The sequence below is a fragment of the Asticcacaulis sp. EMRT-3 genome (assembly GCF_030027245.1).
Lineage (GTDB): Bacteria > Pseudomonadota > Alphaproteobacteria > Caulobacterales > Caulobacteraceae > Asticcacaulis.
Window position 1 is genome coordinate 1,542,501 of sequence record NZ_JASERT010000001.1, and the last position, 57,671, is coordinate 1,600,171.

A 57,671-nucleotide genomic window follows, 5' to 3' on the forward strand; every position below is an offset into this window, starting at 1 on the left:
GGCAGCGAGGCGACCAGCGCGCCGAAAGCCGGCAGGCGCTTGGCGATTTCCGACACCGCCGCGATGATCGCGCCCGACACCAAAGCCTTGATAATCAGATACAACATGGGGCCTCTTTAATATTGCGCCGTGACGGCAAACACATCCGTTACGGATGGTGAAGCGTACATATCATACAGCCTGTTCCGGGCACATCCTTATGAGGCCGATATGCGCAAAGCTTTTCCGTTTCTGATCAGTGCCGTCCTGTTGAGTGGCTGCGCCAGCGTGCCGTTGGCCGTCGGCCCCGCCGCCCAGACGCCCACCATCGACATGGCTCATTATAGCGGCACCTGGCTGGAAATCGCCCGTCATCCGATGTGGATCACCAATAACTGTGTGGCTGGTTACACCACCTATACACCCGGCACCAAACCCGGCGAGGTCGCCGTTGAGGATGGTTGCCACGACCACACGCCCGATGGCAAGCTGAAGGTCATACATGGCCGCGGCGTCTTGCGGGATGCAGGCGCGGGCAATGCACAATTAAGCGTACACTACCCCTTCTTCATCACCTTCAACTACTGGACGCTGTACGAAGCGCCCGATCATAGCTGGTTCATCAGTGCCGATCCGAAAATGCACAATCTGTGGATCTACAGCCGCAACGTGCCTTCGGATGCCGAGCGCGCCGTGATGGTGCAGAAGGCGCAGAGCCTCGGTTATGATGTCAGCCAGCTTGAGTTCCCGGCGCAATAGAGCGTTTCCCCAAAAAGTGGTTCCACTTTTTGGATAAGCCCCATTTTTCTGGATAAAGGAAGAGTGACAAAATAAAGACTTATCAGCGCTTAAGCCGCATCTCGCGCGTGATCACCTGATCGAGGGTTTGCAAAAACTGCGAGCGGCTGGCGGCGGAAAAGGGCGGCGGCCCGCCGGTGATTTCGCCGGTCGAGCGGATATGCTCCATCAGGGCACGCTGGGCCAGAGCCGCACCGATACTGTCGGGCGTAAAGGCGCGGCCATTGGCGGCGATGGCGTGGGCGCCTTTTTCCAGCACCCGCCCGGCCAGCGGAATATCATTGGTGATCACCACATCGCCCGCTGCCACCTGATCGGCGATCCAGTCATCGGCAATATCGGGCCCGGCCTCGACGATCATGCGCCGGATGGCGTCCGATTTCGGTATCTGGATGAAGCTGTTGGACACGACGAAGGTGACGAGCCCATAGCGCGCCGCCACCCTATAGGTTTCGTCCTTCACCGGGCAGGCGTCGGCGTCGATATAGAGGGTGATGGCCAACCTATTCCGTCTCTTTCTTTCGTTCAGCCAGTTTCGCCAGCACCCGACCGCGCCCCTTGGTCAGGGCCGTCACCACACCGCGCCAGGTGCGGATCTCCTGCTCGGTCATCTGCGCCCGGTTGAGCACCACACGCAGGTTGCGCACCATCGACTCCTTCTTTTCCGGCGGAAAGAAAAAGCCCGACGCCTCCAGCTCGTCTTCGAGATGGCCATAAAGCCCGTGCATGTGCTTCATATCGGCGGGTTCGTCGAAATTCTGCGTGAAGGCGGGCTTGGGCGCATCGGTCACCTGCAAGCGCCATTCGTAGAGCACGATATTGACGGCCTGGGCCAGGTTGAGGCTCTGAAAGGCCGGATCGACCGGAATGGTGACAATGGCGTGGCAGAGCGCAATATCGGCGGTTTCCAGCCCTGCCCGCTCGGCCCCGAACAGAAGCCCGGTGGCCATATGCTGATGCGCCTGCCCCCAGCTTTGCGCAGCCGCCTGACGCGGAGTGATCACCGGCAGAAGGGTTTCGCGCGGGCGCGCCGTGGTGGCATAAACATATTTCAGATCGGCGGTCGCTTCGGCCACGGTGGCGAACACCTTCGCCTCATCGAGCGGCCATGCGGCCCCCGACGACATGGCCCAGGCGCGTTCCTGCGGCCAGCCGTCACGCGGCGCCACCAGACGCAGTTCGCGCAGACCGAAATTGGCCATGACGCGCGCCACAGCGCCGATGTTTTCGGCCATTTGCGGGCGATCAAGGATGACGCACGGCAGGGTTAAGGCCGGATCAAGCGGCGGGGCGGGGCGGGAGTCTTTCATAGGGGCGGCTTATAGCGGCTGCGGCGTTCAGGTCAAATACTGAAGTTTTGGCTTGACTATTATCTTGCAAACCCCATACTGAAGTCATCACTTCATAATGGAGACACCATCATGACCGAAGCCGCCGTCCACGCCACCTTCGTTATCGAAAAAACCTATCCCAAGCCGCCCGCTCATGTGTTCGCCGCCTTTGCCGATCCGGCGCTGAAGGCCCGCTGGTATGCCCGTAATGGCCTCGACATGGATTTCCGCGTCGGCGGCCATGAACGGTCAAAAACGGTGATGGGCGATGACACGCCGTTTCCGGGTGCGATCCTCACCACCGAAGGCCTGTGGCTCGATATTGTGCCCGATGCCCGCATCGTTACCGGCTCGAACATGGCGATGAATGGCCGTGTCTTTTCTTCATCGCTGCTGACGTTTGAATTTGCCGCCGAAGGCGACGGCACGCGCCTGACCGTCACCCATCAGGGCGCTTTTTTCGAACACGCCGATGGATCAGACATGCGCGAACATGGCTGGCGCGCCTTGCTGGATAAGCTGGGAGACGCTCTTTGATACCGGATGTGGCGCGCGTCTTTTATGCTCTCGGCGATCCCACAAGGCGCGCGCTGGTCGAGGCCGTGACCGATGCGCCCCTGTCTGTCTCCAGACTGGCCGAGCACTTAGGCGTCACCCTCACCGCCGTCGGCCAGCATGTGCAGGTGCTGGAAGAGGCGGGCCTCGTCAAAACCGAGAAGATCGGGCGCACCCGCACCTGCCAGCTTGATCAGCCCGGTCTGGAGGCGCTCAAACTGTGGATCAGCAACCGCCGCTCGCCGCTGGAGCAGAAGCTTGACCGGCTGGGCGATCTGCTGGACGGTGACGCCTAAAAACAGCCTAGAAGCAGAATGCCGTTTGCGTACCTTTCCCTTCTCCCCTCATGAGGGGAGAAGGTGGCCTGAGTGTAACGAAGGCCGGATGAGGGGCTTAATTCACAGAGTTTACGCCCCTCACCCGGTCGTTTTCGCTTTGCTTAACTCCCGTCCTCTCCCCTCATGAGGGGAGAGGGAAGCGTTTCGATTTCAATGCCCCCCGCCTCACGGGCCAGTTTGCCGCAATTGAGCTATTTGCGCGCACCGCCTTTTCGTTTATAGGGCTTGCGTTAGCCGCCCGCTCTGACCCTGTGTGTCTTGCGGGCAGGCTCTGGCCCCTGCAAAAGGACATTCCCTCTATGGCGAAAATCAAGGTTGCGAATCCGGTCGTCGATCTCGACGGCGACGAAATGACCCGCATTATCTGGCAGCTTATCAAGGACAAGCTGATCCACCCCTATCTCGACATCGATCTGAAATATTTCGATCTCGGCATGGAAAACCGCGACTTAACCGACGATCAGGTGACGATCGACGCCGCCGAGGCGATCAAGCACTATGGCGTCGGCGTCAAATGCGCCACCATCACCCCCGATGAAGCCCGCGTGGAAGAATTCGGCCTTAAGAAGATGTGGAAGAGCCCGAACGGCACGATCCGCAACATCCTGGGCGGCGTTGTCTTCCGCGAGCCGATCATCTGCAAGAACGTGCCGCGCCTCGTGCCGGGCTGGACCCAGCCGATCATCATTGGCCGCCATGCTTTCGGCGACCAGTACAAGGCCACCGATTTTCTGGTGCCCGGCGCTGGCAAGCTGACGATGAAGTTCGAAGGCGATGACGGCACGGTCAAGGAATATGAAGTGTTCAAATTCCCCGGCGCTGGCGTGGCGATGGGCATGTATAATCTCGACGATTCGATCCGCGATTTCGCCCGCGCCTCGTTCGGCTATGGTCTGGCGCGCAATTATCCGGTCTATCTGTCCACCAAGAACACCATCCTGAAAGCCTATGACGGCCGCTTCAAGGATCTGTTCGCCGAAGTCTTCGCCGCCGAATATGCCGATCAGTTCAAGGCCGCCGGCCTGACCTATGAGCACCGCCTGATCGACGACATGGTCGCCTCGGCGCTGAAATGGTCGGGCGGTTTCGTCTGGGCCTGTAAGAATTATGACGGCGATGTGCAGTCCGACACGGTGGCGCAGGGCTATGGCTCGCTTGGCCTGATGACCTCGGCCCTCGTCACCCCCGATGGCAAGATCATGGAAGCCGAAGCCGCCCACGGCACGGTGACGCGCCATTACCGCCAGCACCAGAAGGGCGAAGCCACCTCGACCAATTCGATGGCCTCGATCTTCGCCTGGACGCAAGGTCTGGCGCACCGCGCCAAGCTGGACGACAATGCCGAACTGGCCAAGTTCGCCGCCACGCTCGAAAAAGTGTGTATCGACACGGTCGAAAGCGGCTACATGACCAAGGATCTGGCGCTGCTGGTCGGCGACAAGCAGGGCTGGCTGACCACTGAGGGCTTCCTCGACAAGATCAGCGAAAACCTGACTCAGGCGATGGCGTAATTCGTCATAATTCGTCATAGGGGGGGGACGATCTTTCCCCCATTTGCCCCTTTTAAAGATAAGAAAGCCGCTCCTAATGGGGCGGTTTTTTTATACGTCAGAATAGCAAGCAAGAACCCCCACCACCGCTGCGCTTACGCTTGCGGTCCCCCTCCCCATCACAGATGGGGAGGTATAAGAGGCGGTCATTAGAGGCCACATCAAGAATGGCTCGTGGTGGTGGGGTGTCTTGCTGGTTTAAGTCTTCACGCCTTGACGCTGCGCCGCTGCGCTGAAATAGTCCGGCCAAACACACGGAGTTGAAACGATGCAGGTCATGGGACACAAACGGACATGGACGGCTTCGCTAGCCATTGCGGCACTCATGCTGGCCGGTGCGGCGCAGGCAGAAGCGCCCTTATCCCTGACGACCGGCGGGCGCGTTGTCCACACTGACAATGGTTACGTCTTTCAGTGGCCCGGCGTCTATTTCGAGGGCCGCTTCAAGGGCACCGCCGCCACGATCCACTTCGCGCCCAGCCATGATATTTTCAACGTCTATCTCGACGGTCTGAAGACCCAGACCGTGCTGGCCTCGGCCACGCCCATCGTCGAGCTGAGCGCGCCAGATGGCGACCACCTTTTACGCATTGAGCGCGCCACCGAAGACCAGACGACGCCCGCGCACTTTGACGGCGTGACCGTACCCGAAGCCGCCGATGCCCTGCCCGCGCCCGCACCACACACCCGCCAGATGGAGTTCATCGGCGATTCCTACACGGTCGGCTATGGCAATTCGTCGCCTAAGACGGGCTGTACACGCGAAGAGGTCTGGGCCAGCACCGACACCTCGCAGGCTTTCGGGCCGTTGACCGCCCAACATTACCATGCCGACTACCAGATCAACGCTATCTCCGGGCGCGGCATTGTGCGCAACTATAATGGCTCGGCGGGCGATCCGGTGCCGGTGGCCTGGCCCTATGTCCTGTTCGACAAGCAAACAAAGTATAACGATCCCGACTGGAAGCCGCAGCTCATCGTGATCGGACTTGGCACCAATGACTTCACCACGCCGCTGCATCCGGGTGAAAAATGGCCGACGCGCGATGCGCTGCACGCCGATTATGAAGCCACCTATGTCAAGTTCGTGCAGGATTTGCGCGCCCGGAACCCGCAGGCCAGCTTTATCCTGATGGCCACCGATCAGGTGGACGGAGAAATCCAGTCGGAAGCCAAAAAGGTTATGGCCACCTTACAAAGCAAGGGGATGCGCCGCATCGCCTTCCTGCCGATGAATAACCTATCGTTCGGCGGCTGCGACTCCCACCCCACCATCCACGATGATAAAACCCTGTCCGACGAACTGATGGCCTATATCGATGCTCACCCGGAGATCTGGCAGGGAAAATAAAGGGCTTCATGCGTCTCTTTCGCTGTGATCATTGCGGCAATCCGATCCATTTCGATAATCGGGTCTGCCTGAACTGCGGGTTCCGCCTCGGCTTTGTGCCCGAAGCGCTGGGGCTTTACGCTGTCACCGCCGATCCGCGCGTGGCCGAGCGCTGGCGGCGCGTCGATGAACCGCAATTCGTCTATCGCTTTTGCGCCAATGCCGCCTGGGACATCTGCAACTGGCTGGTGCCCGAAGACGAGCCTGAGAATTTCTGTCAGGCCTGCCGCCACAATGGTCTGGTGCCCGACCCCAATACCGAGCTGGGCCTGAAGCGCTGGCGGCGCATCGCCGAGGCCCAGCGTCATCTCTTCTATTCCTTCCTGCGCTGGAACCTGCCCCATCCGACGCGCCGCGAAGACCCGCAAGGCGGGCTTTTGTTCGATCTCAAAAACGACGAGATTACGCCCGATGGTGCCTGCAAGCCCGCTGTGATCGGTCATGACGAAGGCCATATCGTCATCCGCAACGCCGAGGCCGATGACCTGACGCGCGAACAGCAGCGCGAGCTGATGAACGAGCCCTACCGCACCCTGCTTGGCCATTTCCGTCACGAAACGGGCCATTTCATCTGGAATAAGCTGGTGCGCGATCAGAACAAGCTCGACAGTTTCCGCGCCATCTTCGGTGACGAACGCGACGACTATGCCGAGGCACTGGAGCGCCATTATCACGAAGGCCCGCCGCCGGGCTGGGGCGATCATTATATCAGCTTCTACGCCACCACCCATCCTTGGGAGGATTTCGCCGAATGCTTCGCCCATGTGCTGCACATCGTCGATTCGCTCGAAACCGCCCATATTTACGGCATCGCCCTGGCCCCGATGGCCCATACCGAACTGGCGGCGCAGGCCGGCTTCGATCCCTATACGGTGCTCGATTTCGACCGCATCGCCGAGGTGTGGATCCCGCTCAGCCTGGCGCTCAATTCGATCCACCATTCGATGGGCGAACGCGACCTTTATCCGTTCATCCTGACGCCAGCCATTCAGGCCAAGCTCAAATATGTGCATAGTCTGATCACAAGGCAGGTGTGACATTTCCAGCAAGGGGGACGCCATGCTCGACCGCCGCGCCCTGCTCGCCAGCATTGCCGCTGCGGGTCTGGCCGCCGCTCTGCCGCGCGCGGGAGCGGCGCAAAGCCCGCCTTGGTCGGCCCTCGTCGATCCGATGATCGGCACCGGTGGTCACGGCCATGTCTATCCGGGCGCGACCGTGCCGTTTGGCATGGTGCAGCTCTCGCCCGACACCGATAATGCCCGCTGGGACGCCTGTTCGGGCTATTATCACGACGACGCCACCCTGCTGGGCTTTTCGCACACCCATCTGTCGGGCACGGGGGCCTCCGACATGCTCGACCTGCTGGTGGTGCCGCAGGTGGGCGCGGTGAAGCTCGATCCCGGCACGCTGGCCAAACCCGCAGGCAGTTACCGCACGCGCCTCGACCACACGCACGAAGTCGCCGAACCCGGCTATTACAGTCTTCTCCTGCCGGATGAAGGCATACTGGCCGAACTGACGGCCAGTGCGCGCGCCGGTATGCACCGTTACAGCTTCCCCACCGGCAAGGACGCCAGTTTGCTGATCGACTGGGCGCATGGTTTCCGCGATGCCCCCGAAACGCCGACGCGCATCGCCACGGCCAGTCTGGAACTGCGCGACGCCACCACGCTTGTCGGCGCGCGGCAGGTGCAGCAATGGGCCTATGGCCGCTGGATCTATTTCGCGCTCAAACTGTCGCAGCCGGTCACCTCCGTGGCTTTTTTCAGCGACGACACCCCCGCCGTGGCGGTCACCACGCTCACCGGCCGACACCTGAAGGTGGTGCTGAATTTCGGTCAGAGCTTAGAGCGCATCCCGAAAAGTGTGACGCACGTTTCGGATCCAGATGCGCGTAAAAACAAAAGCTTAGAGCGCCGATCTGATCCAATCAGACCGGAACACGCTCTAAGCCAGCCGCTGATCGTCAAGGTGGGGATTTCGGCGGTCGATATAGACGGCGCGCTGCAAAACCTGCAAGCCGACATGCCCGATTTCGACTTTGACGGCTATCGCGCCAAGGCGCGCGCCGCCTGGGAGCCGATGCTGTCAACCATCCGCATCGACACACCCGACCGCGACGCCCGGCGCATCTTTTATGCCGCCATGTATCACGCCCATCTCGCCCCCACCCTCTTCTATGATCAGGATGGCCGTTATCGCGGCATGGACAGCGCGGTCCATACTGTCAACGACCCGCTGACGGGAAATGTGGCGGCCAATTTTTCAACCTATTCCCTGTGGGACACCTATCGCGCCTGGCACCCGCTGATGACCATCATCGCGCCCGATCGCGCCGCCGGTTATGCCGAAAACCTGATCGTCATGGCGTCGCAAAGCCCGTCCGGCCCGTGCGTCTGGCCTTTGCAGGGCATAGAGACATCGTGCATGATCGGCTGGCATTCGGCGGTGGTGATCGCCGAAGCGATCCAGAAACGCCTGCCCGGCGTCAATGCCCAGGCGGCCTGGGCGCAATACCGCCCACTGGCCTTCACCCGCCCCTATCCCGGCCTGCAAACCTATCGTGATCTGGGCTATATTCCCGCCGATCAGGAAAGCCAGTCGGTGTCCAAGACGCTGGAATACGCCTATGACGACTGGGCGATGGCCCATATTGCCCATGCGGCCGGAGCCGATGAAGATGCCCGTGCCTTACGCGCCCGCAGCGGCAATTACCGCAATGTCTTCGACCCGACGCTCCAGTTCGTGCGACCGCGCCTGCGCGACGGAAGCTGGGCCATGCCGTTTGATCCGCGCAGCATGGGCCATGATCCGAAACGCTGGTGGGACTATACTGAAAGCAATGCCTGGCAGGCCACCTTTCTCAATCAGCATGATCTTTACAGCTATATCGGCCTGTTCGGCGGCGACGCGGCCTTTATCGCCAAGCTCGACGCCCTGTTCGAGGCCGATTCCAGCCTGCCCGCCGACGCCCCGCCCGATATGGACGGCATGATCGGCCAGTATGTGCATGGCAATGAACCGAGCCACCATATCGCCTATCTCTATGCCTATGCCGGTGCGCCGTGGAAGACGCAAATGCGCATCCGCCAGATTCTGAAAAGCCAGTATCGCGCCGCGCCCGATGGCATGGCGGGCAATGAGGACTGCGGCCAGATGTCGGCCTGGTATATATTGTCGTCGCTCGGCTTCTATCCGGTCGATCCGGTCAGCGGCGTCTATGTGTTGGGCGCGCCGCTGTTCCCCTCGGCCAGCATCGCCCTGCCCGGTGGCAAGAGCTTTCGCATCACCTCAAATACCAGCGACCGCCAGCTCTATATCCGCAGCGTCACACTGAATGGACGCCCGCACAGCCGGTCGTGGATCAGCCATGACGAGATCATGGCGGGTGGTGCCCTGCATTTCAATATGGGCGACACGCCAAACACCGCCTTCGGCCAGGCCCCCGCCGACCGGCCGCCTTCGTTTCAGCCGCTGTAAAGTTTTACTGTGCAACGAGACACCTTACGTCCCCTCTCCCCACATGTGGGGAGAGGGTGGTTCGCTTGCGAACCGGGTGAGGGGCATTCCACCAAACATAGGCCCCTCACCGGTCGTCTTCGCCTCGCAGGGAAAAGGGAAGTTTACCGAACCCCATGTTCAAGACGTTCAGAACCCCCCTCAACCACAGTTGGATTTTTCCGGAAATCTCGGTTAGTCTTTCGAATCGCGGAACCCTTGTCCGTGCGTATCCGGGGTCTGGCCTTGCCTCAGTCTCTCCACCCCCTCGTCCTGAAAGGACGGCAGGCGTTTCAGGCCGGTGACCACGCCGGCGCCTTAAGCCTGTGCAGTATGCGCCTCAATGAGGCCCCCGAAGACCTGCTGGCCCTCGAACTGAAGGCGGTGATCCTGCAAGCACGCGGCGACCTGAAGGGGGCTGAAGCCGTCATGCGTCAGGCCATCGCCTGCGATCCGGCCTGCGACTGGGCGCATAATGACCTGACCCGCCTTTTGCACGCAACCGGCCAGACGGCGGCGGCGGAGCAGGCGGCGCGGGCGGCGGTCATCGCCTGTCCGGACGACCCGCAGGCCCATATGCAGCTCGGCGTCCTCTTTGGCGAGCGCGACGATCTGGCCGCCGCCGAATGGCATAACCGCCGCGCCCTCGAACTGGCCGGGCCGCACGCGCAGATCCTGATCCATCTTGGTCTCAACCTCTATCATCAGGGCAAGGTCGATGAAGCGCTCGATGCCCTGCTGCGCGCCCATGCGCTGGAGCCGAAATCAGCCATCATTATGGCGCATGTCTCGCGCTGTTTCGAGGCGTGCCGCGACATGGCCGACGCCTATCAGTGGCTCGAACGCGCCGAGGCCATCGCCCGCACCACCGGCGAGGATTTCACGCTTTTGCGCGCCCTCTATCTGGCCAATGGCGATCAGCCGCAGGCGGCGCTCGACCTGATCGATGCCGCCAAAACGCCGCTGGCGGGCCCGGCCCAGCTCGACCGCGCCCGCCTGCTCGACAAGCTGGGCCGCCACGATGAAGCCTGGCAGGCTTTTGTCAGCGCCAAGACGAAGCTGGCCTCTGAGATGCGGCTTGGTTATGACGCGGCGGCGGTGCAGGCGGAATTTGACGGGCTGAAGCGGGTCTTCACACACGACACCCTGATGCGCCTGCCGAAAGCCACCCAACGCAAGGATGTGGCCCAGCCCGTCTTCATCCTCGGGTTCCCGCGTTCGGGCACCACCCTGATCGAGCAGATGCTGAGCGCTCATCCCGATGTGGCGGCGGGTGGCGAACTGCGCTTTGCCCATGCCTGGCAGGAGATGATCCGCGCCAACCTGCCCGGTGATCAGCCATTTCCCGACAAGATCACCCAAACCCTGGCTGCCGATCTGCGTCATTTCCCCGGCCTGATGCGCGACGACTATCTCAACCGCGCCAGCATCAGCGGCCTCAGCACGGGCGTGCGCTTTTTTACCGACAAGATGCCGCTCAATGACGTCTATCTGCCGCTGATCCGCATCGCCTTTCCTCAGGCCGCCGTGCTGCGCATGGTGCGCCATCCGCTCGATGTGCTGTTGTCGATGCTGTCGCACAACCTGACCCACGGCTATGAGGCGGCCTACAGCCCCGATACCATCGCCGACCACATGCTGGCCATGCACGCCCTCAACCGCCACTATGACGAGGCGCTGGAAACGCCGGTCATCACCGTGCGTTATGAGGATTTCGTCGCCGACCAGCGCGGCCATACCTTACGCATATTAGGCCAGCTCGATCTCGGCTTCCATGAGGCCTGTTTGCGCTTCCATGAGAACCGCCGCCACGCCCCCACACCGTCTTACGCGCAGGTGACAAGACCGCTCAATAACCGCTCCATCGGGCGCTGGAAACCCTATCGCCGCCACCTCGAACCGCTGATCGACAGGCTGGCGCCGCTGATCGAAGAGTTGGGCTATCGTGCATAAAAAAGCAGGCCCCGTCTGCGGACGGGGCCTGCTGATAACTATCGCTGCCTTGGGCAAGGTATGTCTTAGATGACTTGGGTTTGAATCGCTGTCTTCCCCTCTCCCCTTAATAAGGGGAGAGGACGGGAGCCTGAGCAAAGCGATGGCGACCGGGTGAGGGGCCAATCTTGATGTAGCCACCAAGCCCCTCATCCGGCCTTCACTCCGTTCAGGCCACCTTCTCCCCTTTTTTAAGGGGAGAAGGGAGTTAGAGCGCTTTTCGATCTGATATAATCAGATCGGCGCTCTAAGTTTTTGTTTTATCGCTCTTCCTTATCCAAAAAGTGGATCCACTTTTTGGGGAAACGCTCCAAGCGATGCAAACAAATATCATCATGACCTAGTATTTGAAACGGAAGCCCGCATAGAAGGTCTGGCCGTAATCATAATAGGCGCGCGGGATGCTGGGATCGCCGACGAAGTAGTAGAGCTTGCTGTCACCCAGGTTTTGCGCCTCAAGCGAGAAGGCGATGTGATCGGTAATATTGTAGCTGACCGAAGCATCCAGGCTGCCGTAATCGTCCTGCCACATGGGCGTGGCGCGGTCGATACCCGACTGGAACTTGGAACGGAAATTGTAGGCCAGACGCGCCGACAGCTTCGAGTTTTCGTAGTACACAGTCGCATTGTAGGTGTACTTCGAATTGCCATCGATTGCACCGCCGCCCTTGGCCTTGCCGTTGGAATTGGTGAAGTTCAGGATATAGCCAAAACCGTCCGCCAGAGGCTGTTGCAGCGACACTTCATAACCGGTGTCGGTGGCCTTGCCGCCATTGGCCGGGCCCGTCAGGGTAAAGTCGTGGCCCGCCGGGTTCAGCACGTCCGTATAGAAGCCGGTAAAGGTGTTGGTGGTGATATAGTTCGAGAAATCAATATCGAACAGGGTCACCGAGAACAGCGATTCCGGTGCGAAGTACCATTCGACACCCAGATTATACTGCGCCGCCTTATAGGGGTCGAGGTCGGGGTTGCCGCCCGCCGTGCCCGTATAGTTGGCGTCGTCGAGATAATAGGCGCCAGCCAGTTGGGCAAAGCCCGGACGGGTCATGACTTCCGAAGCGGCGGCGCGGATCACAACGCTGTCGGTCGCCTTGTAGTTCAGCGTGGCGCTGGGCAGAATATCCCAGTAGTCGTGCTTGGTATCGACCTGTGCATAGGCGCCGAAGACCGACGGCGTGGTCGGCGTGTCTGGCGTAACATTGGTCGTGTACTGGATCGAGGTTTCGTTGGTGTGGACGGCGCGAACACCAACATTGCCGCTCCAGCGATCATTGCCGAGCTTGGCCATCAGATAATAGGCGTCGGTCTTTTCATGCACGGCGAAGGAGGCCGGAGCATAGAAGCCGAACACGCGCCCGCCATTGTGGGTGTCTTCGTAATTATAGACAGCCGCCCCGCTGGCATAGGAATAGCCGGGAATATCGCCGAGATCGGAGCCGTAATTGTCAGGCGTGACGCCACCGTCAAACACCGTGGCCAGATTGACGCCGCCAGCGGAATTGCCCGCCCAGCTATAGGCGATGTCGTCAAGACGGCGGGTGTGGTCGGTGTAACGCGCGCCAAACAGAATATCCTTCAGCACGCCCATATCGGTGGCATAGTCGAAATCGAGCTTGCCATAGGCTTCACGATCCGGCGACTTGACCTTGCCGCCCCACGACCAGCTATACTGGTTGTTGAGATAGGCCGCCGAGGTGCGGTCGGTCGGCTGAGGTCAGATAGGTCAGGCCGTCCGCCGGGTTCGTGGCGGTCGTATAGCTGCTGGGCGTCACTGTTTGCAGCTTCGATCCCCACATCATGAAATTGTGGTTTTCGTTATCCGCTTTCAGGTGCGTATAGAGGCCGGAAAAATCCAGCTCGAACGTATCGGAAGGCTTCCATTGCGAGGCGAAGTTCACGCCTTCGCGGGTGCGCTGCTGGGTGAAATAGGCCGAACCGATCAAAGACGGCACCTGCACGGTCTGGCCCGAACCGGCAAAATTCGTCTGGGCGCCGTAACCGAGGATTTCCTGGCCATCGCGGCGGAAATCACGCTGCTCATAATAGGCGCCGACCAGAATGCCGAAGGTGTGGCTGTTATTCTTCCACGAATACATGCCCGAAACCTGGGGCGTGGTCTTGTCAGGGCGCGTCGCATAAAGGGCCTCGACCGAGAAGGCCGCCGTATTGGCAGGCAGGTCGAGCGGCTGGCGCACATGCACATCGACCGTGCCGCCCATGCCGCCTTCGGGCAGGTCAGCCGAGGACGACTTGATCACCTGAATCGTGCCGACCACTTCGGAGGGCAGCATGGTGTAGTTGAAGGCGCGCCCGCCGCCTTGCTGATCGAGAACAAACCAGTCGCCGGTCGCCATATTGTGACCGTCGAGCAGGGTCAGGTTGAGGTTGGGATCGGTGCCGCGGATCGAAATATGCTCGTTTTCACCGAAGCCACCGCCCGCCGCTGTACCGGTGACGACATTGACGCCCGTAGCGCGCGACAAAGAGTCGGCCACGTTCTTGTCGGGGAACTTGCCGATGTCCTCGGCGGTGATCACTTCTTCAACGCGGTCGGAATTGCGCTTTTGCCGAAGCGATGTCTGAAGCGATTTGCGGATGCCGGTCACGATGATCGTGGTCGAATCCTCCGTGCTGGACGCTGGTTTAGCGGCAGCGTCCTGAGCCTGCGCCGCCGTGGCGGCCAGACCCATCGACAGGCTCAGGGCCAGGCTGGCCGCAGCGCTTGTCATGAGAATATGGCGTTTGAACTTCATCTGTAGTCTTTCCCTATTCGTGCCGCCTGCGACAAAGGCGAGCCCCAAAACCTTTAGCGAATTGCCGCATATTAAATTGTGGGCAGGCTGACCGATAAACCGGTATAGTACCAGTGAATACCAACCTAGTACCTGCTACGCCACAAGTGCTAGCTTTGGATATGTCAAACTGTCAACATAAAACTGCAACATATGGGATTGGTACGTAATCGAGCCGCAATTGTGACATAAATATCTCTGCCATTATCGTATAATATCTATATAATTCCTTGTTTTTATAAGGTCGGCACCCTGCACGTAGAAATTTTGCTCAGGCGATTGCAATTTGTCGGGAACTAGGCCATACCACTTACATAAATTGGTACTATAAAAGAGGGGAACCTGAAAAATGCCCAGCCAGCCCGCTGCCACCGCACCCGCAAAAACCCCGTGGGGATCGGTGCTTTTGTTCTGCATGTTGTTCTTTGTGTTCGGCTTCGTGACCTGGCTGAACGGCCCGTTGATCAGCTTCGTCAAGCTGGCCTTCAACCTGACCGATGTTGAGGCGTTTCTGGTGCCTTCGGTCTTCTATCTGTCCTATTTCTTCCTGGCCCTGCCCTCGGCCTTTATCCTGCGCAAAACCGGCATGAAGCACGGCATGGCGCTGGGCCTGCTGATCATGGCCATCGGGGCTGCGGGTTTTGGCCAGTTCGCCACCATGCGCATCTTCCCCGGCGCGCTGGTATCGCTGTTCGGCATCGGCATGGGGGTGTCGCTGCTGCAAACCGCCTCTAACCCTTATATTTCCGTGCTGGGGCCTATCGAATCGGGGGCGCAGCGCATCGCCATTATGGGCCTGTTCAATAAGGGTGCGGGCTTCATCGCCCCGATTCTGGTCGGCACGCTGATTCTGTACGGCATGAAGGATTTCGCCGATCAGGTGGCCGCTGCCCCCACCGCTGCCGCCAGGGAGGTTTTGCTGAACGCCTTCGCCGCCCGCATCCATATCCCCTATCTGATTATGGCAGGTTTTCTGGCCTGTCTGGCAGTCTTCACCTGGTTTTCGCCCCTGCCTGAACTGGGCGACAGCGCCAATCCCGATTCGGGCAAGGGCTCACGCTTTGCCTATATCCAGATGCTGTTCGGCTTTCTCGCCATCTTCTTCTATGTCGGGGCCGAGGTGCTGGTGGGCGACGGCATCACCACCTATGCCAATGGCTTCAACCTGCCGCTCGACCAGACCAAGTTCTTCACCTCCGGCCCGCTGGTCGGCATGATCGTCGGCTATATTATCGGCCTGATCGCCATTCCGCGCTTCATCAGCCAGGAAAAATACCTGACCTGGTCGGCGGTGCTCGGCATCGTGCTGGCGGCCTGCGCCTTTTTCACCAAGGGCTATGTCAGCGTCGGCTTCGTGGCGGCTCTGGGTCTGGCCAATGCCATGATGTGGCCCGCCATCTTCCCGCTCGGCATCCGGGGCCTGGGCAAGCTGACCGAGTTCGGCTCGGCCCTGCTGGTCATGGGCATTGCCGGTGGCTCGGTCATTCCGCAGGCCTTCGCCCACCTGAAGGACGCCTACGGTTTCCAGCTCGTCTATGCCGTCCTGCTCATCCTCTGTTACGCCTATGTTTTGTTCTTCAGCGTTTTCGCAGGCAGGCGCGGCAAACAGATCGTCGCCGACCGCGCTGCCGCCGACCTCTGATCCTCCAACACACAGGCTTGAAAGCGTTAAAAACAACCTTCTGTTATGATCATCTCCATGAACACTTCTGAAACCCACCCGCGCTTTTTTGCCGGAGTCGATGGCGGCGGCACCAAATGCCGGGTGCGGGTGCGCGACGCCGCCGGTCAGCTTCTTGGCGAAGCCGAAGGCGGCCCTGCCAATATCCGCCTTGGCCTCAATATGGTGTGGGCCAATATTCTGACCGCGCTGGAAAAGGCCCTGCATCAGGCAGGCGAGCCTGCGCCGCGCTGGGAGGATGTGGCTATCGGCCTCGGACTGGCCGGGATTGCCGACGCCGCCGATGTGGCGCGCACGCTCACATCAGGGCCGCGCTTTGCCCGCTGCCAGGCGGCGTCTGACGCTCACACGGCCTGCCTCGGTGCGTTTTCGGGGCGCGACGGCGCGATCCTGATCTCCGGCACGGGCAGCGCGGGCTATGGCTGGGTAAGCGGTCAGGCGCATCCGGTCGGCGGCTGGGGTTTTGAGGTCTGCGACTATGGCTCCGCCGCCGATCTGGGCCGCGAAGCCATCCGCATGACCTTGCAGGCCTATGACGGACTGGCGCCTTCCAGCGTCTTCACCACCGCCCTTCTCAGCCATTTTGGCGGCCACCCGGCGGGCATCGTCCATTGGGTGACCACGGCCAGTCCACGCGATTACGGCGCTCTGGCCCCGATGATCATGAGCCACGCCAACCAGAATGACAGCGTGGCCGTGGCGCTGGTCGAAAAACAGGCACAGCATATTGGCCGCTATATTGCCCGGCTCGTCGAACTGGGTGCGGCGAAGGTGTGCCTCGTCGGCGGCATGGCCCCGGTGTTTACGCCCTGGCTGTCACCGGCGGCGCGCAGCGCTCTGGCCGAGCCCGAACATGATGCGCTCGATGGCGCTATCCTGCTGGCCAGGGGGGCTTCCAACGGCCTTGAGGATGATGTGCCGCATCAGTCCGGCCCGAAAAGGACAGGCACATGACGGCGCTTCTCGAAATCTGCGTCGATAGCGTGGCGGGCCTTCACGCCGCCTGCCAGAACGGGGCCGACCGCATCGAACTGTGCGCGGCCTTGAGCGAAGGCGGGCTGACACCGTCTTACGGCTTGATGAAGCTGGCCGCTGCGGCTGACCTGCCCATCCGCGCCATGATCCGTCCGCGCGGCGGCGACTTCACCTATCATAATGATGAACTGCGCCTGATGCTGGATGACGTTTCCGCCGCCGCCCATTGCCGACTGGCGGGCGTGGTGTTCGGGGCCAATCTGGTATCCGGTGCGCTCGATGAGGCCGTACTCGGCGAACTGTCCGTCCATGCCCGCAGCCTGATGCTGGAGGTGGCGCTGCACCGCAGCTTCGACCTGACGCCCGATCCGCTGGCGGCGCTGGAAACCGTTATCCGGCTGGGTTTCAGCACCATCCTGACCTCTGGCGGGGCAGGCCCGGCTGTCGAAGGCACGCATATGCTGAAAAAGCTGGTGCAGCGCGCCGGGGGCCGTATCGAAATCCTGGCGGGCGGCGGCGTCAGCGCCGACAATGCCGATGCCCTGCTGGCCACCGGCGTCACCGCGCTCCATGCCTCGTGCGGTGCAGCCCTGCCCACGCGCGAGGATCGCGCCACACAGCTCGGCTATGTCACGCCCGGCCAGCGTGACACCGATCCCGTCCGTGTGCGCGCCTTGCGCGACCGGATGAACCTTTGGAATGAGGAGGCTGCATGAGCCCGCCCGATACCGATGTCCTGACCGCGCCCGTCTCGTTTGCCGATACGGTGGGCCGCCTTGCCAAGGACGACCCTGCCCCGCTCTATCTCCAGCTTCAGCGCGTGCTGCGCGACGCTATCAACAGCCACCATCTGCGTCAGGACGATGCCATTCCGCCCGAACGCGATCTGGCTGACGATTTCGACGTGTCGCGCATCACCGTGCGCAAGGCGATTGACGGACTGGTCAGTGAGGGCCTGCTGACGCGAAGGCGGGGTGCCGGCACCTTCGTTGCGTCGCGCGTTGAAAAAAGCTTCTCGAAACTGTCGTCCTTTTCCGAGGACATGCTGTCACGCGGGCGCAAACCCCATTCGGAATGGGTATCGAAAACGCCCGGCGCGGTGACGCCCGAAGAATCGCTGTCGCTCGGCCTGTCGCCCGGTGCGCTCGTCTATCGTTTCCAGCGCATCCGCTATGCCGATGGCCAGACGATGGCGCTCGAATATTCGACCATTCCCGGCTATTGCCTGCCCGCGCTCGATCTGGTCGTCAATTCTCTGTACGACGCGCTGGAAAAGACCGGCCATCGCCCGGTGCGCGCCCTGCAACGCCTGCGCGCCGTCGCCTTCAATGCCGAACAGGCCGAACGGCTGGGCGTCAAGCCCGGCGATCCGGGCCTGTTCATCGAACGCCGTGGGTTTCTGGCCGATGGCCGCGCCGCCGAATTCACCCAGTCCTGGTATCGCGGCGACGCCTATGATGTGGTCGCCGAACTAAACGACATCAGCTAAATCGCTTGTTTTTTAAGGAATAGTAATGCCCTCCCCGATCCTCGCTCCCGCCCGGCCTGACCAGACCCTGATGTTTTCAGAGGCCTCCGAAGGCGGCGCTGCGGTCGAGCGTTTCCTCACCCACAACCGCGATGCCCTGGCCAGACTGGCCATGCACTTAAAGGCCAGTCCGCCCGCATCGGTCACCACCGTGGCGCGCGGCTCATCCGACCACGCCGCTACCTATGGCAAGTACCTGATCGAAACCCTGACCGGCGTGCCGACCTCAACCGCCGCCATGTCGATCTCGTCCATCTATGCCGCGCCGGTGGCCAAAGGCGATACCCTGTGCATCGCCATTTCGCAGTCGGGCCGCTCACCCGACCTGCTGGCGACCGTCGAAGCCCACCGCAAGGCCGGGGCCTATGTGGTGGCGCTGGTCAATGATGAGAAAAGCCCGCTCGCCGCTCTGGCCGATACGCTGCTGCCGCTGAAGGCCGGTGCGGAAAAATCGGTGGCCGCCACCAAATCCTATATCGCCTCACTGGCGGGCCTGGCCGCCATCGCCGCCGCCTGGGCCGGTGACGAAGCCCTGACGGAGGCGCTTTACGGCCTGCCTGACAAGCTGAAACAGGCGTTTGATCTCGATTGGTCGGCGGCCATTCCGGCGCTTTCCGGGGCGCGCAACCTGTTCGTGATCGGGCGCGGCTATGGCTATGCCGTGGCGCAGGAAGCGGCGCTGAAGCTGAAGGAAACCTGCGCGCTACACGCCGAATCATTCTCAAGCGCCGAGGTCAGGCACGGCCCGATGGCCATTGTCGGCGAAGGCTTTCCGGTGCTGGCTCTGGCCACCTCCGATGCGGCGGGCGATGGCGTGCGCGACGTGGCCGCCGAATTTGCCGAGCGCGGTGCCCATGTCCTGCTGGCCAATGCCGAAGGGGCCATCCCTGGCACCGTGCATCTGCCCGCCCTCATCGCCCATCCGGCGCTGGAGCCGATCCTGCTGATCCAGAGCTTCTACCGTCTGGCCAACAGCCTGTCGCTGACGCGCGGCCTTGACCCCGACAGCCCGCCCCACCTCAACAAGGTCACGAAAACCGTATGACAAGCCTTACCTTCATCCATGCGCGCATCGTGACGCCGGACGGCGTGATCGAGGGAAGTTTAAGCTGCGCGGGCGAAACCATTACCGCCATCAACGGCCCGCCCGCCGGCGAGATCATCGATGCCGAAGGCGGCTGGCTGCTGCCGGGCTTCATCGACACCCAGGTCAATGGCGGCGGCGGGGTTTTGTTCAATGACGAAACCACGGTGGAGGGCATTGCCGCCATCGGCCGCGCCCATCGCGCCTATGGCACGACCGGCTTCCTGCCGACCCTGATTTCCGACGAACTGAGCGTGATCGATTCCGCCATGCGCGCCGCCGAACAGGCCATCGCGGCGGGCGTTCCCGGCGTTCTGGGTATCCATATCGAGGGGCCGTTCATCTCGAAACAGCGCAAGGGCATCCATAATCCGGAGATGTTCCGCACGCTCGACGCCGAATCGAAGGCCCTGCTCAAGAGCCTGAAAGCCGGTCGCACGCTGGTGACCTTAGCGCCGGAAAACTGCACGCCGGAGGACATTGCGGACTTACGCGCTGCGGGCGTGATCATCGCGGCGGGCCATACCAATGCCACCTATGAGATCACAAAAGCGGCGCTTGCGGCGGGCGTCACCGGCTTCACCCACCTGTTCAACGCCATGTCGCCCATGCTGCACCGCGCGCCCGGCGTGGTGGGAGCGGCGCTGGAAAGCCAGACGGCCTTTTGCGGCCTGATCGCCGATGGTCACCATGTGGACTGGCCGGTGCTGGCCATCGCGCTGCGCACCCGCCCGCACGACCGCTTCATGCTGGTCACCGACGCCATGCCGACGGTCGGCTCGGCGAATAAGGTGTTTGTGCTCAATGGTCAGGACATCCACGTCGAAAACGGCGTCTGCGTTGGCCCCGATGGCACGCTGGCCGGCTCCGATCTCGATATGGCCACGGCCCTGCGCAATATGGTGACGCATGTCGGCGTCAGCGTGGCCGATGCGGCCCTGATGGCGGCTTCGGCCCCGGCGCAGTTTCTGGGCCTGGGCGCATCGCGCGGGTCACTCGTGCCCGGTCAACGCGCCGATCTGGTCTGGCTGGATGACAAACTGGCCGTCAAAGGCACCTATATCGGTGCGCGCGCCAGAGAAGGTCTGGCGGCGGAATAAATCTCTACCGCCTGCGATAGGAAGAATAGAAAAGAGGCTTTGCAAGGAGGAATGAATTGCAATCCTCCTTCCCCGTTTACGGGGAAGGTGTCAGCGCCGGAGGCGATGACGGAAGGGGGGCAAGATTTAGAAATTAGAAGCCGTCTTTATGCGATAATATCGGGGCGTATCTTATCTTCGATCTTGGCGATCTGGTCGCGCAGGAAAAGCTTCTTGCGCTTGAGGCGGGCGATGAGGATCTGGTCGGGCTGCGGCACAATGGTCAGGGCGTTGATCGACTCATCGAGATCCTTGTGCTCCTGACGCAGCAGGGCCCATTCAGAGCGAAGCTTGACCAGTTCGGCGCTGATCGGCAGTTCGCGTACCGAAGGATCGAGGTCGTCGGGCTGGCTGATCACCTCGTCCGGCACCAGTTCCAGCCGGGTGGCATCGCCTTCGCTGCGGCCCGCCACGCGGCGCTCCATATCGCCTTCGGCCTTTTCGACCAGATGCAAACCATCCTTGCCACGCAAGCTACGGATATTGCTGTCATCGTGCATGATCGGGCCCGACCCTCTCGGCTAAAAGATTGAAGCTAAAGGACAAAGATGCGGGCATCATGCCGCGGAACGTCCACCATCATAGCGCAAAAAATCACGCTTGGCCAGAAAATCCCCCTGTCATCAGCGCCTGCGCCAGCCGCGCCAGACCGGCTTCGGGCAGGCTTTCGCTCCAGCCCCCCGCCACCGCGCGCAAAGCCGACATAAGCTCATGATTCAATATTGATTTTTGAGTGTCGGCACCTTCGACCAGCGCCGCCAGCCGCGTCATCAAAGCGCGTTCGGCCTGCAATTCCGCCGCCTTGACCACGGCGCGCAACGGTACTCTTTCGGCAGAATCGCCCTCGCTTACGGGTGTTTTCAGGCGGCGACGGGCGGCCCGCAGCGGCAGAATCACCACCTGCCAGTCGCGCGCCAGCAAAGCGGCGGCTCCGGCACGATCGACAGCCGCAGGCCCCGCCCAGGCCGCCCATAACAGCAGCGGCACGCACTGATCATGGGCGTCCTGTAAATCGAGGCAGGCCTCGGCCACACCCTCCGCCGCATAGGCCTTCAGCGCCCATTTCCAAAAGTCGTCAGAGCCATTTTCAGAGCCATTTTCAGAGATGGGCATCCTCGCCCCAGCGTTTCATATCCGTATCAATGTCAAACAAGTCCAAAGCCCGCGCCACGCTCTGATCCACCATCTCGTCAAGGCTTTGCGGGCGGGTATAGAAGGCCGGCACGGGCGGGGCCACGATAGCGCCCATCTCGGTCACCGCTGCCATGCTGCGCAAATGGCCGAGGTGCAGCGGACTTTCGCGCACCATCAGCACCAGCCTGCGCCGTTCTTTGAGGCACACATCGGCCGCGCGTGAAATCAGCGATGAGGTGACCCCCGTGGTGATCTCGCTCAAGGTCTTGATCGAGCAGGGGGCCACCAGCATACCCAGGGTGCGGAAAGAACCCGAAGCCACCGCCGCGCCGATGTCGCCCGGCCTATAGACCACATCGGCCAGCCCCTGCACATCACTGAGGCTGAGGTCGGTTTCTGCGCTCAGCGACAGGGCCGCCGCCTTGGAAATCACCAGATGCGACTCAATGCCCGCTCGTTTCAGCATCCGCAAGGCCGAGATGCCGTAAACCGCTCCGGACGCGCCGCTTATGGCGACAATAAGACGTTGATTAGATGATAATTTGTCCATTTTGTCGCTTCATTTTGTTTAACGCCCCATCAACCGTAAATCTCTCGAATCCGTGATCAGTTGTAATGGTTTGTGATTCTACATTCCCCTCTTGCGGGTGTTCCCTGATGGGGTCGGACAAAGGGTCCGGCAGTGAGAACCGAAGGATAATGCCAATGACTATCGAAGCGAGAGTTCGCGAACTCGACCATCGTCATCAATCCCTCAAAACCATCATTGCCCGCGAGGAACGCTCGCCCTCCGTTGACTCTCTATACGTAAAGGAGCTGAAGCGGAAGAAGCTTAAGCTCAAGGAAGAAATCGAACGGATCAAGGTGATCATGCGACAGGAACACGATCAGGCGGTACTCCAGTGAGCGAGGGGGTGATCGCATAATATCGTCACAGGTGCCGCGCCGGTCTGGCGAGGCCCGAAAAACTCCGGAAGCCGAAAGGTTTCCGGAGTTTTTTTGTGGCGCAAAGCTTATCGCTTCGCCGCCTTCATGGCTTCGGTGATGGCCACGGTTTCAAGACTGACCGTGATGACGCGGGCCAAAAGGTCGATTACCTTGTCCTTGTAATCGGCAAAGCGGTAGGTGTTGAATTTCTCGCGGATGGTGGCGTCTTTCGGCGTCTTTTCCTTGTGCTGATCCAGCACCCAGTCGATAGCCGAACGGTTGCCGAGGCGGTAATCCCAGGCGGCGCGCGGGATGCCGGTCAGCTTCGTTTCGGAATCGAGCGTGACGACGCCATTGTCCGGGTCGGATTTGAGGATGACGCGCGGCGTCACGTCTGCCGTTCGCGCCTTTTCATCGGGCACATCCATGCGCTCAAAGGCAAAAGGTGGCGCGCTCTCATAGCCGATATGCAGGTCGAGCAAGGTCTGGCCCCAGTCACGCCACTGGCCGAAATCATCATAGAGCGGCACGCGCGGGAAATCGCGCTTGAGATTAAGCGCATATTTTTCCCGATAGACCGGATCGTGCAGCACGCCATAGCAATAGGCGAAAATGTCGTCCTTGGTCACCGCGCCCTTGCCGTAGTTGGCCTCAAACTGTTTCAGCCCCCAGTCGGTGATATTGTCGAGCCGCTCGCCTTCGGTCGTGTAGCGGTAGCGGGGAAGGATTTCTGTTCCAGCCGCAGCTCCTACTAAATGTAGATCCGGTATAATATCAGTCGCCATCACCATAAACGGTTTTTGCGCAGTAGGGTCTGTAAACGTGATGGCAATATTATTTTTAATCTCACGCTCTCCGAAATATTTAGGTGTAAGATATACCATCTCATTTAGCTTAACACTGTAGTAAACCTTCCTTCTGTCGAAAGGCCTATATAAACAATCTCTTATTATTCCGTCATTTAATTTATATGCAACGCCTTTATTTAAATTTTTCTTTACGGAACGCGTCCATTTGATTTCACTATCGAAAACTGCTCCCGCACTATCTTTCCTCTCGTTTTCATATACGTTTATTAAGTAATTAATCTTATCGGAGACGGACTTTTCACTGTATCCATAAACCCACTCGTCCCTATTCGTTACGACACCTAGGGAATATGACTTAAACAAAGCCCGATCTTGTGACTTAGAATTGTTCGATTTAGTGGCTTTAGAAGCAATAGAAATTTCACTTCCATATGAGTTTTCTGGATTATTTACCCAATATCCATCTTCACTTGGTTCTATAAGTTCCCATTTTACATCAGACGCTTTTCGACTACTTACCCAAGCCAGCTTGTTATCCTTAGAAGAATTTTCGGGTGGATATGCGTAATATATTTGAGCATCAGTCTTTTTCTTGGAATTTACTTGCTTTTTAAGCAAAAAACTTATTGCAACACCCGTACCAATATCGAATACGTTTCCGCCACTTGCGATCCCACTTCCTTTGTAATCCCCGCCGAGATCGACGACATAAATGTCAGCGAAATCCTTGGCCACCGTCTTGCGGAAGCCGTCGAAGGTGCGGCTGTCGATAAAGGAGCGGTTGGTGATGAAGGCCAGAACACCGTCCTTGTTCAGCCGGTCCGAGGCCCAGCGGAAAAAGCGCGCATACATATCGTACAGCTTGGTCTTCTGCGCGGTCGAGGCCTTGATATAGGTGTCCTTGATGCGCTGATCGATGCGGGCGTATTCGCGGTTCTTGTTGTTGTCGTTCTCGTTCTGCTGATTGGCATTATAGGGCGGATTGCCAATAATGACGCTGATCGTCTTTTCGTTCTGGCGCTTGACGCGGGCGATGTTTTCGTCCGACATGGCGCCGAACAAATCGTGCTGGTGGCCGGAATAGATGCCAAGCGCCGCCACATTATCGAGCGTATCGACAAAGCACAGGCTGGGATATTCGGCGAACTGGCCCGAGATCGCCGCATAGGTGGCTTCGATATTCAGATTGGCGACATAATAGGGCAGGATGGCCACTTCATTGGCGTGCAGTTCGTGCTTGTACTTGTGCGCCAGCTTATCGGGCTGGCCGCGAAAATGCTCCAGCAGTTCGCAGATAAAGGTTCCGGTGCCGGTGGCCGGATCGAGAATTTGCACATCGCGGTCGATCAGCGAACGGTGGAAGTGTTTTTGCGTCAGCCAGTCCGCACCCTCGATCATGAAGCGCACGATCTCGTTGGGCGTATAGACCACGCCCAGCCGATCAGCCGCCTTGGGATTATAGACCTTGTAGAAGTTTTCGTAGATCACCTTCAGGAAGGTCTGCTTCTCGTGGTGGCTTGAGATCAGCGCTGCATTGGAATTGATGGCCGCATAATAGGGTTGCAGGGCGTGCAGGGTTTCGCGCTTGACCGCGCCGGTGAAGAACTGGCTCTCCAGCCCGTACAGGGCTTTGGCGATATTGTTTTCGCGGTGAAATTCGCCGTCCTTGAAGACGTGCGAGAAGATTTCCTCGGTCAGGATGTGCTGGATCAGCATTTCGCGCACATCGGTGTCGCTGACCGACGGATTGATGGTCTGCTTGGCCTGCGCCAGAAAGGCGGCGGCGGCGGCCTGAAAGGCGGCATTTTCGGCATAGGCGGCGTCGATGCGGCTGCGTAAAGCTTCAAGCACCATGGGCAGATCGGTCTTGAATTGCTGCACCGCCTTGCGGAAGTCCTCGATCTCCGGGCGCTCATAGGCGAAAAAGCGCGTCAGCAACCGGTTCAGTTCCGCCACATCGGTCATGGCGGCGCGCATCACCTCGGTGCGGTTCTGGATCAGCACCGCCGTGTGGGAGTTTTCAAAAACGATATTGTCCTGCGGGTAGCCCTTGGCGAACTTCTTGCGAATTTCTTCATCCAGATCGTCCGCCGTGTCCTTGGCTTCCCAGTAACCGAGCGGCACACGCAGATCATGCAGGATCGTGCCGTCGGGGATCACGCGCGTCTTCTGGTTCGATTCCACCGCCAGTTCGGCGAGAAAATGCAGGTTTTTCTGACGCGACCACGCCTTGAGCAAATCCTTGAACGCTTCGCGCACCGTGCTTTCGCTTAAACTACCGGAGAATTTCTTCACCCGGTCAAGCTCGGCCAGAAACTGGTTGATCAGAATTTCGCTCAAAATTTGATTCCCCCGCGAACGCGCAGCACACGCAACAGCCTTACCATAAACACGTAACGACCCAGGGGCTAGCCCACCTTCACCGTGCGGATCGAGAACTGGCTGACCAGCTTGGACACGCCCGGCATGGTGGACAGCACGTCGCGGTGAACATCCTCATAGGACAGGCTTTCGCGCAGCACGATCTTGAGCAGATAATCGGCCTCGCCCGACATCAGGTGGCATTCCTCGATAGCGGCGCAGGCAATCGCCGCCTTCTCGAACTTCTCAAAGGTTTCGCGGCGCTGGTCATGCAGGGTGACATGCACGAACACCGTGCCCTGTTTGCCCTGCACATTGTCGGCGATGACGGCGCGATAACCGGCGATCACGCCCTTCTGTTCGAGAATTTTGACGCGGCGATGGGCGGCGGAAGGCGACAGTCCGACCGCCTGCCCCAGATCGGCCGAAGTGGCGCGCGCATCCTGACGCAAGACCCTGATCAGTTCGCGGTCAAAAGAATCCAGATCGGAAAATTTATCGCTGCCAGCCATGCTTGTGAGAATATATCCATCAGATTGCCAGTTCAAGTCATATAATTTCCAGAATTTCCCGCAGGCTTAGGATCATACTGATTTCATTGGGTGCTTTTTTAAAAGGACGATCACGATGAAAATCAGCGTGCCCAGGGAAATCAAGAACCACGAATACCGCGTCGGTCTGGTGCCGCATTCGGTGGCCGAACTGAGCCATCAGGGCCATCAGGTGTTCGTCGAAACCGGGGCCGGCGCGGGCATCGGCTTTTCCGATGACGACTATAGCGCCGCCGGGGCCACCATCCTGGCCACGCCGGAGGAAACCTTCGCGGCGGGTGAGCTGATCGTCAAGGTCAAGGAGCCGCAACTGGCCGAATGTGCGCGCCTCAAAGCTTCGCAGACCCTGTTCACCTATCTGCACCTGGCCGCCGACAAGCCACAGGCCGAGGCCCTGATGCGTTCAGGTGCCACCTGCATCGCCTATGAAACCGTCACCGAGGCCGAGGGCGGATTGCCGCTGCTGCGGCCCATGTCGGAAGTGGCCGGGCGGCTATCCGTGCATGTCGGGGCCACCTATCTGCACAAGGCGTTCGGCGGACGCGGCGTGCTTCTGGGCGGCGTGCCCGGCGTGGCCCCGGCGAAGGTGGTGATCATCGGCGGCGGCGTGGCGGGCGTCAATGCCGCCCAGATGGCGGTGGGGCTGTCGGCGGATGTTACCCTGTTCGACATCAATGCCCATAAGCTGATCGGGATCGACCAGATGTTTCATGGCCGGGTGAAGACCGCCTTTTCTTCCAGGGCCGCTTTGGCGCAGGCCTTGCGCGAAGCCGATCTGGTCATCGGCGCGGTGCTGATCCCCGGTGCCGCTGCGCCCAAACTGGTGACGCGCGCCATGCTGAAAACCATGCAGGCCGGGGCGGTTCTGGTCGATATTGCCATCGATCAGGGCGGCTGTTTTGAAACCTCGCACGCCACCACCCATCAGGACCCGATCTTCATCGTCGATGGTATCGTCCACTATTGCGTCGCCAATATGCCGGGGGCGGTGGCGCGCACCTCGACCCTGGCGCTCAATAACGCCACCCTGCCCTTTGTGGCAAAGATGGCGCGCATGGGGGTTTCGGCTGCATTGGCCGCCGATCCGCATCTGATGAACGGGCTGAATGTGGCGGGCGGCCAGATCACCTGCCAGCCGGTGGCCGAGGCGCTGGGCCTGCCGTTTGCGGCCTGAAAAAATTTTCAGGCTCGCCTGATCCAACTGCGCGGTAGCGGCGTAATCAGATCACCAACCCAACCAGCAGCGGCGCCGCTCTCCCCCTGTCCCCCCCAAAGTGCGGCGTCCTTACGCCCGGAACCTTTCCCCCCCAGGTTCCGGGCGTTTTTTTATGCACTGCGGCATTTTTCCATTGTGCCTGCCCCGTTCCACATGAAACTGTCATGACTGCGTCGTAAACAGCGGGTGCGGAGGACGCCATCATGACACGCATTTTTGTTTCCAAGACCAAGATCCGACTGCTGGCCAGCGCCTTCTGTCTGGCCCTGAGCTGGGCGCCAGCCCTGTATGCCCAAACGGCAGCCCAGACGGCACCTGCGGCAGCCAAGCCGCGCAATGTCATCATCTTCGTGGCCGATGGCCTGCGCTATGGCATTGTCAATCATGACACCGCCCCGACCTTCGCCAATATTCAGACAAACGGCGTCGATTTCCGCAATTCCCACGCCATGTACCCCACCGTCACCACGGTCAATGCCTCGGCCATCGCCACGGGTCATGGTATTGGTGATACCGGCGAATGGGCCAACAGCCTCAAACTGCCCAGCCTGCCCGTCGCGCCGAACCAGACCGTTCACGGCATGGAGGACGATCTGGTGCTGAAACAGACCAATGCAGCTTTTGGCGGCAATTATCTCGACGAGATGAGCCTGTTGCATCTGGCGCGCGACAACGGCTATCAGACCGCCGCCATCGGCAAGGAAGGCCCGATCCTCATTCAGGACATCGACGCCGCCGACGGCAAATCGACATTGATTTTCGACGATTCGACCGGCAGGAAAGACCGCGCCGTTCCCCTGCCCGCCGATGTGATCGCCGCCATGCAGGCGGCGGACATCGCCGTGCAGGCGCCCGGTCGCGGCACCAATGGCGATACCGGCAGCGATACCACGCCCGGCACCCAAATGGCCAATATCGAGCAGCAGCCGTGGTTTGTCGATGTGGCCACCAAGGTGGTGTTGCCGCGCTTTGCCGCCACGGGCCAGCCCTTCGCTCTGGTGTACTGGTCGCGCGATCCTGACGGCACCCAGCATAATCAGGGCGACAGCCTGAACAGTTTCTCGCCCGGCATCAATGGCAAGACCTCGCTGGCCGCCGTGCGCAATGCTTCGGACAATCTTCAGGCCCTGATCGATGAACTGAAGACGCTCGGCATTTACGATAATACCGACATCTTCGTCACCGCCGATCATGGTTTTTCGACCATTTCGCGCCAGTCGAAGACCTCTTATGCCGCCAGCCTGGCCTATCCCAATGATACGGTGAAGGGCTTCCTGCCTGATGGCTTTATGGCTATCGATCTGGCCCACGCCCTGAACCTGCCGCTGGCCGACAATAATGGCCTGCCGATCAACTATACCCAGGGCTTCCACCCCAAGGGCATGGCTCGTCTGGGCCCCGATGCGCAAGCCCCCGAAGCGACAGTCGTTGAAAGCGGCGGCTCCGACCTGATCTATCTCGATCCGAAAACGGCCCGCACATTAGCCCCGCGCATCGTCAAATTCCTGACGACACAAGACTATGTGGCGGCGATCTTCGTCGATGACGGCCTGGGCACCATCCCCGGAGCCTTGCCGATGAGCGCCGTGGGTTTAGAAGGGTCTGCGCGCACCGAACGGCCCGCCATCTATGTCAGCTTCGCCGATTTCGCCCTGCCGTCGTGCGTCAAAAAATGGCATGATCCAGAGATCTGCTCGGTGATGGTGTCCGATACCAACCTGCAACAGGGTCAGGGCAATCATGGCGGACTGACGCGCGCCAATACACGCAATTTCATGGCCGCCACCGGCCCCGATTTCAAAACGGGCTTTATCGATAACTCGCCCGTTTCCAACGCCGACATCACCCCGACACTGGCCCATATTCTCGGCTTCAGCCTGCCCTCGAAAGGCGTGCTGAAGGGCCGGGTGATCAATGAGGCCCTGACCGGCGGGCCCGACGCCACGCCTGCCACCGCCCATGTCACGCGCTCGCCAACCACGCCGGGCGGTTTCGTCACCGTGCTGGAAAGCCAGACCATCGGAGATGAAACCTATCTCGACGCTGCCGGAATGCCGGGCCGCGTGGTGGGGCTGAAAACCACAAAATAACCGGCTAGAGCGCACTTCGATCTGATAGAATCAGATCGGCGCTCTAAGCTTTTGTTTTGACGCGCATCTGGATCCGAAACGCAGTTCGGCGTCAGCCAAAAGTGCGTCACACTTTTCGGGATGCGCTCTAGAGCGGTCTGCATTCTGATTGAATCGGTCAAAGGAATGCAAACCGCTCTACATTTTACGTTTTTCCGCATCTCGCATTCAATTTGTAATACCAACCTCAGTTAATCAGCACTCTTTGGCCCATTCTCGAATTCCGAGGGACATTATCCTCCACGGTTGATCGATGAGCTTGTTCCAGGCTTCGCAACAGAGATCGACAATGTCCTCGTAGGAGTTGAAGATGCGATTTGAAAGCCAGTTTTGGCGCATAAATTGCCATACGTTTTCGACAGGGTTGAGTTCCGGCGCCTTCGACGGCAGGGGTAGAAGTGTAATGTTGTCGGGGACGACGAGTTTTCCCGACGTATGCCACCCAGCCTTGTCCAGGATGAGAACGGCATGGCATCCCTTATCGACGGCGGCGCTTATTTCATCAAGATGTTGCGCCATGGCAAAGCTGTCGCAGAACGGCATAATCATTCCCGCGCCCTTTCCTTTATATGGGCAAATGGCACCGAATATGTAGGCTGACTTGGTGCGCTGATCTTTCGGCGCACTCGGTCGGGTTCCGCGCAGGATCGTGCCCCAGGGCGTGGTGTAATTGAGCGCTTGGCATCAATGACTTCCGGACAGGTCCGGGTTTCGCTCAGTTTGCCACGGCTGGCATGCTGAGAAGTGGATCATCGCTGAGTTGTGCGATGGTTTCAAGGGTAATGTAGCGTCCGCGCTGAACCGCCCATTCGTCATTTTGTTCGAGCAGGATGGCGCCGACCAGTCTGGTGATGGCATCGTCGTTTGGGAAGATGCCCACGACATCGCAGCGACGCTTGATTTCGCCATTGAGCCGTTCAATGGGGTTGGTTGAGTGCAGCTTGATGCGGTGTTCCTTCGGGAAGGTCATATAGGCCAGGACATCGTGCTCAGCCTCGTCCATGATCGTGGCCAGCTTTGGCATTTTGGGCCTGAGCTGGTCGGCGACGTTTCGCCATTGGGTACTCGCCGTTTCCGCCGTCTCCTGGGCGAAGGCCGTGCCGATGAAGGCAGAGACGACGCGTCGCCCGCTCTTGCCGGCATGGGCGCAGACATTGCGCATGAAGTGAACACGGCAGCGCTGCCAGGTGGCGTTGAGAACCTTGGAGACGGCACCCTTGATCCCGATGTGGGCATCAGAGACCACAAGTTTGACACCACGCAGGCCCCGGCGTGTCAGGTTGCGCAGGAACTCTGCCCAGATCGGTTCGGCTTCCGAGGTGCCGACCTCCATGCCCAGCACTTCACGCCTGCCGTCGCTGTTGACGCCAACGCAGATGATGACGGCGACCGAGACGATACGGCCGCCCCGGCGCACCTTCAGATACGTAGCGTCAATCCAGATGTATGGCCATTCCCCTTCAATGGGGCGGTTCAGGAAAGCCTTCACACGGTCATCGATCTCTTCGCACAGCCGACTGACCTGACTCTTGGAGATGCCGCTCATCCCCATCGCCTTGACCAGATCATCGACAGAGCGCGTCGAGATACCCTGAACGTAAGCCTCCTGGATCACAGCCGTCAGTGCCTTCTCGGCCACGCGCCTGGGCTCCAGGAAACCCGGGAAGTAACTGCCTTTACGAAGCTTCGGGATCCGAAGCTCGACCGTGCCTGCGCGTGTTTCCCAGTCTCGGTCACGATAGCCGTTGCGCTGGACCAGCCGGTCGCCGGTTTTCTCATGGTAGCCGGCACCGGTCATGCCGCTCACTTCCAATGCCATCAAGCGTTCAGCCGTGAAGCTGATCATGTCGCGCAACAAATCGCTGTCTGAGGTCTTTTCAACAAGCCCTTTCAGGGCCATCATATCGTCGGTCATCGGTGTTCTTTCGTTCTGGAATGAGTGTCGCAACCCAAACCTATCCGAAAATCACTGATGACCAACCCGCTACGCTAAGGCTCGCTTTGCCCTTTTGAATGGGCAGCGAGCCATGCGCTACGCTCTTACCCAGTTACACCACTCGCTGGGACACGACCCCGCGCAGGGCCCAGCGCCGTGTTATCTGGGTTTTCTGGCCAAACCTTGCCTCATCTTGAAACCAAACTTCTACGTCAGTTCCTTTTGGGAGCTTCGATTTGATCTTTGCCAGTTCGGTTGGGAGTTTTTTTTAAATTCTTCAAGGGCATATTCATTCTGAGCGTGATGCTTGGGGCGAGCCGATAACTTGCGATAACCGAGCTTTTTTAGAACGCCCCCCAAGGTATTCTCGGCCATGGATATCCCATATTCATCGTGGATCCAGCCCACCAGATCAATCAGGCGCCAACGAACGACACCGTGAATGGCGGGGATAGGGCCGGCCTCGACCATACGGATCAAGGCCTGCTGTTGCGCGTCATTCAACTTCGGCGCGGCCCCCTTGGCCTTGCGGTCAAATAGGTAGTCTGGACCGCCATCATTGAAACGTTCCACCCAGTCTCGAAGAATTTGAACGCCACATCCAAGGGTTTTAGCGGCTTGCGAACGGCTTCCCCCATCATAAACCACGGCAAGCGCTAAAAGGCGACGAGCCTGGTTGGCGTCACGGCTATGACGCGCAAGACTGCGTAAACCCGCAGCATCAAAATCGTTTCTCAGTTTCAACATCTCGGATACCTCCCAGGCACCCAAGGAATCATGCTTCGCGAATTTACAAACTCACAATTGAGTCATCGATAGGCGAGATTGGTATAAGTCAAATTAAACGCTCGTTGCTCTAGCACCACATCTTTTTATTGGACAATTTCACCCCCGCAAAACATAGTAGCCGGAGAAACCTATAAAATGCCGGGACGGAAAGAGCATGGCGCGTGCGCCCACTATTCGCCGCATCGGGGCTGACGAGCTGGAGATCGTGCGCGAACTGGCGCTGATCATCTGGCCCAAATGCTACCGCAACATCATCGGCCCCGACCGGGTGGACGCGATGCTGGCCGTTCTCTATGCCAGCGAGGCACTGGAAACCGAGATGCGGGCGGGCCATGTCTTCTGGCTGGCGCGGGTCGGCGCGCTGGATGTCGGCTATGCCTCCGCCTGGCTGGAGGGCGAGCGCCTGTGGCTGAAAAAACTGTATGTGCGCGATGATTTTCGCGGCCACGGCCTCGGCAAGGCGCTGATGGAGACCGCGCTTGAGCATTTTCCGGCGCGCGAACTGGCGCTCAATGTCAATAAGGACAATGCTCCGGCCATCGCCTATTATCAGCGCAGCGGCTTTCTGATCGAAGCCGAGGTGCCGGTGCGCATGGGGCCCTATGATTTTACCGATTATGTCATGTGCAAACGTCTGTAAAATTCATCAGTAAGCTTAATTTTGCTTTAACTATACCCGCAAAGCGAGAAAATAAGCTCCATAACAAACCCGTTACCGTGCATTTAACAACTTAACCGCGCACCGCGATTATGTTATGCACAGCCATGCGTCAGTTCCGCCGCATCGCCTGATTAAGGCAATTGTGATCATCTGACAGCACATTATTGCCGGATCGGGCATAAGGCGGCCCTAATTTCGCAAAATTCGAGGTGTTTACTGCTGCAAATACAATGACCTCCTGATTCCATACCCAAAGCGGAGCCGCGCCATGTCCTATTCTCCCCGCTGCCGACTTGTATCCGCCGACGAACTTGAGATCGTCCACGAACTGGCCATGCAGATCTGGCCGAAATGCTACCGCAGGATCGTGGCACCCGATCAGATAGACGCAATGGCCAGTGCCTTGTTCGACTCTGACCGGCTGGAAGCAGACATGCGCGAACGCGGCCAGTGTTTCTGGCTGGTCAGCCTGGCCGACCGTGAAGTCGGTTTTCTGTCGGCCAGCCTGAAGGACGGATGCCTCCATATTTCGCGGCTCTATGTCCTGCCCGAATATCGCGGCTGCGGGCTGGGCAAGGCGCTGATCGAGGCGGCTCAGGCGCATTTTGGCCCCGTCAACCAACTGTCGGTCACCGTCAACAAAGACTATACGCCCGCCGTCGAATTCTGCCTGCGCTCCGGTTTCAATATCGCCTACGAACTGCCGGTCAATCTCGGTCAATACGGCTTCATCCAGTATGAGATGCAGAAAGACCTGCGCATCCATGCGAAAGCCGGCTGATCTTCAGGCGTTCCTGGATACCTCACCACTTCTTCTTTTGCCCGCCTTAAATTTGCGCTATGACATCCCATATGAGTGATCAGGGGCAGATTTATGCCCCGATACATCGACACAGGGGAGCCCTCATGAAATTCACGCGCATCATCGGTTTTATCGCGGCCTTGAGCCTTGTCACTGGCCTGGCGGGTTGCGGCGTCAACGCCATCCCCACCAAGGAAGAAAACGCCAAGGCCAAATGGTCGCAGGTGGAAAACGAATATAAGCGCCGCGCCGATCTGGTGCCGCAACTGGTGGCCACCGTGAAGGGCGCTGCCGCCAATGAGCGCGGTATCCTGACCGATGTGATCAATGCGCGCGCCTCGGCCACCAAGGTCAGCGTCGATGCCTCAACCCTGACCGATCCGCAGCAGTTCCAGAAGTTCCAGCAGGCGCAGGATGGTCTGTCCTCGGCGCTCGGCCGTCTGATGGTCATTCAGGAGCGCTACCCCGATCTGAAATCGAACGAGGGCTTCGTCACCCTGCAAAGCCAGCTTGAAGGCAATGAAAACCGCATCGCGATCGCCCGCAAAGATTATAACGACGCGGCGCAGGATTTTAACACCACCTTGCGCACCTTCCCGTCGATCATCTGGGCCAAGACCGTCTATTCTGGCTCGAAACCGATGCAGTATTTCACCGCACCGGCGGCTGACGCCAATGCCCCGACGGTCGATTTCTCGACGGCGGGCACCGCGACCGCTTCGCAATAAGCCGACGTGATGGCTTTATCTGATCCTGTGAGGGCATGGCGGTCGTTCGCGGCCGCCCTTTGGCTCGGCTTCGCCACCCTTCTATGCGCGGCCGGTCTTATGGCGGGTCAGGCCCATGCCGACCCGACGTTTCCGGCTCTGGCCGGTCAGCGCGTCGTCGATGACGCCCATATCCTGTCCGATGCCACGAAACAGGATCTGACCCTCAAGCTGCAAGGGCTGGAAAACGCCACCACCGATCAGGTGGTGGTGGTCACCGTGCCCGATCTGCAAGGCTATCCGATTGAGGATTACGGCTATCAGCTTGGCCGTTTCTGGGGAATCGGCCAGTCGGGCAAGGTTGAGGCTTCCAATGGCCAGACCTACAAGGATAACGGTATCCTGCTGATCGTGGCGCCCAACGACCATAAGGTGCGCATCGAGGTGGGTTATGGCCTCGAACCGGTCATGACCGACGCCCTGTCCAGCCTGATCATCCGCCACGACATCTTACCGGCCTTCAAGACCGGCGATTATAATGCCGGCGTCGAGGCCGGAATCGACGCCATCATCCAGCAATTGTCGCTCGATCGCGGCGTGGCCATTCAAAAGGCGCAAGCCGCCCAGGCACAGGCCGCAGCCCCCCAGCATGGCGGACTGCCCCTTCCGGTCATCATCTTCATCATCATCCTGATCCTCATCTTCTCACGCGGCTGGCTGCCCTGGCTTCTGCTCGGCAGCCTCATGGGTGGCGGCGGACGCGATGGCGGCTTTGGCGGCGGTGGCGGTTTCGGTGGCGGCGGGGGTTTCTCCGGCGGCGGCGGCGGTTTTGGCGGCGGCGGGGCATCAGGAGGCTGGTAATGGGCAAGCTCAATATTGATCACGCCCGCATCAATGCGGCCATCACCCGCGCCGAGGCCACGACATCGGGTGAAATCACCTGCGTGCTGAAGGCCAGGGCGATGGACTATGGCGAAACGCCACTGGCCTGGGGCTTTGGCACGGCGCTCGTCCTGCCGCTGATTCTGGCCCTGTTCGGCATTAGGGTTGACGAACTTGTGCCGGTGCAGGTGGCGGGCTGGCAGGCGGCGCACGCCACGCTGGCCAGCTATAATCACCTGCAAAACCTGGCCATCTATGGCCTCTTTCAGTTGCTCATCTTCGGGGTGGTCTATCTGGTGGTGCGTTTCACAGCCCTGAAACTGTGGCTGACGCCCAGGTCGATCAAACACCGCAAGGCGCGTGAAAAGGCGACCGAACAATTCTATGCGCGCGGCCTGCACAAGACCGAAAGCCACACCGGCGTGATGATCTTCTGCGCGCTGGAAGAACATTTCGTGGCGGTGATCGCCGATTCCGGCATCCATGCCCGCGTCGATCAGGCCCTGTGGAAAGACACGGTGGCGGCGCTATTGAAGCATATCAAGAAAGGCGACCTGACCAGCGGCTTTGAGGCGGCGGTGGCCCTGTGCGGCGACGCCCTGACGCAGCATTTTCCGGCGGGCGCTGAAAACCGCAACGAATTGCCCGATGTGCTGATCGAGATATAATTGTTCTAAAAGAACTCCCCCTGATTTCAGGGGGAGGTGGCGCATCGCGCCGGAGGGGGTTAATCCCCGGCGAATAACCAAGCGGACTTTAACCCCACCCTCCCCCATTCGGGGGCACCCTCCCCTGAAATCAGGGGAGGTTAAACGGTAGCGAGCCATCTATATGCACGCCGATTAGAGCGGTTTGCATTCTGATTGAATCGGTCAAAGGCATGCAACCCGCTCTACATTTTACGTTTTTCCGCATCTCGCATTCAATTTGTAAGTCAAATTAAATGCTCGTTGCTCTAGCCCTTCCACTTCCGGCCATATGCCGCTAAACACGCCGCCCCTTTCCGGTTCAGGCGCTTTTCATGTCCCGTCCTTTCTGCGGTATCGATTTCGGCACGTCCAACTCCGCCGTGGCCTTGGGCGCAGGCGCAGATGTGCGCCTTGTCGCGGTGGAAGGCTCCGCCGTCACCCTGCCCTCGGCCCTGTTCTTCAATAGCGAAACCGACGCCATCGCCTTCGGGCGCGACGCCATCGCCCAATATCTCGATGGTTATGAAGGCCGGCTGATGCGGGCGCTGAAATCGATCCTCGGCTCCAGCCTGATCGGTGAAACCACGCAAATCGGGCGCGGGCGCAAGGATTTCCGCAGCCTGATCGGCCTCTATATCGCCCATCTGAAGGCGCGCGCCGAGGCGGTGGCGGGCGAAACCATCGAGGACGTGGTGCTGGGTCGGCCTGTCCATTTCGTCGATGGCGACGAGGTGGCCGACGCCCGCGCCGAGGCCGAACTGCGCGGCATTGCGCAGGCGCAAGGCTTTACAAACATCGGCTTTGAGTACGAACCGTTGGCGGCGGCGCGCCACTATGCCGAAAACCTGACGCGCGACGAGATCGTGCTGGTGGTTGATATTGGTGGCGGCACCTCCGATTTTTCGGTGCTGGAACTGGGCGCGCACCAACGCCGCATCCTCGCCAATGCCGGTGTCCACTTAGGCGGCACCGATTTCGACACCCGCCTCAGCCTCAATACCGCCATGCTGGACCTTGGCTTCCGCGACAAGCTGAAAAGCGGCCTCGATATGCCGGGGCTTTATTATCACCAACTTTCCACCTGGCACCTGATCAACTTCCTCTATACGCAAAAGGCGATGACCGGCATCCGGCAGGTGCATCATCTGGCCGCCGACCGCGCAAAAACAGCGCGACTGATCGAGGTGATCGAAAAACAGGCCGGTCACGCCATCGCCAACACGCTGGAAGCCGCCAAGATCGCCCTGTCGGACACCGACACCACCGTGGCCGATTTCAGCGCCATCTCCACAGGCTGGCGGCGTGAGATCAGCCGCGAAGCCCTGATCGAGGCCGTTGCCCGCGATGTCGCGCGCATCGTCGCCACGGCGGTGATGACGGTCGAAGAACGGGCGGGGCTGGCGGCCGACCGCATCCAGACCCTGTTCATGACCGGCGGCTCGACCGCCATGCCCGGTTTTGAAGCGGCCATGCAGGCGGCCTTTCCGGCGGCGCGCATCGCCTATGGCGACCGGTTTTCGTCGGTGGCCAGCGGTCTGGGTCTGGCGGCGAAGGAGCGGTTCTAGGATCATGCCTGTCACGCCTTATTTTCCCTTCTCCCCTCATGAGGGGTTTGACGGCAACAAAACGCATGTCGTTTTGTCCGTCATGGGTGGCCTGAACACAGTGAAGGCCGGATGAGGGGCTTGATGGCGACACAAAGATTGCCCCTCACCCGGTCGCCTTCGCTACGCTTGGTTCCCGTCCTCTCCCCTTAATAAGGGGAGAGGGGAAGGAGAAATTTCCGCTTGCTTTTATCTGCATAATTTTGTATCAACGCGCTAACACACTACTACGGTGATACATGGCGCATCCCAAACCCGGCGCGGAGGATATTCAGGCCCTGGCCGAAGCTCTTCTCGGCCTGCAAACGCTCGAAGAGGCGCAAGCCTTTCTCGACGATCTGTGCACGCCGTCGGAACTGCGCGCCTTCGCCGAACGCTTCAAGGTGGCGCGGCTGCTCGATGAGGGCCAGCTTAGCTACCGCGAGATCGCCCTGCGCACGGGTGCCTCGACCACCACCATCACCCGCGTCGCCCGTTACCTGCGCGATATGCCTCATCAAGGTTACCGGCGCGTGCTGGATAAGTTAAAAGCCCCTCAAGCGCCGGGCGCAGGCTAAAGCCTGCTTGGCTCGCGCCAAAGGGCGCGGCGGGCGGTCGCCCTTGCCGAAGCCAAACGGCTTCGGAGTACGAAACATTGAAACTGAGTGATTACACCATGACTGAATCTCGCCTCCGCATCGCCGTCCAGAAATCGGGCCGTCTGGCCGACCGCTCGCTCGAACTGATCGCGGGCGCGGGCCTGCGCGTGGTCAAGGGCGCTAATGAGCTTTTGTACCGCATCGAAAACCAGCCGATCGACCTTCTGCGCGTGCGTGACGACGACATCCCGACCTTCGTGGCCGATAATGTCGCCGAACTGGGCATCGTCGGCCTCAATGTGCTGGCCGAACACTTCCCCGATCAAGACCTCGAAGACATGATCGTGATGCGTCTGGGTTTTGGCGGCTGCACGCTGAAAATCGCCGTGCCCGCCGAGGCCGACTATAGCGGCCCGCAATGGCTGGAAGGCAAACGCATCGCCACCTCCTATCCGAATATCCTCGCCAAGTGGCTGAGGAATAATGGCGTCACGGCAGAGATCGTTGAGATGCGCGGCGCAGTCGAAGTGGCCCCGCGCATGAAGATCGCCCACGCCATCTGCGATCTCGTCTCCACCGGGGCGACGCTCGAAGCCAATGCCATGAAGGCCTGCGATCTGGTGCTGAAATCGGAGGCCGTGCTGATCAAGGCCCCGCACGCCCCTGCCGCCGAACTGGAGCATACCTATGATATGCTGGTGCGCCGCTTTGATGGCGTCACCGCCTCAACAGGTGCTAAATATGTCATGCTCAATGCGCCGCGCGTCCATCTGGATGAGATTATCCGCATGATCCCCGGCGCCGATGCGCCGACCATCATGCAACTGGCCGGACGCGACGATGTGGTGGCGGTTCATGCCGTCTGTCAGGAAAGTGTTTTCTGGGACACGCTCGACAAGCTGAAGGCAGCCGGGGCTTCGGCCATACTGGTCTTGCCGATTGAAAAGATGATGAAATAGGAGGAAGCAAGATACCCCCCCACCACGCCCTACGGGCGCGGTCCCCCTCCCCAAACGCTTCGCGTTCAGGGAGGTATAATGATCTTTCTTATACCTCCCTGAAATCTCTGATTTCGGGGAGGGGGACCGCACGAGCGCAGCGAGATGTGGTGGTGGGGCGTCTTTCTTATCGCAAACGATGAAAACCTTTATCTGGAATGATTTGAGCGCCTCGGAGCGCAAGGTCGCCCTGGCCCGGCCGGAAAACCGCCGCGATCCGGCGGTGCTGGAACGGGTGCGCGCTATCTTTGACGACATCGAAACGCGCGGCTTTGCGGGCCTGACCGACTGGGCCGTGCGCCTCGATGGCCACGCGCCGACCCGCATCGCGCTCGACACCCAAACGGTCGATGCCGCCCGCGCGCAATTATCAAGTGACGATCTGGCCGCCATGGAACTGGCGGTCGAAAATGTCCGCGCCTTTCAGGCTGCCGAACTGCCGCAAACCGGCCCGGTCATCGCGCCGCAGCCCGGCCTCAGCTTGCAACGCCTCTATCGCCCGATCACCACCGCCGGTCTTTATGCACCGGGCGGCACCGCGCCTCTGTTCTCCACCCTGATCATGACCGCTGTGCCCGCGCTGGTGGCCGGTGTGCCCAATCGCGTCTGCATCACCCCGCCGTCAAAAGACGGCTCGATCCATCCGATGATGATCGCGGCGGGCGCAGCCTCTGGCCTTGACGCCGTCTGGCGGGTCGGCGGGGCGCACGGCATTGCCGCCCTGGCTTTGGGCGTACTCGAAGGCGTGCCTGCCGCCGACAAGATCTACGGCCCCGGCAATAAGTACGTCGCCGAAGCGAAAAGATATGCCACCGAGCGCGTGTCGGGTCTGGCCATCGACATGCCCGCCGGGCCTTCGGAACTGCTGTGCATCGCCGACGATACCGCCAATGTGAAACTGGTGGCCGCCGACCTGTTGTCTCAGGCCGAACACGACGCCGATGCTCAGGTCATTCTGGTGGCCCTGTCGCGCAGCATGGCCGAGAAGATCGAGGCCGAGGTGGCCGTTCAGGTCGAGCGCCTGCCGCGCGCCGCCATCGCCAGGGCTTCGCTCGATCAGGCGCGCGCCTTCATCGTGTCGTCTTTGGCAGAGGCCGCTGAAGTGTCCAACCTATATGGCCCCGAACACCTCGCCATCCAGATCGAAGATGCCGATGCGATCATCCCGCAATTGACCGCCGCGGGCACCATCTTCGCGGGTGCTTATGCTGCCGAAACCTTTGGTGACTATGCGGCGGGCCCCAGCCACGTCCTGCCTACCGATGGCGCGGCCAAGGCCTATGACGGTATCACGGTGCGCTCATATCTGACCAGTTTTGTGGTGCAGAAGGCGACCCGCGCAGGGGCCGCCGCCATCGCCCCCGCCGCCGCCCGGCTGGCGCGCCTCGAAGGGCTGGAAGCTCATGCTTTGGCGGCTGACTTTAGATTGGAAGTGTAGATATGGCCCGTCAAATGATCGCCGCCACGCATGGTTGTTGCGCTACCGCTTCGCTGCTTGAGCGCAGGGCGGCTGACTTCCGGCTGGAGGTGTAGGATGGACGTAAGAACCCCCACCACCACATCTCAGCCGCTACGCGACTTCGTGCGGTCCCCCTCCCCAGTAAACTGGGGAGGTATAAGAAAAAATGCACCTTCATCTATACCTCCCCGGCTTGCCGGGGTTTGGCAAAGCAAAAGTACAGCTTTTGCAAAGCCAAGGGACCGCGCCCGCAGGGCGGGGTGGTGGGGGTTCTTGCTTTCCAACCCGACAGGCGGAGCTGCTGCCCATGTTTAACTCGCCCTTTTCTTCGCTGAACGCCACGGGTGCCGGACTGGAATCCCTGCCGCCAACGCTTGAGCCCTTGCAAGCGCGCATGGCCGATGTTTACGGCGTCGAGGCGCACAATCTGATGGTGACGCGCGGGGCCTCGCACGCGCTCGAAATCCTGATGCGCCGCCTGCGTGTGCATGGCCATGAATTTGTCTGGGGCGCGCCCGATCCTTATGTCGAGGCACTCGGCACCGTCTATAATCTGACCGTGCGCCAGCCGCCCGCTACGGGCACCCTGCCCAAGGGCGGCGGCCTCTACCTGATCGACAATCCCGCCCAAAGCGATGGCCGCGTCTGGGACATGGTGCGCGCCCGCACCCTGGCGGTCGATATTTTCCCGGCCCTGCTGGTCATCGACGAAAGCTATTGCGATGCCTGCGCAGGCGGCAGTCTGGCTGGGCTGGCCGTGACCGAGCCGAATGTGGTGGTGCTGAAAAGCCTGTCCTTCCTGTTCGGTCTGGGTGGCGCCCGCGTCGGGGCGCTGATCGCCACGCCGAAAACCCTGCAAGGCCTGTTGCGCTATTGCGAGCCCAACCCGCTGCCGACGCCTTCGATCCGCGCCGCCGAAAGCGCTCTGTCGCCGTCTCGCAGCCTTAGCGTGGCCGCGCGCATCGCCACTCTGCGCGCCGAGCAGACCCGCGTGAGTGAAGCGCTTAACCGCGCCGCGCAACTGGATGGCTTTGATCTGCACGATGGCCCGTTTGTGGTACTGCATCCGAAAGATGCGGGCCTCACCGCCACCGCTTTGAAGCGCATGGGGCTGACGCCGCAGGTCACCCCTACCGGCCTGTTGCTGGCTCTGGGCGACATCGCCGCCAATAACCGTCTGCTGACCGCGCTCGATGTGGCCCCCGAAGGCAAACCGCCACGCATTGGCGAAGTGCTGCGCGACACCAAGGAAACCAAGATCGCCGTCACGGTCAATCTGGATCAGCCCAAGCCCGTCGCCCTCCATACCGGCGTCGGCTTCTTCGACCACATGCTCGATCAGGTGGCGACGCATGGCGGCTTTTCGCTGCAACTGGCCTGCGAGGGTGATCTCGAAATCGACGCCCACCACACGATCGAAGACTGTATGCTGGCCTTCGGTCAGGCGCTGAAACTCGCGCTCGGCGACCGGGCGGGGATGGCGCGCTTCGGCTTTGTGCTGCCGATGGACGAGACGGAGGCGCACGTCTCCGTCGATCTCGGCGGCAGGCCCTTCGCCGTCTTCAAAGGCCATTTCGATGCCGACCATATCGGTGATTACCCGACCGAAATGACCGCCCACGCCTTCCGTTCGCTGTCGGAAACCCTGGGGGCCGCCGTGCATGTCGAGGTCGAGGGCGGCAATGACCACCACAAGACCGAGGCCTGTTTCAAGGCGCTGGGCCGCGCCTTGCGCCAGGCCACGCGCATCGAAGGCGACGCCCTGCCCTCCACCAAGGGCATGTTAGCCTAACCAGGGGCACAGCCCCTGGACCCATAAATTATTGGATTGTAAAATGACCGGCAACGGTACTGAAATCATTGTTATTGAAATCGGCTGCGCCAATACGGCTTCCGTGCTGTTCGCGCTGGAACGGCTGGGGGCCAGGGCCACCCTGTCCTCCGATCCGGCGGAGATTGCCGCCGCGCAAAAGGTGGTGCTGCCCGGCGTCGGTGCGGCGGGTTTCGCCATGCACCGCATCCGCGAACTGGGGCTTTATGAGGCTATTCGCGGCGTCACCGCGCCCCTGCTCGGCGTCTGCCTCGGCCAGCAATTGCTGTTTGATAGTTCCGACGAAGGCGATGTCGAATGCTTAGGCCTGATCCCCGGCCGGGTGACGAAGATGGAGGCCACGCCCGAATTGGTGGTGCCGCATATGGGCTGGAACCAGCTTGCCGTCACGCGCCCCGATCCGCTCAACGCAGGCGTGCAGGACGGCGATTATGCCTATTTCGTCCACTCGTTTGCCTGCCCGGTTACTGAACATACGCTGGTCACCTCAACCTATGGCCAGCCCTTCGCCGCTATGGTGCGTAAAGACAATGTCTGGGGCTGCCAGTTCCACCCGGAGCGCTCCTCCACCGTCGGCGCCAAGATACTGGAGAATTTCGTTCGCCTTTGATTTAAAAGAACCCCCACCACCCCGCCCTTCGGGCGCGGCCCCCCTCCCCGGCCTAGCCGGGGAGGTATAAGAAAAGACATTTCTTCTTATACCTTCCCACTTTAGTGGGGAGGGGGACCATAAGCGAAGCGAATGGTGGTGGGGGTTCTTCCTTTTCACCCTAAATGTTTGATTTTACAGTCCTATGATCCTTTATCCTGCTATCGACCTGATCAAGGGTGAATGCGTCCGTCTGGCGCAAGGGCGCTTTGACGCCGTCACCAAATACGATTCCGACCCGTTCAAACGGCTGGCACTGTTCAATGCCGAAGACGCCCGGTGGGTGCATATTGTCGATCTCGACGGCGCGAAAGCCGGATCGCCGCAGCAGCACGAACTGATCGGGCGGCTGGCCAAGGCGTCGAAGGCGAAGATCCAGACCGGCGGCGGTGTGCGCTCACGCAAACACGTCCAGACCCTGCTCGACGCCGGGGTTTCGGCCGTGGTGGTCGGTTCGGCGGCGGTGAAAAACCCCGAAGAGGTGCGCGGCTGGCTCAGCGATTTCGGCAAGGAACGCATCACGCTGGCGCTGGATGTTTTGCCTACGAAGGACGGCGATTTCGACGCCGCCCTGCACGGCTGGGTGGAAGGTTCGGGCATCTCGCTGTGGGACGTGCTGGACTATTATCCTGTCGGGACAGCCCAGCGCATTCTCGTCACGGATGTGTCGCGCGATGGCATGTTGATGGGGCCGAATATGGAGCTGATGCGCCGTCTGCGCCAAAAGCGCCCCGATCTCGAAATTCAGGCATCGGGCGGCGTGAAATCGGTTGAAGACCTCTATGATCTCAAGGCGCTGGGCGTGCATGGCGCGATCGTCGGCAAGGCGATTTACGAAGGCCTGATCGACCTGAAGGCAGCTTTGAATGTCGGCTAATATCCTCTCATCCTCCCCTGTAGCGCAGCGTACGGGGGAGGTGGCGCGGCGACGTCCGCGACGGAGGGGGCCTTCCCTGCCGTCCCTATGCCCCCTCCGTCAGCGACTTCGCCCAGAGGCTCGCTCTGACACCTCCCCCGCTGCGCAGGGGAGGATCGAAATATCTTTTGGAAAGCACTCCCCATGTTAGCCAGACGCATCATCCCCTGTCTCGATGTCAAGGACGGCAAGGTCGTCAAGGGCGTGCAGTTTGTCGGCCACGAAGTGCTGGGCGACGCCGTCGATATGGCGCTGCGCTACCGCGACGAAGGCGCCGACGAACTGGTGCTTTACGACATCACCGCCTCCTCGGAAGGTCGCACGGTCGATTATAACTGGGTGCGCGATATTGCCCGCGCCCTCGATATTCCGTTCTGCGTGGCCGGTGGAATCCGCACTGCCGAACAGGCCGTCATGTGCCTCAGTTCGGGGGCCGATAAGGTGTCGATCAACTCACCGGCGCTCGAACGCCCCGACCTGATCAACGAACTGGCCGAAATGGCGGGCTCGCAATGCGTGGTGGTTGGCATCGACAGCCGCGAAATAGCCCTGCAAATCTCTGGCAGCGATAAGGGTGCGTTACAGGCAGGGGAAGAGGATTTGCAAAAACAAAAAAGCACCGACTATATCGTCCACCAATATTCTGGCGATCCCGACAAGATGCGTACCGTCGGCCGTCGCACGCTCGACTGGGTGGTGGAGGCGCAAGGCCGGGGGGCGGGCGAGATCGTGCTGAACTGCATGAATCAGGACGGGGTGCGCAAGGGTTACGACATCCAGCAACTGCGGCTGGTGCGCGATTTGCTGCACATTCCGCTGGTCGCTTCGGGCGGGGCGGGTGCGCCTGAGCATTTCAGTGAGGTGTTTGATCAGGCCGATGTGTCCGGCGCGCTGGCCGCTTCGGTGTTTCACAAGAAAATCATTGCTATTCCCGATCTGAAACGCGATCTTCGCGCCGCCGGAATAGCCGTCAGATTGTAAAGTCAATTAAGTAAGAACCCCCACCACCCCGCCCTCCGGGCGCGGCCCCCCTCCCCAGTCAACTGGGGAGGTATAGACATTCTTATACCTTCCCAACGTGTTGGGGAGGGGGACCATGAGCGAAGCGAAATGGTGGTGGGGGTTCTTAATCCTGAAAGCGCCGAACCATGTCCGAATCCCACACCCTGCCCGATCCGCTGACCCTCGCCGATATTGAGCGCATCGACTTCAATAAGGACGGCGGCCTCGTGCCTGCCATCGTCCAGCACGCCGATACGCTGCAAGTGCTGATGCTCGGCTATATGAATGCCGAGGCGCTGAAGGCCACCTTGCAGGGCGGGCGGGTGACGTTTTACTCGCGCTCGAAGCAGCGCCTGTGGATGAAGGGCGAAACCTCCGGCGACACGCTCGAACTCGACCGCGTGCTGGCCGATTGCGACGAAGACGCCCTGCTCGTCTATGCCCGCCCCAATGGCCCGACCTGCCACACCAAAACCACCTCGTGCTTTGGCCATGAAGATGCACCGGGCATCGGTTTCTTAGGCAAGCTGGCCTCTGTGGTCAGCGACCGCGCTAAGGCCCCGCCCGCCGATTCCTACACCGCCCGCCTGATGCAGAAGGGCCTGGCCAAGATCGCCCAGAAGGTTGGCGAAGAAGGTCTGGAAACGGCGCTGGCTGGTCGCTGCGGCGATGATGACGAACTGCATTCGGAAGCCGCCGACCTGCTTTACCACCTGTCGGTACTGCTGATGGCGCGTGGCACGACGCTCGAAAACGTGCTCAATATCCTGCGCGAACGCCATACGGGGCGTTAAAAGGATACCCTCCGTCGGCTGCGCCGACACCTCCCCATTTTCATGGGGAGGTGGGATGTGCCGTCTTCCCCCTCCTCCCTGCGCCCAATCTTCCCTGGGCGTGGGGAGGTGGCAGCGAGCGAAGCGAAGGTGACGGAGGGGTATCGTCTCTAGAGCGGTCTGCATTCTGATTGAATCGGTCAAAGGAATGCAACCCACTCTATATTTTACGTTTTTCCGCATCTCGCCTTCAATTTGTAAGTCAAATTAAACGCTCGTTGCTCTAATCGGCCAGCCCCTTGCCCAGTCCTTTCAGTATGTCGATGCGCTGATCGGTCGGCATATCACCCAATAGTCCGCGCAGGGCTTGCGGCAAATGATCGGCCACCGGATCGGACTGGTGGAAGATGAAGTGATCGAACATCGCCTTCCACGCGCGGTTTTGACCCGGCGGCAGATCGCGCACGGCCAGCAGGGCGTGGATCAGCGCCTGCATGGGCTGAGGCAAATCATCCGCCGGATTCCACCAGTAATTGACCTGCATGTTGAAGGCTTCATCCGACATGACCTGATGCCACCACATATAGGGCACGAACAGGACATCCCCCGGTGCCAGCTCGGCCACAAGGCCCGCCGCCAGCGCCTCTTTCAGGCGCGGAAAGCGCGTAAAATCGGGCGCGTCAATATCGGCCATCGAAGTCGGCACACCCGAAATCGTGTGGTCGAGCGGCCCCATATACAGGTTTTTCGTCTGCTCCGGCGGAAACAGGATGAAGCGCTTTCGCCCCGCCACCATGCAGACCAGATTGTCATACAGATCGAAATGGGTTGCCGTGACGGCGCGATTGCCGATCCAGGCGCGCGGCGCGGCCTTGATCCCCGGCAGGCGGTTTTCGGCGGCCAGTTGCGGGAAATAGAGATCAAGGGGCGCCGACTGGATATAGAGCCGCTCATCGCCGCCGCAATCCCCAGCCAGCTTGCGCAGCCGCTCCAGCGTCATGGCCAGCGGCACAGAGGCGCGCTGGAAGTTGAAGCCCTGTCCATCTTCGCCATAAAAGAAACGACCGTCGCCGCCGGTCTGGCGCAGGGTTTCCACCGGCTTTCCGGCATCAGCCGCCTTCAGACAGTCGATCAGCGCATCCACGGAAGGCTGACGCACCAGCGGCCAGCCGGCCACCGCGCCCTTGAAGACCAGCGGCGTTTCCAGCCCGGCCACGGCGGCGGCAATGCCTTCGCGGCCTATATCTTTGCGGGTGTCAACAGGCGCAAAAGCGGTCACGAATACTCTTCCTCTGCTTAGCTTGCCAAAAGCACGGTAACCCAAAAAATCCTTCCCCTCTCCCCATCTTTATGGGGAGAGGACGGGAGCTGAACGGAGTGAAAGCGACCGGGTGAGGGGCCATGACGACCGTCGGCCCGATACCCCTCACCCGACGTTCTGCGGCTTCGCCTTGCTCGTCGTCCTCTCCCCATCTTCATGGGGAGAGGGGAAAATAAGCTGACTCCCTAGCCCAAAAGCGAACCACCGGCAATGTTTGCAGCCACAGCGCCTGCCATTACAGGCTTCGCCTCTGCGGGGGGAGAAACGTCATGCTGAAACAGGCGCTCTGTCAGGGTGGCGTCCTGTCCTTCGTCTTCAACCTGCTGGGCCTGCCAGAACCCGTTTTGCAGGTGCTTTTCTATAAGGTTCGGCTTTATCGCCGCCATCATATTGGTTTTATATAATTTTTATGTGATCTGGAACCTGTCCGCCCCCGGCCAGCCCCGCCATAATAGTTTTGGCCCGGAACCTGGCGAAGCGGCATGAAGTGCGGGTTTGTTATCCGCTTGGCTACAAAAAGCTTTGCCATTCTTCACGCCAAAGGATAGCTTTCGCCTGACGAGGGAAACCCTTCTTATATCTCAGAAAATCGGGTCTCTCGCAAAATCTGGCTGTTCGGCTCCGGCAGCGGAGCTTCGGGAAAGAGTGCATGAAATCGAGACGTCCGCCACTGAACCTCACCGAGAGAGCGAAAAGCCGCGCCCGTCAGGACGAGGCGATGACGGACGCGAACTCCGGCGAAGAGGGTGACGATATGGAAGACGACGCCGAAATGGAGGCTTCCGACAGCGACCCCGCCGACGATATTCTCGATGCGCCTCTTCATCCATCCGTCACAGCACCAGAGGACACGAAGGCCGCCGCCAACAAGGATTTCGCCATCCCCGAACCCTTCACCGTTACGCCCCCACCGCCCGCAGCGCCGCCGGTCAGGGCCGAAAAGCCCGTCAAATCGCCTGCCCGTAAGGAAACCCGCGACCTGACCGCGCAAAAGATCAGCCCCGAAGGCGTGCTGAAAACCACCGGTATGCCCCCCTTCTATTTCTGGGGCGCGGCCACCTTTATCAGCCTGTTATGGGGCATGGGTCTGGTGGCGTTTGCCCTGGGTGCGCAAAGCCACCTGACCGCCTTTGCCTACCAGCCCTTCACCCTGGCCATACTGGCCCTGTTCGCCCTCTTCCCCATCGGTCTGGTGTTTGCCTCGGCCTTTGCCCTGCGCAATGCCGCCGCCCTGGCGCGCGAAGCCCGCCGCACCGCCCAACTGGCCGACGCCATGTCGGCCCCGGCTCTCGTGGCGGCCTCCGAAACCGGCAGTCTGGTCGAGGCTCTGCGCGCCCAGGTCGATCATGCCGTGCGCGCCGTGCGGCTGGCCCATGCCGACATCAGCGAACTGTCCGGCCGTCTCAAAACCGAAACCGACCGTTTGCAGGACGCCGCCCAGATCGCCCGCACCAGCACGCAATCGATCACACGCTCTTTGCAAAACGAACGCGAAGCCATTGCCGCCCTCAGCGAAAGTCTGGGCGCGCAGGCCAATGGCATTGTCGAGGCCACCGAACGGCAGGCGCGCATGGTGGCCGATGCCTCCGATCTGGCCCAGACGCAGTTGCGCGAAGCTGAGGCCAGTCTGGCCGCCAGCGCCGGTCAGATGATCAATGCCGCCGCCGATGTGTCCAATGCGGCGCGCACCGCCAGCGAGGATCTCGACCGGCAGACCGTACGGCTGGAAACGGCGGGCTCCGGCGTGTCCGACCAGATCCGCAGCGTCGAGGACGGCCTGTCACAGCAGCGCGCGGGCCTCGTTTCGGCGGCGCTTTCGCTCCGCGCCGATCAGGAAGATTTCGCCGTCCATATCGAAAACCAGCGCGCCCAGCTCACCGAGGCGCTGACCATTACCCGCGTCGCCACGGTCGATCTCGGCGAAACCTCGGCGCGCGGCATCGATGTTTTGCGCGACATCCTGGTGCAGGCGCAATCGCATTTTCAGGCGGTCAATGCCGCCGCCGAGAACGAGCGCACGGCTTTTGAAACGCGCATCCACGCCACCTTGTCCAATATTTCGATCATGGCCGCCGATGCGCGTGACGATCTGGTCGAAGAAACGCGCCGCTCGCTCGAACAGCTCAATATCGCCGCCACCGAGGCCAGACGCGCCGCCGGTGACGCCGCTCAGACGGCGCAGATGCGCGTCGATCGCCTCAACGAAACCATTTTCGAGGCCAGCAAGAAGGCCGATGAGGTGTTCGACGCCCGCTTCGCCGCCGCCCGCCGCCTGATTGAGGATTCCGCCGAACTGATCTCCAGCGCCGGTGACCAGACGGCTCAGCGCCTCGACGCCAGCTTCGTCCATACGCGCGAAACCCTGGCCGAGGTGCACGCCGCGCTCAATGAGATCGCCGGCAGCGCCGACAGCTTGCCTGCCGTGGCGCAGGCGCGCATCGCCGACATCCGCAGGAGCGTCGAGGAGGGTATCGCCGCCACGATGGCCGCCGCCAAAAAGGCCGCCGAGGAAACCGAGGCCGTCGATGCGGCCTTTCAGGATCGCGTCAAACGCAATTATGACATGCTCAACGAAGCCGTGCGGCTGATGGGGGTCATTTCCGGTGACAGCCCGATGCACGGCGCCCTTTCCACCGCCGAACCGCTCGAATTGCAGACGCCCGCCCGCGAGCGCGACTATGGCCGCACCTTCGGCAGCCGCCGCGAAGCGCCCGCCCCAACACCCGCTCCTGCACCGGCGCAACCCGTCGGTTCGCGCCTGCGCCTGTCGCCGCTCGGCGCCGAAACGCGCCCGGCCACGCACCCACCCGCCGCCCAGCCGTCCCAGCCCAGTCCGCAGCGCGGTCAGGAGGGCTGGTCGTGGCGCGAACTGCTGGGCGGCATGGAGGGCCGCGAACAGCCGAAAACCGCCGCGCAAACACCTTCCACACCCGCGCCGCACCCCCCGCCCGACCCGGAATTCGACAGTCTCGATGAGGTGATGGCCGCCGAAATCAGCGCGATGGGTATCGACGCCACCGCCCTGCTCAGCCGGGCGCGGCTCGATGAAACCGTCGCCGCCATCCTGGCCGAAGACAATGAAGGGGCCAGGCTGGTGGTGCGCCGCGTGGCCCCCGCCGCCATTCGCCGCCTCAATCGCCGCCTCGTATCGGATGCCGTTATGCGTCAGCAAGCGACCGATTTCATTGGCTATTATGACCAGCAGGTCAATATGGCCCTGATGGCGCGCGACAAGCCGCAGGCGCTGGGCGAACTGTTCGGCAGCGCGGGCGGGCGCGCCTATCTGTTGTTCGACGCCGCCATCAGCGACCTGATCTGATCCCATGCGCCTGATCCTGCGTGATGAAACCTTCCCGATCGCCGGGCGTTTTACCATAGCACGCGGCTCGAAAACCGAGGCGCGTGTCCTCTATGTCGCGCTCGAAGATCAGGGGCATCAAGGTCAGGGCGAGGCCGTACCCTATGCGCGCTATGGCGAAAGCCTGGAGCAATGTCTTGCCGATCTCGAAGCCGTGCGGCCCCGCATCGAGAGCGGCCTGACGCTTGAAGACGTTCAGACCCTGCTGCCGCCCGGCGCGGCACGCAATGCGCTCGATTGCGCCCTGTGGGATCTCAATGCCAAGCGTTCCGGCATTCCGGCCTGGCGCACGGCGGGACTTGCAGCGCTCAACCCGCTCAAAACCGCCTATACTTTGAGCCTCGATACCCCCGAAGCGATGGCCGAACAGGCCGCCGCCCATGCCCGCCGCCCCCTGCTCAAGCTCAAGATCGGCGGCCCCGGTGACATCGACCGGGTTGCGTCTGTGCGCGCCGCCGCCCCGAAAGCGCGCCTGATCGTCGATGGCAATGAGGGTTTGAACTTCGACGACCTGACGAGACTGGCGCCCGATCTGAAGGCGCTCGGCGTTCTGCTGATCGAACAACCGCTGAAGATCGGCGAGGACGAAGCCCTCAACGGCTATGATTGCCCGGTCACTCTTTGCGCCGACGAAAGCCTGCATACCCGCGCCGAACTGGCCCGCTGCGTCCGGCTTTATAAATGCGTCAATATCAAACTCGACAAGGCGGGCGGCCTGACCGAGGCCCTGGCGCTGAAACACGAGGCGAAGGCGGCAGGGCTTGAGATTATGGTCGGCTGCATGGTGGCCACCTCGCTCTCGATGGCCCCGGCCATGCTGGTGGCGCAGGGCGCGGACTATGTTGATCTCGACGGCCCGCTTCTGCTGGCGCGCGACCGCGAACACGGGCTGGAGATCACCGGCTCGATCCTGCATCCGCCAAAGCCTGAACTTTGGGGCTAAAAGCTATTGTAGCTCAGCACGTTTTGCGGCTTAGTAGGAGAAACCTCAAGCCCGTTAAGACATGACCGATTCCGTGAAAACCAAAAGCGCGCCGCGCGGCCTCTATCCCGACATCGCCCCCTATGATGCCGGCCATATGCCGACCGGCGGCAAGCATCGCATCTATTATGAGCAGTGCGGCAATCCCGAAGGTCTGCCCGTGGTGGTGCTGCATGGCGGGCCCGGCGGCGGCGTGTCGCCCAATCTGCGCTGCTATTTCAATCCCGATGGCTATCGCATTATCCTGTTCGACCAGCGCGGCTGTGGAAAATCGACGCCGCACGCCTCGCAGGATATATCGCTCGACGACAACACCACCTGGCATCTGGTGGCCGATATTGAGGCCCTGCGCCAGCGTCTCGGTATCGAGAAATGGGTGGTGTTCGGCGGCTCATGGGGCTCCACCCTGTCGCTGGCCTATGCGCTCAAACATCCCGACCGCGTGCAGGGCCTGATCCTGCGCGGCATTTTTCTGGTGCGCCAACAGGAGCTGGACTGGTTCTATCAGCAGGGCGCCAGCCAGCTCTATCCCGACCTCTGGGAAGGCTTTCTGGCACCGATCCCCGAAGCCGAACGCGGCGATCTGTTGAGCGCCTATGTCAAACGCCTGAACGGTGCCGACAAGACCGAGCGCATCCGCTGCGCCCTGGCGTGGAGCGGCTGGGAAGGCGATACCCTGTCGATCGATGGCCCGCCCGACGCCGCCTCGAAATTCTCCGATCCCGATTTCGCCGTGGCTTTCGCCCGCATCGAGAGCTGGTATTTCCAAAATGGCGGCTTTTTCGAAAGCGATAACTGGGTGCTGGACAATATCGACCGCATCCGCCACATCCCCGGCTGGATCGTGCAGGGCCGCTATGATGTGGTCACGCCGATGACCACGGCCTGGGATTTGCACCGCGCCTGGCCGGAAGCGAAGTTCAGACTGGTCAAGAAGGCTGGTCATTCATCCAGCGACCCCGGCATTCTGGAAGGGCTGGTATCCGCTGCCGACGAAGCGCTGACCCTGCTGGTAAAGTAGGTTTTTGGCCGAGGAATGAAGCTCCGCAAAGCCATAAGCACGAAATCTGCGCTCAGCGCCTTCTCTATTCGGCCAAGTAAAAAGCAAGATTTGAACCACGGAAAACACAGAAAACACGGACTTAAGGCCCTTGACCCTGTTCTGAGTCGCCCCCCTATGCCTTGATGCCGCGAAGCGGCGATCCGCGTTTTCCGTGTTTTCTGTGGTTCAATTTAAAACGCTTCACGCCGTCACGGGGCAAAGCCTTACTCAAATCTTGAAAAAATCGAGGCTTGCCGTGGCAACTCCTGATAGCGGTGAACGCGCACGCCCAGCACCATGCCGAAACCGGTCATGATCATCAGCATGGCCGAGCCGCCATAGGACAGGAGCGGCATGGGCACGCCGACCACCGGGAACAGCCCCATCACCATCGCGCCATTGATCATGACGTGGATGGCGAAGGTGGCCGTCATGCCTGCCGCCAGCAACCTGCCGAAATGCGAATGCGATACCGAAGCCATGCGCAGCGCCATCAGGATGATCACGCCGCACAGGAAAAAGACGGCTAAACCGCCGATAAAGCCCAGTTCCTCGCACACGGCCGACATGATGAAATCGGTATGTTTTTCGGGCAGGAAGTTAAGCTGGCTTTGCGAGCCCAGCCCCAGCCCCTTGCCGAGCAGACCGCCCGAACCCATAGCGATCTTCGATTGCAGGATGTGGTAACCATCGCCCGATGGATCGGATTCGGGGTGCAGGAAGGTCAGGATGCGTTTGCGCTGATAATCGTGCAGCACGAAATGGAAGGCCAGGGGCACGGCCGGTATCATGGCCGCCAGTCCCAGCGCGATCACCTTCCAGTTCAGACCGGCCAGCACCATCACCGTACCACCGATCAGCACGATCATGATGGCCGTGCCGAGATCGGGCTGTTTCATGACGATGGCCGCCGGCAACAGGATAAGTCCCGCCGGGATCAGCAGTTTCCACGAAAAATTGGCGTCCTTGGCCGAGCATTCATGATAAAAACGCGCCAGCGCCATCACCAGGGCCAGCTTCATAAATTCCGAAGGCTGGAAAGGCGGCAATGGCCCCAGATCGATCCAGCGCTGTCCGCCCATATGCACCGAGCCGATCATTGCCGTCAGCACAAGCAACATCAGCAGCACCGCATAGGCCGGATAGCACAGCCACAGCCACATGCGCAGATCGACCAGGGCCAGACCGAGCATCAGAATCAGACAAACGGCAAAGGTGATCAGTTGCTTATAGGCCCAGGGCTGCCAGCTCATGCCATCTGCGCTGTACAGGATCATGATGCCGATCCCGGTCAGGGCCACCAGCAGCGCCACGAACAGCCAGTTGATCTGCATCAGCTTGGAATCGTAGCGCTCACGCTGTCCGGGGCGGGAAAGGGCGGAATCGGCCATCGCTATCTCACAATTTCGTATCGGTGCTGCCGCCCGCCGTGGCGCCTGGCGCGTCGCTTGTCGCGTCACTGGGCGGGGGCACGGCGTCAGGATCGGTGGCGGCGGCCTTCGAGGCGGCGGCCATACCGGCGCGGTCGATTTCGGTCGTATAGGGCACGGTGATGCGCTGGCGGATTTCGGGATCCTTGATCAGGGCCAGCCGCATGATTTCGCGCGCCTTCGGGGCCGCCGCCGTCGAGCCCCAGCCGCCATGCTGCACCACGACGGCGCAGGCATAGCGCGGTGCATCGGCCGGCGCAAAGGCCACGAACCAGGCGTGGTCACGCAGTTTCCAGTCGCCGACCGCGCCGTGCGCGCCGCGCCCGCCCTTATAGCTGTAGCCTTGTGCCGTACCGGTTTTACCGGCCATCTTGATCGGCCCCAGGCCCAGATCGGCCACGCCTGCCGCCGTGCCGCCCGCCCCGGTGACATCCGCCATCGCGGCGCGGACAAAATCGATATGGGCCGGATTGACCGGCAGATCGGGCACATCATCGCCCCGTTTTTGCTCAACCCCACCGATGGATTTGACCAGGCGCGGCAAAATCGCCTTTTTACCATTGGCCAGCCGCGACACCATCACGCAGTTTTGCAAAGCATTGACATTGGTATAGCCCTGGCCGATGCCGAAGCTCGGCGTTTCGCCCGGCCACCAGCGCGTATTGGCCGGATTGCTCTTGGCGAAATAATCCTTCTTCCAGGCTATGGTCGGCACCAGACCGGCGCGCTGGCCGCTGATGCCGATGTCGAAAATTTCGCCGAGGCCAAACTTGTTGGCCACCGCCGCCACCTTATCCGGCCCGCCCATGCTGAGGGCGCACTGATAGAAATAGATGTCGCACGAGGTGACGATGGCCTGATGCAGGTCAAGCGCGCCATGCGCCTGATCGCAGGAGAAGACATGGCCGCCGAACGACCAGTGGCGGTTACAGACATGGATGGTGGCCGGATCATAGCCGTTTTCCAGCGCCGCCGTCGCCACCATCGTCTTGAAGGTTGACCCGGGCGCAAAGGTCGAGCCAATCGCCTTGTCGAGCAAAGGCAGGTGGTCGTAATCGGCCAGCAGCTTATAGGTTTCGCTCGAAATGCCGGAGACGAACAGGTTGGGATCGAAGCCCGGTGACGAGCTCATGCACAATATATCGCCGGTGCGGCAATCCATCATCACCGCCGCGCCCGATTCCTCGCCGAACACATCGACGGCGCGCTGTTGCAAATCGGCGTCGAGCGTCAGGACGATGTCCTCACCCGGCACGGGCGGGATCGATCCGGCGGGGTCTTCCTTGACCACCTGACCGCGTGCATCGACCTCGACCTTCTTGCCGCCCGCCTTGCCGCGCAACTGGTGGTCATAGGCTTTTTCGATGCCCTGCTTGCCAATACGGAACGAAGGATGGTGCAGCAGGCTGGGGTCGGCGTCTGGCAGGGCCAGTTCGCGCTTGAGATCCTTGTCGTTGATTTTCGACACATAGCCAACGACGTGCGAAAAGGCGCCGCCATAATAATAGGCGCGCAACTCGTCCATATCGGCCACCACGCCCGGAATATCATTGGCGTAAATGCTGACGCGCGAGAAATCATCCCAACTCAGGTCGGAGGCCACCACGGTTGGCACCGAACGCTGGTTCTGGTTGATGTCGCGTAAGATGCGGCGGCGCGAGGCGGCCGTCTGCGGCAGGATATACGACACCTGATCGAGCGTGTCGTCAATGTCCTTGACCTCATTGACCTCGATCATCACGCGGAAGGACGGCCGGTTACCGGCGATCACCTTGCCGTTGCGATCGAGAATCTGGCCGCGTGGCGGCGGAATGACGCGGAAATTATACTGATTGCCCGCCGACAGCTTGGCGTATTTCTGGCCTTGCAGGATTTGCAGATGCACCAGCCGTCCGGTCAGGGCGAACAGGCCGAACGCCGTCACCCCGCCCATCAGGAAGGCACGGCGATTAAACGTGCCCTGGCGTTCATTGACATCGGTGAAAACAATGGAAGGTTCAGCCATGCCCTGCCCTCACATGAATCTGACATCTGCGTGGAGGTATTTTTCCAGCAGTATCAGAACGAAAGGAAATAAAAGCGTGGTGGCGAACATCTGCTCGACCACGCCCCACAGGCGCGGCACGGCACCGGCATCGAGCGTCATCATCACCGTGGCCAGGGTAAAGAACAGCAACTGGCCCAGCATGAAAATGCCGAAGATGAACAGATTGTCCTGACCGGACAGATAGCTGCGCAGCATCAGCACCGCGCCATAGACCAGCATCAGCGGCAGGGTCCAGAAACCGAGCGGTGCGCCCCAGAACATATCAAGGAACAGGCCGAGCCCGGCCAGAATAAACGGCACGATGAAGGAGGGCCGGATCAGTCCCCAGGAAAAGGCCAGGATGAAGGGCGAAACCGGTTCGGGCAGATAAAAGCCGAACGGTTGCCAGGCGGTGGCCAGAACGATGGTCAGGGCCAAGCTCAACAGGGCGGGCACGATGATCCAGTCCCACGGCGTGATGATCCGCGCCGCCACACCCCCGCGCAGGCCCGCATTGACCGGCCCGCGCGCCGACATGACGCGGCGTGCGCCCGCAGCCTTTTTCATACCGGGAACCGACGGCATACGCATCACGGCTATTCCTGTCCCGCCGAGGCGGGCGGCACGAAGGGCTTCAGCTCCGGCGTGACCGGCAGGGCTTCGGACGCCGCATGGTGCGAAGCGCTGGCCGAGCCCGAAGCCGCCTTGCTGGCGGCAGGTTTGCTGGCGGATGGCCGTGGCGCAGACGCGCTGGCCGAACTGTGCGGCACGGCGGGCTTCGGCGCCACCGGCGTTTTCACCGGAGCCACCGGCGCGGGCGAAGCGTGAGCCGGGACGGCAGGCGACGGCTTTGCAGCCTCCGGCGCGCTGTCGACAGCGGCATGAGACGCCGCAGATCCCGATGCCGCAGCCGACGACCCGGCCACCTGCGGCAGGGGTGGCGGCGGCAGCAGATCGCTGATCGACGGTGTGCGCAGCAATGTATCGGCATTGGGCAGTTGTGAGAAATCCTTATAAAGCAGGACTTTAACGAAATCGATTGGTGCACGGTTGGCATAGAGGCGCACCCGCCATACGCCATCGACGCCCTTGACCGTTTCGCCGACGGGCAGGCCGCGCGGGAAGACGCCGCCATCGCCTGAGGTCAGCACCTGATCGCCGGGACGCACCGTATCCTTGCCGCGCACCCATTCCAGCTTGGGATAGCCACCGCCATCGCCGCTCATCATGGCGCGGCCATCGGAACGCAGGATCATGATCGGCACATGGCTGGAAATATCGGTCACCATCAGCACGCGGCTGACGTGAGCCGATATGCCGACCACGCGGCCAATCAGTCCCTGATCGGTGATGACCGGATTATCGAAGCGGATGCCGTCCTGCGAACCGGAATTGATCAGGCGGTTATTGGCGAACGGGCCGCGCGATACCGAAACCGAACGCGCCGTCACCATATCGACCGGCGGATCGGTGCGCAGT

At 60.7% G+C, this 57,671-nt stretch carries 51 protein-coding genes and 2 pseudogenes (2 of these 53 cut by a window edge); 35 read left to right on the forward strand and 18 right to left on the reverse strand.

The features are described 5' to 3' along the window. Positions 1–107, reverse strand: the beginning of a protein-coding gene (locus QB905_RS07455; protein ID WP_282974054.1) for a DUF3147 family protein. The gene continues 244 nt to the left of window position 1, outside the view; only the first 107 of its 351 coding nucleotides appear in the window; the start codon lies at positions 105–107; the stop codon falls past the left edge of the window. 103 nt (positions 108–210) lie between these two features. On the opposite strand from QB905_RS07455, the gene QB905_RS07460 reads away from it, so the two are divergent. Further along, positions 211–738 carry a lipocalin family protein gene (locus QB905_RS07460; protein ID WP_282974055.1) on the forward strand — a complete coding sequence of 176 codons (528 nt, stop codon included), beginning with the start codon at positions 211–213 and terminating at the stop codon, positions 736–738. 82 nt (positions 739–820) lie between these two features. On the opposite strand, the gene QB905_RS07465 is transcribed toward QB905_RS07460, so the two are convergent. Beyond that, entirely contained in the window at positions 821–1,279 is a 459-nt protein-coding gene (locus tag QB905_RS07465; protein ID WP_282974057.1) for a YaiI/YqxD family protein, read from the reverse strand. Between the two features lies 1 nt (position 1,280). Continuing rightward, positions 1,281–2,087 (reverse strand): RNA methyltransferase, encoded by an 807-nt coding sequence (locus QB905_RS07470; protein WP_282974059.1) that lies wholly within the window; start codon positions 2,085–2,087, stop codon positions 1,281–1,283. A gap of 111 nt (positions 2,088–2,198) precedes the next feature. Here QB905_RS07470 and QB905_RS07475 point away from each other — a divergent pair, with 111 nt between their 5' ends. The 7 genes from QB905_RS07475 (at position 2,199) to QB905_RS07505 (ending at position 11,392) form a co-directional block, all read left to right on the forward strand. Then, entirely contained in the window at positions 2,199–2,645 is a 447-nt protein-coding gene (locus QB905_RS07475; RefSeq protein ID WP_282974061.1) for an SRPBCC domain-containing protein, read from the forward strand. Continuing rightward, positions 2,642–2,959, forward strand: coding sequence for an ArsR/SmtB family transcription factor (locus QB905_RS07480; RefSeq protein WP_282974063.1), 318 nt, complete (start codon positions 2,642–2,644; stop codon positions 2,957–2,959). The genes QB905_RS07475 and QB905_RS07480 overlap by 4 nt, the downstream gene beginning before the upstream one ends. Before the next feature lie 341 nt (positions 2,960–3,300). Next, positions 3,301–4,512, forward strand: a complete 1,212-nt coding sequence (locus QB905_RS07485; RefSeq protein ID WP_282974065.1) for an NADP-dependent isocitrate dehydrogenase — start codon at positions 3,301–3,303, stop codon at positions 4,510–4,512. Between the two features lie 316 nt (positions 4,513–4,828). Further along, positions 4,829–5,902: an SGNH/GDSL hydrolase family protein gene (locus QB905_RS07490; RefSeq protein ID WP_282974067.1), complete on the forward strand. Its 1,074-nt coding sequence runs from the start codon at positions 4,829–4,831 to the stop codon at positions 5,900–5,902. An 8-nt stretch (positions 5,903–5,910) separates the two neighbouring features. Then, entirely contained in the window at positions 5,911–6,978 is a 1,068-nt protein-coding gene (locus QB905_RS07495) for a zinc-binding metallopeptidase family protein (protein ID WP_282974069.1), read from the forward strand. 22 nt (positions 6,979–7,000) lie between these two features. Then, entirely contained in the window at positions 7,001–9,421 is a 2,421-nt protein-coding gene (locus tag QB905_RS07500; protein ID WP_282974071.1) for a GH92 family glycosyl hydrolase, read from the forward strand. A 264-nt stretch (positions 9,422–9,685) separates the two neighbouring features. Further along, a complete protein-coding gene (locus QB905_RS07505) occupies positions 9,686–11,392 on the forward strand; it encodes a tetratricopeptide repeat-containing sulfotransferase family protein (RefSeq protein WP_282974073.1) in 1,707 nt (568 codons plus the stop codon). 379 nt (positions 11,393–11,771) lie between these two features. Here the strand turns inward: QB905_RS07505 and QB905_RS07510 are convergent. Continuing rightward, positions 11,772–13,058, reverse strand: a pseudogene (locus QB905_RS07510) (TonB-dependent receptor domain-containing protein); the annotation flags it as partial. 37 nt (positions 13,059–13,095) lie between these two features. Beyond that, positions 13,096–14,184: a TonB-dependent receptor plug domain-containing protein gene (locus QB905_RS07515; protein WP_282974074.1), complete on the reverse strand. Its 1,089-nt coding sequence runs from the start codon at positions 14,182–14,184 to the stop codon at positions 13,096–13,098. A 388-nt stretch (positions 14,185–14,572) separates the two neighbouring features. Here QB905_RS07515 and QB905_RS07520 point away from each other — a divergent pair, with 388 nt between their 5' ends. Genes QB905_RS07520 through nagA form a run of 6 tightly spaced genes read left to right on the forward strand, consistent with a single transcriptional unit; the run spans position 14,573 to position 20,591 of the window. Beyond that, positions 14,573–15,865, forward strand: coding sequence for a sugar MFS transporter (locus QB905_RS07520; RefSeq protein ID WP_282974075.1), 1,293 nt, complete (start codon positions 14,573–14,575; stop codon positions 15,863–15,865). Positions 15,866–15,922: 57 nt separating this feature from the next. Then, positions 15,923–16,858 carry a glucosamine kinase nucleotide-binding domain-containing protein gene (locus QB905_RS07525; RefSeq protein WP_282974076.1) on the forward strand — a complete coding sequence of 312 codons (936 nt, stop codon included), beginning with the start codon at positions 15,923–15,925 and terminating at the stop codon, positions 16,856–16,858. Beyond that, positions 16,855–17,595, forward strand: coding sequence for a copper homeostasis protein CutC (locus tag QB905_RS07530; RefSeq protein ID WP_282974077.1), 741 nt, complete (start codon positions 16,855–16,857; stop codon positions 17,593–17,595). Before QB905_RS07525 ends, QB905_RS07530 begins: the two co-directional genes overlap by 4 nt. Beyond that, positions 17,592–18,368 carry a GntR family transcriptional regulator gene (locus QB905_RS07535; protein WP_282974078.1) on the forward strand — a complete coding sequence of 259 codons (777 nt, stop codon included), beginning with the start codon at positions 17,592–17,594 and terminating at the stop codon, positions 18,366–18,368. Before QB905_RS07530 ends, QB905_RS07535 begins: the two co-directional genes overlap by 4 nt. A 25-nt stretch (positions 18,369–18,393) precedes the next feature. Beyond that, on the forward strand, positions 18,394–19,452 hold the full coding sequence (locus QB905_RS07540; protein ID WP_282974079.1) for an SIS domain-containing protein: 1,059 nt from the start codon (positions 18,394–18,396) through the stop codon (positions 19,450–19,452). Then, positions 19,449–20,591 carry an N-acetylglucosamine-6-phosphate deacetylase gene (nagA, locus tag QB905_RS07545; protein WP_282974080.1) on the forward strand — a complete coding sequence of 381 codons (1,143 nt, stop codon included), beginning with the start codon at positions 19,449–19,451 and terminating at the stop codon, positions 20,589–20,591. The genes QB905_RS07540 and nagA overlap by 4 nt, the downstream gene beginning before the upstream one ends. 146 nt (positions 20,592–20,737) lie before the next feature. On the opposite strand, the gene QB905_RS07550 is transcribed toward nagA, so the two are convergent. From QB905_RS07550 to QB905_RS07560, 3 genes are all read right to left on the reverse strand, one after another. Next, entirely contained in the window at positions 20,738–21,130 is a 393-nt protein-coding gene (locus tag QB905_RS07550) for a YdcH family protein (protein WP_282974081.1), read from the reverse strand. 94 nt (positions 21,131–21,224) lie between these two features. Then, the gene (locus QB905_RS07555; protein WP_282974082.1) at positions 21,225–21,743 is read right to left on the reverse strand and encodes a TIGR02444 family protein; all 519 of its coding nucleotides are present in this window, start codon (positions 21,741–21,743) and stop codon (positions 21,225–21,227) included. Further along, the gene (locus tag QB905_RS07560; protein WP_282974083.1) at positions 21,730–22,314 is read right to left on the reverse strand and encodes a UbiX family flavin prenyltransferase; all 585 of its coding nucleotides are present in this window, start codon (positions 22,312–22,314) and stop codon (positions 21,730–21,732) included. The genes QB905_RS07555 and QB905_RS07560 overlap by 14 nt, the downstream gene beginning before the upstream one ends. 155 nt (positions 22,315–22,469) lie before the next feature. Here QB905_RS07560 and QB905_RS07565 point away from each other — a divergent pair, with 155 nt between their 5' ends. Next, positions 22,470–22,670 (forward strand): DUF465 domain-containing protein, encoded by a 201-nt coding sequence (locus QB905_RS07565; protein ID WP_282974084.1) that lies wholly within the window; start codon positions 22,470–22,472, stop codon positions 22,668–22,670. 107 nt (positions 22,671–22,777) lie between these two features. Here the strand turns inward: QB905_RS07565 and QB905_RS07570 are convergent, their stop codons facing one another. Both QB905_RS07570 and QB905_RS07575 read right to left on the reverse strand, forming a co-directional pair. Then, positions 22,778–25,840 (reverse strand): type ISP restriction/modification enzyme, encoded by a 3,063-nt coding sequence (locus tag QB905_RS07570; RefSeq protein ID WP_282974085.1) that lies wholly within the window; start codon positions 25,838–25,840, stop codon positions 22,778–22,780. Between the two features lie 68 nt (positions 25,841–25,908). Beyond that, entirely contained in the window at positions 25,909–26,373 is a 465-nt protein-coding gene (locus tag QB905_RS07575; protein ID WP_282974086.1) for an Lrp/AsnC family transcriptional regulator, read from the reverse strand. A gap of 115 nt (positions 26,374–26,488) precedes the next feature. Here QB905_RS07575 and ald point away from each other — a divergent pair, with 115 nt between their 5' ends. Together ald and QB905_RS07585 are read left to right on the forward strand one after the other, a co-directional pair. Next, positions 26,489–27,586, forward strand: a complete 1,098-nt coding sequence (gene ald, locus QB905_RS07580) for an alanine dehydrogenase (RefSeq protein WP_282974087.1) — start codon at positions 26,489–26,491, stop codon at positions 27,584–27,586. Between the two features lie 245 nt (positions 27,587–27,831). Next, positions 27,832–29,718, forward strand: a complete 1,887-nt coding sequence (locus QB905_RS07585) for an alkaline phosphatase family protein (protein WP_282974089.1) — start codon at positions 27,832–27,834, stop codon at positions 29,716–29,718. A 234-nt stretch (positions 29,719–29,952) separates the two neighbouring features. Here QB905_RS07585 and QB905_RS07590 read toward each other — a convergent pair. From QB905_RS07590 to QB905_RS07600, 3 genes and pseudogenes are all read right to left on the reverse strand, one after another. Then, positions 29,953–30,420 (reverse strand): annotated as a pseudogene (locus tag QB905_RS07590) (IS630 family transposase); the annotation flags it as partial. Positions 30,421–30,472: 52 nt separating this feature from the next. Next, positions 30,473–31,672 carry an IS256 family transposase gene (locus QB905_RS07595; RefSeq protein WP_282973519.1) on the reverse strand — a complete coding sequence of 400 codons (1,200 nt, stop codon included), beginning with the start codon at positions 31,670–31,672 and terminating at the stop codon, positions 30,473–30,475. A gap of 228 nt (positions 31,673–31,900) precedes the next feature. Beyond that, positions 31,901–32,440: a helix-turn-helix domain-containing protein gene (locus QB905_RS07600; RefSeq protein WP_282974090.1), complete on the reverse strand. Its 540-nt coding sequence runs from the start codon at positions 32,438–32,440 to the stop codon at positions 31,901–31,903. Positions 32,441–32,636: 196 nt separating this feature from the next. Between QB905_RS07600 and QB905_RS07605 the strand changes: the two genes are divergently transcribed. From QB905_RS07605 to hisIE, 14 genes are all read left to right on the forward strand, one after another. Further along, positions 32,637–33,122: a GNAT family N-acetyltransferase gene (locus tag QB905_RS07605; RefSeq protein ID WP_282974091.1), complete on the forward strand. Its 486-nt coding sequence runs from the start codon at positions 32,637–32,639 to the stop codon at positions 33,120–33,122. 289 nt (positions 33,123–33,411) lie between these two features. Beyond that, the gene (locus QB905_RS07610; RefSeq protein WP_282974092.1) at positions 33,412–33,924 is read left to right on the forward strand and encodes a GNAT family N-acetyltransferase; all 513 of its coding nucleotides are present in this window, start codon (positions 33,412–33,414) and stop codon (positions 33,922–33,924) included. A 125-nt stretch (positions 33,925–34,049) separates the two neighbouring features. Next, on the forward strand, positions 34,050–34,673 hold the full coding sequence (locus QB905_RS07615) for a LemA family protein (RefSeq protein WP_282974093.1): 624 nt from the start codon (positions 34,050–34,052) through the stop codon (positions 34,671–34,673). Between the two features lie 9 nt (positions 34,674–34,682). After that, positions 34,683–35,513, forward strand: a complete 831-nt coding sequence (locus QB905_RS07620) for a TPM domain-containing protein (RefSeq protein WP_282974095.1) — start codon at positions 34,683–34,685, stop codon at positions 35,511–35,513. Continuing rightward, complete coding sequence (locus QB905_RS07625) at positions 35,513–36,202, forward strand: TPM domain-containing protein (RefSeq protein ID WP_282974096.1); 690 nt, start codon at positions 35,513–35,515, stop codon at positions 36,200–36,202. The genes QB905_RS07620 and QB905_RS07625 overlap by 1 nt, the downstream gene beginning before the upstream one ends. A 353-nt stretch (positions 36,203–36,555) precedes the next feature. After that, on the forward strand, positions 36,556–37,788 hold the full coding sequence (locus tag QB905_RS07630) for an Hsp70 family protein (RefSeq protein ID WP_282974097.1): 1,233 nt from the start codon (positions 36,556–36,558) through the stop codon (positions 37,786–37,788). 278 nt (positions 37,789–38,066) lie between these two features. Next, on the forward strand, positions 38,067–38,384 hold the full coding sequence (locus tag QB905_RS07635; RefSeq protein WP_282974098.1) for a YerC/YecD family TrpR-related protein: 318 nt from the start codon (positions 38,067–38,069) through the stop codon (positions 38,382–38,384). Between the two features lie 98 nt (positions 38,385–38,482). Beyond that, the gene (gene hisG / locus QB905_RS07640; protein ID WP_282974099.1) at positions 38,483–39,364 is read left to right on the forward strand and encodes an ATP phosphoribosyltransferase; all 882 of its coding nucleotides are present in this window, start codon (positions 38,483–38,485) and stop codon (positions 39,362–39,364) included. A 178-nt stretch (positions 39,365–39,542) separates the two neighbouring features. Beyond that, entirely contained in the window at positions 39,543–40,841 is a 1,299-nt protein-coding gene (hisD, locus tag QB905_RS07645; protein WP_282974100.1) for a histidinol dehydrogenase, read from the forward strand. A 328-nt stretch (positions 40,842–41,169) separates the two neighbouring features. Continuing rightward, positions 41,170–42,654, forward strand: coding sequence for an imidazoleglycerol-phosphate dehydratase HisB (gene hisB / locus QB905_RS07650; RefSeq protein WP_282974102.1), 1,485 nt, complete (start codon positions 41,170–41,172; stop codon positions 42,652–42,654). Positions 42,655–42,697: 43 nt separating this feature from the next. Then, the gene (gene hisH, locus QB905_RS07655; protein ID WP_282974105.1) at positions 42,698–43,303 is read left to right on the forward strand and encodes an imidazole glycerol phosphate synthase subunit HisH; all 606 of its coding nucleotides are present in this window, start codon (positions 42,698–42,700) and stop codon (positions 43,301–43,303) included. A gap of 184 nt (positions 43,304–43,487) precedes the next feature. Then, entirely contained in the window at positions 43,488–44,219 is a 732-nt protein-coding gene (gene hisA / locus QB905_RS07660) for a 1-(5-phosphoribosyl)-5-[(5-phosphoribosylamino)methylideneamino]imidazole-4-carboxamide isomerase (protein WP_282974107.1), read from the forward strand. A gap of 183 nt (positions 44,220–44,402) precedes the next feature. Next, complete coding sequence (hisF, locus tag QB905_RS07665; RefSeq protein ID WP_282974108.1) at positions 44,403–45,239, forward strand: imidazole glycerol phosphate synthase subunit HisF; 837 nt, start codon at positions 44,403–44,405, stop codon at positions 45,237–45,239. Positions 45,240–45,406: 167 nt separating this feature from the next. Further along, positions 45,407–46,054 carry a bifunctional phosphoribosyl-AMP cyclohydrolase/phosphoribosyl-ATP diphosphatase HisIE gene (gene hisIE, locus QB905_RS07670; protein ID WP_282974109.1) on the forward strand — a complete coding sequence of 216 codons (648 nt, stop codon included), beginning with the start codon at positions 45,407–45,409 and terminating at the stop codon, positions 46,052–46,054. 262 nt (positions 46,055–46,316) lie between these two features. On the opposite strand, the gene QB905_RS07675 is transcribed toward hisIE, so the two are convergent. Continuing rightward, positions 46,317–47,312: a cupin-like domain-containing protein gene (locus QB905_RS07675; RefSeq protein ID WP_282974110.1), complete on the reverse strand. Its 996-nt coding sequence runs from the start codon at positions 47,310–47,312 to the stop codon at positions 46,317–46,319. A 311-nt stretch (positions 47,313–47,623) separates the two neighbouring features. Between QB905_RS07675 and QB905_RS07680 the strand changes: the two genes are divergently transcribed. From QB905_RS07680 to pip, 4 genes are all read left to right on the forward strand, one after another. After that, positions 47,624–47,758 (forward strand): hypothetical protein, encoded by a 135-nt coding sequence (locus QB905_RS07680; RefSeq protein WP_282974112.1) that lies wholly within the window; start codon positions 47,624–47,626, stop codon positions 47,756–47,758. Positions 47,759–48,003: 245 nt separating this feature from the next. Further along, positions 48,004–50,673 carry a coiled-coil domain-containing protein gene (locus tag QB905_RS07685; protein ID WP_282974113.1) on the forward strand — a complete coding sequence of 890 codons (2,670 nt, stop codon included), beginning with the start codon at positions 48,004–48,006 and terminating at the stop codon, positions 50,671–50,673. A gap of 4 nt (positions 50,674–50,677) precedes the next feature. After that, complete coding sequence (gene dgcA, locus QB905_RS07690; RefSeq protein ID WP_282974114.1) at positions 50,678–51,655, forward strand: N-acetyl-D-Glu racemase DgcA; 978 nt, start codon at positions 50,678–50,680, stop codon at positions 51,653–51,655. A 61-nt stretch (positions 51,656–51,716) separates the two neighbouring features. Then, positions 51,717–52,715: a prolyl aminopeptidase gene (gene pip, locus QB905_RS07695; RefSeq protein WP_282974115.1), complete on the forward strand. Its 999-nt coding sequence runs from the start codon at positions 51,717–51,719 to the stop codon at positions 52,713–52,715. 245 nt (positions 52,716–52,960) lie between these two features. Here pip and rodA read toward each other — a convergent pair whose 3' ends face one another. The 4 genes in view from rodA to mreC are tightly spaced (at most 9 nt apart) and all read right to left on the reverse strand, a layout consistent with a single transcriptional unit that may run on beyond the window. Beyond that, positions 52,961–54,127 (reverse strand): rod shape-determining protein RodA, encoded by a 1,167-nt coding sequence (rodA, locus tag QB905_RS07700; protein ID WP_282974117.1) that lies wholly within the window; start codon positions 54,125–54,127, stop codon positions 52,961–52,963. A gap of 7 nt (positions 54,128–54,134) precedes the next feature. Beyond that, on the reverse strand, positions 54,135–56,171 hold the full coding sequence (mrdA, locus tag QB905_RS07705; protein WP_282974118.1) for a penicillin-binding protein 2: 2,037 nt from the start codon (positions 56,169–56,171) through the stop codon (positions 54,135–54,137). 9 nt (positions 56,172–56,180) lie between these two features. Beyond that, the gene (locus QB905_RS07710; RefSeq protein WP_282974120.1) at positions 56,181–56,783 is read right to left on the reverse strand and encodes a hypothetical protein; all 603 of its coding nucleotides are present in this window, start codon (positions 56,781–56,783) and stop codon (positions 56,181–56,183) included. A gap of 5 nt (positions 56,784–56,788) precedes the next feature. Further along, positions 56,789–57,671, reverse strand: the 3' portion of a protein-coding gene (gene mreC / locus QB905_RS07715) for a rod shape-determining protein MreC (RefSeq protein WP_282974122.1). The gene runs 365 nt beyond the window's last position; 883 of the gene's 1,248 nt are visible here — the last part of the coding sequence; its start codon lies beyond the right edge, outside the window; it ends in the stop codon at positions 56,789–56,791.

What these genes read in the sequence shown, in the direction of transcription:
- QB905_RS07460 (WP_282974055.1), top strand. Translation starts at nt 211, where the DNA reads ATGCGCAAAGCTTTTCCGTTTCTGATCAGTGCCGTCCTGTTGAGTGGC.
- QB905_RS07470 (WP_282974059.1), bottom strand. Translation starts at nt 2,087, where the DNA reads ATGAAAGACTCCCGCCCCGCCCCGCCGCTTGATCCGGCCTTAACCCTG.
- QB905_RS07475 (WP_282974061.1), top strand. Translation starts at nt 2,199, where the DNA reads ATGACCGAAGCCGCCGTCCACGCCACCTTCGTTATCGAAAAAACCTAT.
- QB905_RS07485 (WP_282974065.1), top strand. Translation starts at nt 3,301, where the DNA reads ATGGCGAAAATCAAGGTTGCGAATCCGGTCGTCGATCTCGACGGCGAC.
- QB905_RS07490 (WP_282974067.1), top strand. Translation starts at nt 4,829, where the DNA reads ATGGGACACAAACGGACATGGACGGCTTCGCTAGCCATTGCGGCACTC.
- QB905_RS07495 (WP_282974069.1), top strand. Translation starts at nt 5,911, where the DNA reads ATGCGTCTCTTTCGCTGTGATCATTGCGGCAATCCGATCCATTTCGAT.
- QB905_RS07500 (WP_282974071.1), top strand. Translation starts at nt 7,001, where the DNA reads ATGCTCGACCGCCGCGCCCTGCTCGCCAGCATTGCCGCTGCGGGTCTG.
- QB905_RS07515 (WP_282974074.1), bottom strand. Translation starts at nt 14,184, where the DNA reads ATGAAGTTCAAACGCCATATTCTCATGACAAGCGCTGCGGCCAGCCTG.
- QB905_RS07520 (WP_282974075.1), top strand. Translation starts at nt 14,573, where the DNA reads ATGCCCAGCCAGCCCGCTGCCACCGCACCCGCAAAAACCCCGTGGGGA.
- QB905_RS07525 (WP_282974076.1), top strand. Translation starts at nt 15,923, where the DNA reads ATGAACACTTCTGAAACCCACCCGCGCTTTTTTGCCGGAGTCGATGGC.
- QB905_RS07530 (WP_282974077.1), top strand. Translation starts at nt 16,855, where the DNA reads ATGACGGCGCTTCTCGAAATCTGCGTCGATAGCGTGGCGGGCCTTCAC.
- QB905_RS07535 (WP_282974078.1), top strand. Translation starts at nt 17,592, where the DNA reads ATGAGCCCGCCCGATACCGATGTCCTGACCGCGCCCGTCTCGTTTGCC.
- QB905_RS07540 (WP_282974079.1), top strand. Translation starts at nt 18,394, where the DNA reads ATGCCCTCCCCGATCCTCGCTCCCGCCCGGCCTGACCAGACCCTGATG.
- nagA (WP_282974080.1), top strand. Translation starts at nt 19,449, where the DNA reads ATGACAAGCCTTACCTTCATCCATGCGCGCATCGTGACGCCGGACGGC.
- QB905_RS07550 (WP_282974081.1), bottom strand. Translation starts at nt 21,130, where the DNA reads ATGCACGATGACAGCAATATCCGTAGCTTGCGTGGCAAGGATGGTTTG.
- QB905_RS07555 (WP_282974082.1), bottom strand. Translation starts at nt 21,743, where the DNA reads ATGCCCATCTCTGAAAATGGCTCTGAAAATGGCTCTGACGACTTTTGG.
- QB905_RS07560 (WP_282974083.1), bottom strand. Translation starts at nt 22,314, where the DNA reads ATGGACAAATTATCATCTAATCAACGTCTTATTGTCGCCATAAGCGGC.
- QB905_RS07565 (WP_282974084.1), top strand. Translation starts at nt 22,470, where the DNA reads ATGACTATCGAAGCGAGAGTTCGCGAACTCGACCATCGTCATCAATCC.
- QB905_RS07575 (WP_282974086.1), bottom strand. Translation starts at nt 26,373, where the DNA reads ATGGCTGGCAGCGATAAATTTTCCGATCTGGATTCTTTTGACCGCGAA.
- ald (WP_282974087.1), top strand. Translation starts at nt 26,489, where the DNA reads ATGAAAATCAGCGTGCCCAGGGAAATCAAGAACCACGAATACCGCGTC.
- QB905_RS07585 (WP_282974089.1), top strand. Translation starts at nt 27,832, where the DNA reads ATGACACGCATTTTTGTTTCCAAGACCAAGATCCGACTGCTGGCCAGC.
- QB905_RS07595 (WP_282973519.1), bottom strand. Translation starts at nt 31,672, where the DNA reads ATGACCGACGATATGATGGCCCTGAAAGGGCTTGTTGAAAAGACCTCA.
- QB905_RS07600 (WP_282974090.1), bottom strand. Translation starts at nt 32,440, where the DNA reads ATGTTGAAACTGAGAAACGATTTTGATGCTGCGGGTTTACGCAGTCTT.
- QB905_RS07605 (WP_282974091.1), top strand. Translation starts at nt 32,637, where the DNA reads ATGGCGCGTGCGCCCACTATTCGCCGCATCGGGGCTGACGAGCTGGAG.
- QB905_RS07610 (WP_282974092.1), top strand. Translation starts at nt 33,412, where the DNA reads ATGTCCTATTCTCCCCGCTGCCGACTTGTATCCGCCGACGAACTTGAG.
- QB905_RS07615 (WP_282974093.1), top strand. Translation starts at nt 34,050, where the DNA reads ATGAAATTCACGCGCATCATCGGTTTTATCGCGGCCTTGAGCCTTGTC.
- QB905_RS07620 (WP_282974095.1), top strand. Translation starts at nt 34,683, where the DNA reads ATGGCTTTATCTGATCCTGTGAGGGCATGGCGGTCGTTCGCGGCCGCC.
- QB905_RS07625 (WP_282974096.1), top strand. Translation starts at nt 35,513, where the DNA reads ATGGGCAAGCTCAATATTGATCACGCCCGCATCAATGCGGCCATCACC.
- QB905_RS07630 (WP_282974097.1), top strand. Translation starts at nt 36,556, where the DNA reads ATGTCCCGTCCTTTCTGCGGTATCGATTTCGGCACGTCCAACTCCGCC.
- QB905_RS07635 (WP_282974098.1), top strand. Translation starts at nt 38,067, where the DNA reads ATGGCGCATCCCAAACCCGGCGCGGAGGATATTCAGGCCCTGGCCGAA.
- hisG (WP_282974099.1), top strand. Translation starts at nt 38,483, where the DNA reads ATGACTGAATCTCGCCTCCGCATCGCCGTCCAGAAATCGGGCCGTCTG.
- hisD (WP_282974100.1), top strand. Translation starts at nt 39,543, where the DNA reads ATGAAAACCTTTATCTGGAATGATTTGAGCGCCTCGGAGCGCAAGGTC.
- hisB (WP_282974102.1), top strand. Translation starts at nt 41,170, where the DNA reads ATGTTTAACTCGCCCTTTTCTTCGCTGAACGCCACGGGTGCCGGACTG.
- hisH (WP_282974105.1), top strand. Translation starts at nt 42,698, where the DNA reads ATGACCGGCAACGGTACTGAAATCATTGTTATTGAAATCGGCTGCGCC.
- hisA (WP_282974107.1), top strand. Translation starts at nt 43,488, where the DNA reads ATGATCCTTTATCCTGCTATCGACCTGATCAAGGGTGAATGCGTCCGT.
- hisF (WP_282974108.1), top strand. Translation starts at nt 44,403, where the DNA reads ATGTTAGCCAGACGCATCATCCCCTGTCTCGATGTCAAGGACGGCAAG.
- hisIE (WP_282974109.1), top strand. Translation starts at nt 45,407, where the DNA reads ATGTCCGAATCCCACACCCTGCCCGATCCGCTGACCCTCGCCGATATT.
- QB905_RS07680 (WP_282974112.1), top strand. Translation starts at nt 47,624, where the DNA reads ATGCTGAAACAGGCGCTCTGTCAGGGTGGCGTCCTGTCCTTCGTCTTC.
- QB905_RS07685 (WP_282974113.1), top strand. Translation starts at nt 48,004, where the DNA reads ATGAAATCGAGACGTCCGCCACTGAACCTCACCGAGAGAGCGAAAAGC.
- dgcA (WP_282974114.1), top strand. Translation starts at nt 50,678, where the DNA reads ATGCGCCTGATCCTGCGTGATGAAACCTTCCCGATCGCCGGGCGTTTT.
- pip (WP_282974115.1), top strand. Translation starts at nt 51,717, where the DNA reads ATGACCGATTCCGTGAAAACCAAAAGCGCGCCGCGCGGCCTCTATCCC.
- rodA (WP_282974117.1), bottom strand. Translation starts at nt 54,127, where the DNA reads ATGGCCGATTCCGCCCTTTCCCGCCCCGGACAGCGTGAGCGCTACGAT.
- mrdA (WP_282974118.1), bottom strand. Translation starts at nt 56,171, where the DNA reads ATGGCTGAACCTTCCATTGTTTTCACCGATGTCAATGAACGCCAGGGC.
- QB905_RS07710 (WP_282974120.1), bottom strand. Translation starts at nt 56,783, where the DNA reads ATGCGTATGCCGTCGGTTCCCGGTATGAAAAAGGCTGCGGGCGCACGC.